Genomic DNA, 57,671 nt, shown 5'->3' with positions numbered 1-57,671 from the left:
CCGGCGGCACCACCCGCCTGGTGGGCCTCACGGCCTCCAACATTCCCAACCCCGACCTGACCTGGGAGTCCACGGCTTCTTCTGACTTCGGCATCGACATCGGCATCCTGAAAAACCGGGTGTTGCTGACGGCCGACTATTACTATAAAAAGACCAGCGACCTGCTGCTGCAGGTGTCCATCCCGCAAACTTCGGGCTTCTCCAACATCCTGTTGAACTCGGGCAGCGTGCAGAACAAGGGCTTCGAGCTGGGCCTGAACACGGTGAACGTGGAGGGCGCCCGCTTCGGCTGGAAAACCAACCTGAACTTCTCGCTCAACCGCAACAAAGTACTAGACCTGAACGGCGAGCGAGAGCGGTTTGTGGGGCAGTCGAGCGGCAGCGTATTTCCCGGCGCGGCGGGCAACACCGGCATCCTGCGCGTGGGTCAGCCCATTGGGGCTTTCTACGGCTACCAGTTCCTGGGTATCTGGCAGACCCCGCAGGAAATCGCGGAGAGCGGCATCACCGACCGCGTGCGCCCCGGCGACCCGCGCTACGCCGACCTGAACGGCAATAACCGCATCGACGGCGGCGACCGCATTATCGTGGGCCAGGCCCAGCCCGATTTCATTTATGGCGTCACCAACAACTTCACCTTCGGGCCTCTGGGGCTGAGCCTGTTCATTCAGGGCGTGGAAGGCAGCAGCGTGCTCAACCTCAACCGCTACGAGTTGGAGTCGGGCTTTGTGGCCCCCAACAAAGTGAAGGCCGTGCTAGACCGCTGGACCGGGCCCGGCACCAGCAATACCATCCCCAAGGCCAACAGCGTGCTACGCCGCAACACCGGCATTACCAGCGACGTGGTGGAAGACGGCAGCTTCGTGCGCCTCAAAACGGCCACCATCTCCTACACCATTCCCGTGCCCGCGGGCATGAACAAAACGGTGAAAGCGGCCAGCATTTACGTGACCGGCCAGAACCTCATTACCATCACCGACTACACCGGCTACGACCCCGAGGTGAACTCCTTCGGTAACTCCAACCTGAGCCTGAACACGGACTACAACGCCTTCCCCAGCTCCCGGACGTTCATCGCCGGCGTGCGCATCGGCTTTTAAATCCTTCCCGTCCAGGCATTCCTTATTCCGTTCCGACATGAAAAAGAACCTCGTTCTGCTCAGCCTGCTTACCCTGGGTCTGCTTTCTTCCTGCGAAAAATTTCTGGAAGAAAAGCCCTACGACTTCCTCACGGCATCCAATTTTTACCAGAATGAAGGCGATGCCGTAGCGGGCCTCAACGGCGCCTTCTCCGTTATGCAGCAGCAGCGCCACTACGGCCGCACGGCCTGGCTGGTGCAGGAGCTGGGCGGCGAGCACATCGAGGTGGTGGGCGCCACCACCGGCGACCGCGCCGAGCTGAACCGCTATACCTACACGGCCAACAACGGCGAAATTGCCTTCTGGTGGAACAACACTTACCTGATGATTGCGCGGGCCAACGACGTGATTGAGAAGGTGCCGCCCATCAGCATGGACGAAGTCCGCAAGAACAACATCGTAGGCAACGCCCGCTTTCTGCGGGCGCTGGGCTACTTCGAATTGGTGCGCAGTTTCGGGGCGGTGCCCCTGCTGCTGGCTCCGGTGAAAGGCCCGAACGACGACCTGCGCCCCAACCGCACGCCTCCGGCCACGGTGTACAACCAGATTATCGACGACCTGAAGTTTGCGGAAGCCAACTGCCTGCCTGAAAACCTTATTGTGGCGGCCAACAAAGGGCGCGTATCGCGCGGCGCGGCCGCCGCGCTGCTGGCCAAAGTGTATCTGACCCGCGCCGCTTCTCCCGACGCTCAGGCCACCGACAACCAGGATGCCCTGGCCGCTGCCAACCGCGTCATCAACTCCAATCTCTACAGCCTGCTGCCGATGTACGGCGACGTGTTCAATGCCGACAAGGAGAACGGACCCGAACACATCTTCTCGGTGCAGTTCGACCTGCCGCCGAACGTGGGCAACATCATCGTGCGGCAGTACCTGTCGCCAGCGGGCGGGGGCTTCGGCTCGTTTTCCGCTGCCAATCAGTTCGTGCAGTCCTACACCGCCAACGACGTGCGCAAAGACTGGAACCTCACCAACCGGGCCGGTACCACCGTGCTGTCGCAGTTCTACTTCAACAAGTTTCGGGATGACCGCCGCATCGGCAACGACTCGCGGGTCAACTGGCTGATTCTGCGCTACGCCGACGTGCTGCTGCTGCAATCCGAAGCCCTCAACAACCTGAACGCCGCCGATGCCGCCAAGTACACGGGCATCAACCGGGTGCGGGTGCGCGCCGGGCTGGTCCCGCTGCCAACTACCTCCACTACCAAAGCTGCCTTTGTTGACCTGCTGCTGCAGGAACGGTCCTGGGAGCTGGTGCAGGAGGGCCACCGCCGCTTCGACTTGCTGCGCCTGGGCCGCCTGCAGCAAGTGCAGCAAAGCGTGCTCAGCCGCACGGTAGCCAACAATTTCCTGCTACTCCCCATTCCGCAGAGCGAGGTGGTGCTGAACCCCAACCTGATGCAAAACCCTGGGTTCTGATGCGGGCCGAGCGTTTTCGGTGGCTGCTGGCGGCCTTGCTGCTGGGTTGGGGCATTGCCCCGGCCCAGTCGGCTGCGCCGGCCCCGTTCATCCTGCTTGATGCGGGCAAAATGGCGGCTTATAAAGCGGCTTACATAAAGGGCCAGCCCGTGGAGGTGGCGCAAGTGAAAGCCGTACTGCGCGCGGCCGATAAAGCCCTGCGCCAGCGCGCTTACTTCATTACGGGCAAAAGCCAGGTACCGCCCACCGGCGACAAGCATGACTACATGTCGCAGGCGCCCTACAGCTGGCCCGACCCCACCAGGCCCGATGGGCTGCCCTACATCAACAAAGACGGGCTGCGCAACCCGGAAGCCGCCGCCTTCACCGACGAAGACAACCTGAAGGACCTGTTTCGGGACGTGAAAACCCTGGGCGTGGCCTACTACTTCACGGGCAACGAACAGTATGCAGCCTGCGCCGCTAAACAGCTGCGGGGCTTCTTCCTGGAGCCGGCCACCCGCATGAACCCCCACCTGAACTTCGCGCAGGCCATTCCGGGCGTCAGCACCGGCCGCTGCTACGGCATGATAGAATCGCGCGACATGGTAGAAATTCCCGACGCGCTGGCCCTGTTCAGCGGCAGCAAAAGCATCGATGCCCGGCTGGTGGGCGGGCTGAAGGATTGGTTCCGGCAGTTCACCACCTGGGCCACCACCAGCAAGCTGGGCCTGGAAGAAGGCCGGACCAGGAACAACCACAGCACGTTCTACGACGCGCAGGTAATCGACTTTGCCCTCTTCACTGGAGATGAAACCCTGGCGCGTAAGGTGCTCGAGACCATGACCCTTGCCCGTCTGGCCGTGCAGCTCGCGCCCGATGGCTCTCAGCCCCTGGAATTGGCCCGCACCCGCCCCTGGAACTACGTGACCATGAACATGCTGGGCTGGGTACGGGTGGCCCGCCTGGCCGAGAAGCTCAAGGTTGACCTTTGGAACTACACGCTGCCCGACGGCCGCGGCCTGCACCCGGCCATTGCGTGGTTTAAGCCCTATCTGCTGCGGCAAAAGCAGATGGACCGCCCCGATGTCGTGCCGGTGAGCAACCACGCCGTGCTCACGCTCTACCACCTGGCCAGCCCGCATTATGCTGACCTGGAAGCGGAAAAGGTATTTGCTTTAAATCCTGATTTTGCCCGGGTGCCATGGGCGCTGTAATGACCTGTTTTTTTCGCTTGAAACACCTGCCATGAACGCAACGCGCCCGACGCTGCTGATGCTCCTGCTGCTCGCGCTGGCGGGCAGTGCCTCCGCCCAAAAGGCACCGGTTATTCCCGTGGCCCAGGTGGTGGCGCTGGCCGAAACCCAGTACGCCGCTCTGCTCCGGCAGTACCCCGACAGCGCCCGGCACCCGCGCAGCACCAAAGAGGACGGAACCATGCTGCTCACTTCCAGCCGCAACTGGACCAGCGGATTCTTCGCCGGCAACCTCTGGTACCTGGCCCGCTTCACCGGCAAGGACTACTGGCGCCGCCGCGCCGCCGCCCGCACCGAAACCCTGGAAGCGGAGAAAAACACTACCAACACCCACGACCTGGGATTCATCCTGAACAACTCCTTCGGCCAGGGCTACGAGCTGACCCAGAGCCCCAAGTACCGCGAAGTGGTGCTGCAGGCCTCGGCCACGCTGGTGCGCCGCTTCAACCCCACGGTGGGTGCCATTCGCTCCTGGGACTTCGCGCCGTTTACGTATCCGGTCATCGTCGACAACCTGATGAACCTGGAAATGCTGTTTTCGGCCAGCAAGCTCAGCGGCGACCCCAGCTTTGCCCACCTCGCCAAAACCCACGCCAATACCGACCTGAAACACCGGTTTCGCAAGGACCACAGCACTTACCACGTGCTCGATTTCGACCCCGCTACCGGCCAGCTGCGCAAAGCCATGACCCACCAGGGGTTCGCCGATAACTCGTGCTGGGCCCGCGGCCAGGCCTGGGCCATTTATGGCTACACCATGCTCTACCGCCACACCCGCGACCCGCGCTATCTCACCGCGGCGCAGCAGGCGGCCGACTACTTCATCAAGCAAACCAGCAAGGTAGCGGACCGCATTCCCTACTGGGATTTCAACGCCCCCGACATTCCCGATGCGCCGCGCGATGTTTCGGCAGCAACGGTGGCCGCCTCGGGCCTGCTGGAGCTGAGCAAGTACGTCAAAAGCCCCAAAAAGTACTACGGCGCGGCCACGGCCATGCTCAGCAGCCTGTGCACGCCGCAGTACCTGGCGGCGCCGGGCACCAATAATTTTTTCCTGCTGAAGCACGCCACCGGCAACAAGCCCATCAATTCGGAGGTAGACGCGCCGTTGGTTTATGCCGATTATTACCTGCTGGAAGCCCTGTGGCGCTACCAGAATTATGCTGCCCTGGCGCTTCAATAACGGATTATGAGTGAAAACTTCTCCCTGCGCGACAAAGTCGTGGTCGTGACCGGCGGCACCGGCATTCTGGGCAATTCCTTCATCAACGGCATCGTGGAAGCTGGTGGGGCCGTGGCCATCCTGGGGCGCAGCGAAGCGGTGGCCCGCGAACGTGCCCAGGCCATCAACGACCAGGGCGGCCGGGCGCTGGCCGTGGTGGCTGATGTGATGGAAGAAGAAGACCTGCGGCGGGCCTGCAACGAGGTAATGAGCACGTTCGGCCGCCTTAATGGCCTCGTGAATGCCGCCGGCGGCAACGCCCCCGATGGCGTGCTCGACGCCGAAGAAGACGTTTTCAAGATGAACCTCGCCGGCATGAAGAGAGTAATGGAGCTGAACCTGTGGGGCACCATCCTGCCCACCCAGATTTTTGGCCAAGCCATGGCTGAATCGGGCACGGGCCGGGGCAGCATCGTCAATATCTCGTCGATGAACTCCAAGCGGGCCATCACCAAAGTGCTGGGCTACAACATGGGCAAGGCGGCCGTGGACTACTACAACCAGTGGTTTGCCGTGGAAATGGCCAACCGCTACGGCGACAAGCTCCGCATGAACGCCATAGCGCCCGGCTTCTTCCTCACCGAACAAAACCGCAGCCTGCTCACCACGCCCGACGGCGGGTTCACGGCCCGCGGCGAATTGGTAATTCGCCAAACGCCCTTCAAGCGCTTTGGCCACCCCGACGAGCTTAAAGGCGCCCTGGTGTGGCTGCTGAGCGACGCCTCCCAGTTCGTAACCGGCTCCATGATTTGCGTGGACGGGGGCTTTTCGGTGTTTGGTGGGGTCTGATTGGTTCGGGATAGCACCCGTCATGCAGAGCGCGGTATCTCGCCCGAGGGAACCTCGCCCCGCATGACATTCCATTTAAACAGGTTGATAAAGCTGCTCCACTTGAAACCCATTAGGTTTATTCTCTTGCTGGCCGGCCTGCTGAACTTCTATCCAGCCCCTGCCCAAAAAAGCACCCGGCTCAACAGCGGCTGGGAATTTGTGCGCCAGGACCTGGGCGGCGTGTGGGAGGCCGTGCGACCCGTAGGCGCCGGCAACCCCGAAAGCGTGCCCCTTTGGACGCCCGTGACGCTGCCGCATTGCTTCAACGCCCGCGATGCCGTGGACCCGGACGTGAACTACTACCAGGGCCCCGGCTGGTACCGCACCCAGCTCGACCTGCAAAACCCCTACGCCAACGGCCGCACGCTGCTGCACTTCGAAGGCGCCGGCCAAAAGACCGACGTGTACCTTCACACCACCAAAGTGGGCAGCCATGTGGGCGGCTACGACGAATGGACCGTGGACCTCACCCAGGCCGTGGCCGATTTCAAGCAAACCGAGGCCTTCCAGAAGCAATTCAAGGGGAAAGTTCCGCTGTCCATTCGCAGCGACAATTCCCGCGACCTGCAGATGATGCCTTCCGATTTATCGGATTTCAACCTGTACGGCGGCCTCTACCGCTACGTGAATCTGGTGTACGAGCCAGCGGTGGCGCTGTCCCGCATCATGGCTAAGGCCGAAGTCGACCCAACGGGAAAACAGGGTCAGCTTACCATTAGGGCGGCTTTTCGGGAATTCGCGCCCAGCGGCTCAGCCCAGGTTTCGGTGCGGGTACTAGCCCCCCGGGGCAAACAGGTGGGCAGGCACCAGGCAAGCTTTCCGGTAAAGGCAGCGGAGCAGCAACTCCACGCTTTCACGCTGAAGAACCCGCAGCTGTGGTCGCCGAAAAAGCCACAGCTTTACACCGTGCAAGTAACCGTAAAGTCCGGCTCCGACACGTTGGTGCAAACCGAGAAAGTCGGCTTCCGGCACATCGAATTCGTGGAAAAAGGCCCCTTCCGCCTGAACGGGCAGCGCCTGCTGCTGCGCGGCACCCACCGCCACGAAGACCACGCCGGCGTGGCCGCCGCCATGACCGAGCCCATGATTCGGCAGGAGATGCGGCTGATGAAGGAGATGGGCGTCAACTTCATTCGGCTGGGGCACTACCAGCAGTCGCGCATCGTGCTGCAGCAGTGCGACTCGCTGGGCATTCTGGTGTGGGAAGAAATTCCGTGGTGCCGTGGGGGCCTCGGCGGCGAGGTGTACCAGGCCCAAGGCCGGCGCATGCTGACCAACATGATTCAGCAGCACTACAACCACCCGGCGGTAATCGTGTGGGGGCTGGGCAATGAAAACGACTGGCCCGGCGACTTTCCGGATTTTGATAAGGAGAAGATTCGCACCTACATGAAGGAGCTGAACGCGCTGTCGCACCAGCTCGACCCGGCCCGCTACACCGCCATTCGGCGCTGCGATTTCTGCAAAGACATTCCGGATGTGTACTCGCCCTCCATCTGGGCGGGCTGGTACCGGGGCGTTTATACCGATTACAAAGAGATTAGCGAGAAAGAATTTCAGGGCGTGAAGCGCTTTCTGCACGTGGAATGGGGCGGCGACAGCCACGCGGGCCGCCATTCCGAAAACCCCGACAACGCCCTCGTTAAAATCAGCGGCGGGCAGGGCGGCGACGAGCGCGCCGGCGACGCCTCCCTGTTCGGCGGCAGTGCCCGCGTCTCGAAAGACGGCGACTGGAGCGAAAGCTACCTCTGCAACCTCGTCGACTGGCACCTCAAGGAGCAGGAAACCATGCCCTGGCTCAGTGGCACGGCGTATTGGCCGTTCAAGGATTTCTCCACGCCCGTGCGCCCCGACAACCCCATTCCCTACATGAACCAGAAGGGCGTGGTGGAGCGCGATTTTACCAAAAAAGAGGCATACTTTGTGTTTCAGTCGCACTGGGCCACGGCGCCCATGGCCCACATCTACGGCCACGGCTGGCCCGTGCGCTGGGGCGACGAAGGCGAGCAAAAGCTTGTGAAAGTGTACTCCAACTGCGCGCAAGCCGAGCTGTTCGTCAACGGCAAAAGCTACGGCGTGAAGCAGCGCAACAGCCAGGACTTCCCCGCCGCCGGCCTGCACTGGAACGTGCAGTTCGTGTCCGGCCAAAACCAGGTGCGCGTCGTCGCCCACCAGGGCCGCCAAACCGTGCAGGACGAAATCAGCTTCCGCTACCAGACTCAGAAATGGGGCAAACCTGCGCGCCTGACCCTGGAAAAAGTAGGCGAAACCAACGGCCTGACCACCGTCGAAGCCAAACTCTTTGATGCCCAGGGCGTGCAGTGCCTCGACGCAGCAAATTGGATGGCGTTTTCCCTGGCCGGGGCCGGCCGGCTGCTCGATGACCTGGGCACCAGCCGCGGCTCGCGCAAGGTGCAGGCCTACAACGGCCGCGCCCTCATCAGCCTGGAAGCCCGGCCCGGCCAAACCGCCGTGGCCGTGCAGTCCGAAGGCCTCGAAACCGTGCTGCTGACGCTGTAACCAACTCAACATATTCCCTTCCATCATATTCTTTCCTATGACGCAACGCTTTGCCATCGGTCCCCGGGAAACGGCCATGCTCAACACGAGTGGCCTGCGGGAGCATTTCCTGATTGAGAACATCTTCACAGCTGGCGCAACAGAGCTGACTTACGCGCATTATGACCGCATGATAGTGGGCGGCGCGCAGCCCGCTGACACGGCGCTGGCCTTGCCCTGTCCGGAGTCGCTGAAAGCGAGTTATTTCCTCGAGCGCCGCGAGCTGGGCGCGTTGAACGTGGGCGGGGCCGGCACCATCACCGTCGACGGCCAGGTGTACGAACTGGGAAACCAGGACTGCCTCTACATCGGCCTGGGTTCCAAAGAAGTGACCTTTGCCAGCGCGACGCCGCTAATCCGGCCAAGTACTATCTGCTCTCGGCCCCGGCCCACGCCGCCCACCCCACCACGCGCCGCACCCAGGCCGAGGCCACGCCCGTGGAGATGGGCGCCGCCGAGACGGCCAACCGCCGCACCATCTACAAGTACATCTACGCCGAAGGCATCCAGAGCTGCCAACTGGTGATGGGCCTGACCCAGCTGCTGCCCGGCAACGTGTGGAACACCATGCCCGCCCACACCCACGACCGGCGCATGGAAGCCTACCTCTACTTCAGCCTGCCGGCCGGCCAGCGCGTGCTGCACCTGCTGGGCGAGCCCAGCGAGACGCGCCCCTTGTGGGTAAGCAACGAGCAAGCCATTCTCTCCCCGCCGTGGAGCATCCACACCGGCTGCGGCACGGCCGCTTACGCCTTCATCTGGGGCATGGCCGGCGAGAACCGCGAGTACACTGACATGGACACCGTACCCCCGCACGACCTGCGCTAATCCGCTGCTGATAAGGTCGGGCCATCAACAAGCTCGGTAGTTTGACGAGAAAAAACCGGTGTATTCGGAGTTGCACAATAGTAGAAACAGAGAATACCGGTAGGGAGAACTGGTCGACCGTGTTTGGGTCCACCTGGGTTTGTGGCGGGCGGGGCGTCTCGTAAAACGACCAATTTTTTCGTTCATGCTCATGGCACGGTCGTTCATGCACAATGCCAGCCGGCCGGGGGAAGGCCCACAATAACTTTGGGAACCTGGCGCCGCGGCCGTAACGGGCTGCGGCGCCAGGTTCCTTTTATGCCGCTCACCCCCTGTTATGGGATAGCATCAAAAAGTATGGGGCAGTCGGGCAGTAATCACGGCAGAAGGGAGGGAGACGGCTAATTGGCTCGTCGCTTTCACCGACCAGTACGGCTCTTTAGGTAAGCTGAGAGACGGTTGACCACCATTGCCCCATACTTTTTGATGCCCTCCCTTTACGGCGGCCCCGTTGGCCATGAGCGCGGCCTGGTTATTTGGCGGGGCCACCGAGCGTTTCAAAGGGCCGGGGCGGGCGGCGGGGTCAGGCTGAAGGCGGCAGCCGCGGCGCACAGGGCCGTGCCGGCCAGGGCCGTGCCGGCCAGGGCCGCAAGGCAGAGGAAAGCAAAAGGCACAGGGTTAAGTTAAGAAAAGGTATTACGTTCGGAAGCCGCCTTCGGTGGAAGCTGCTCTTACCGGGTCTTCGTCCAGCTTACCTCCAGGGGCGAGGCCAGCGTTTGGGCAAACCGGGCCAGGTATGCGTCCCAGTCCTGCACGGTGCGGAACTGGCCGCTTTTCGTCCAGCCAAAGCCGGCGTAGAAAACCAGGGGCGTGCCAGCGGAGCGGGTAAAAATGAGCAGGTTACTCTGGTCGGGCTGGGCAACGCGGTGGTCACGAAATTCCGTCACGTCCCCGGGGGCGAGTACGACGCCAGTGCCGATTTCGGCATCGTCGAGGGGTTCCCAATACCGAAACCAGCCGGCTTGCTGGTTGGCCCGCACGGAGCCTTGCTTATCGTGCAAGGTAATGCCCACCGCGAAATTGGGCAGGGCCTGCGCGCTGCTAAAACTGACTTCGTGCCGGCTCAGATTACTGCCCAGGTCCAGGGAAATGCGTTTTTTCTCGATAATGACCCGGCCGTTGGCGTCCCAAGGCGCATAGGTCAGTTCGAACACCGTCCGGATGGAGCCGGTGGCCAGCGTTTTGTAGCTGATAAAGTTTTTGGAGACATAAAGCCGGTCGTTGTCCCAGACGCCGGTTCCGCCGCAGCCGCGGCTGTCGCCCACGTGGTAGGGGTCGTAGCCTTCACCGCGGTCGTGGTGGTAATAGCTAGGCGTTTGCACGTTGCCGGCATACCACTTGTCGATGACGGGGTAGGGTACGCGCTTTAGCCAGCAATCCATGCCACTTGTCAGGGTGCCGTCTTTGCGGCCGGCCTCCTTCAGTTGCTGGGCCACGGGGCCGTAGGTGCGAAAGGCCACCCGCTCGTTTTCCCAGGCGTAGTCGTCGATGCGCTCCGGCACGAAGCGGGAGAACGTGGTAGTGGGGCTCGTGGGCCGCTGGGCGGCCCCATTAGATGCGCCCGACACGGTGAACCGCTTTGCCTCCTTAGCGGTCAGAGTGGTCTGAAACAGCAGCTCATCGGCTCGGCCATCGGCATCATTGTCGAGCATTTGGCTTACCAGCACCACGCCGGTCGCGGCGTCGCGCACCAGCAGGTTGTCCGCACCATAGGCCGCAATGAGGCCGGTCAGCCGGGCGGCGGGCAGGCTAACTGTTTCGGCGGGGCGCGCCACCGCCAGCCGGTTGCGAACGGTGAAAGCAAGCGGGGCCGGAGACCTGAGGGCCGGCTGGGCGGCGGAGTCCGTTGAGCGCAGTGCCGGCGGGGCCAGCAGCAGCAGGCCACCACTTAGCATGGTAGAGAAGTATGACAGGAGTGAGGCCATCAATGAGGCAGAGCTAATAATTGGGGTAAGTAGCGGAAGAGCTCAGATGCAGGAGCCACGGATTTTCATCGCCGGGGTTTGACAGGCCGGCCGCGCAGCCCCGCCTTTTTGGTGCCTTCGGGGGCTATTCGGCGGAAATATACACGCCTTTTTTGTCCGGCGGCGTTCGGGCACGGTACCGTTTTCCAGCTTCGTCGCAAACGTTGTAGCATCGGGCCGGCCGTGGGTGCGCTTGGCTAAACCTATTGTGACAGGCGCGTGCTAAAAGGAGAGCATCAAAAAGTGTGGGGCAATTGGGGGCAACCACCTCTTGCCCCACACTTTTTGATGCTTCCCGAAGGTAGGCTCTGATTAAAACAACGGTCTACCTGGCAAGGCGAGTAGGAGCCCAAGGCTATGTGCAGCGGTGTGGCTGAGTGGCGCGCCAGGTCCCGCGCACGCAAACGTTTCCGTAGATAAATGCCGTGATGTTCTGTGTTTTGCTGGGATCTATACGCACCTTTACCAGCCGGTTGTAGCCGGCCTCCCGGCCCTGCGGGTCGTTTGGGCGCCCTTGACGGGCAACCTCTTATCTGAACGTTTACGGCTGGCCTAGTGGCCATTTCCGAGACCGTTGGTCGCGGAAGCGACGCCCGTGTGTCCGGCCCATTCCGGCTTTCTCCTTCCCATACCAACTCAACCAATTCCTACCCATGAAGCAACTGCTACGCCTCTTCCTGCTCAGCTGGCTGGCCCTCGCGGCGGCCCACGCGCAGCCCATCTCCCCGTACCTGGCCGGCCAAAATGCCTGGTTGCCCACGGCCCTGGGCTCGCAGGTGTTCAACGGGCAGCTCGACCGGCTGTGGCCGATGGTGCAGCAGTCGAAGGTGCGCATGGTGCGCATCGGCGGCAACGGCGTGAACTCCAACTTGGTAACGAATGCCCAGTACATCGCCCTGATTGACTCCATCCGGCGCATCGGGGCCGAGCCGATGGTGCAGGTGTCGGAAGGGCGCGGGCGGTTCACGGCGGCGCAGGCGGCGCAGGTGGTGCAGCACGTGAACATCACGATGCAACGGAACATCAAATACTGGATTATCGGCAACGAGCCCGACCTGAACAACGCCTCGCACCCCAACCCGACGCCGGTGGCGGGGGTGGAAACCTACATCAAGGCCTTTGCGTCGGCGATGAAGGCGGTGGACCCCGCCATTCTGACGGTGGGGCCGGAAAACGCCGCCTACAACGGCTACTACCCCGCGCTGGTGGGCGGCGCCAACGACATCACCGGCCGCGACGCCAATGGCCGCTACTACATCGACGTCATCTCCTTTCACACCTACCCATTCAACGGCACGCAGACCCGCGCCGGCGTGGTGAACGGCACCACCAACCTGACCAACAACACCATCAACCTGCTGGGCCTGATGGCCAACGCCAACGCCCTGCACAACCGCACCGGGGCCAACGCCCTGCGCTGGGCCCTGACCGAGTTCAACGTCGATTTTGCCAACCCCACGGTCAATACCGTGGAAGGCGTGGGCGTGCATTCCTTCCTAAACGGGCAGTTCTGGGCCGAGGTGTTCGGGGTGGGCATGAAGTATGAGGGCCTCTCGATGCAGCCGTGGTCGATTCATGAGAGCGGTGGCGCGCGCGGGGTTGGCGATTTGGGCTACATCGACGGGGGCACGCCGTCGACTTTTAAGCCGCGCTCGGCTTTCTGGCACGAGATGCTGGTGTCGGAAAACCTGCACGGCACCAACCTCAACGCCACCGACAACCAGGCGCTGGTGAAAGTGCTGAGCAGCACCGACAACGGCACCACCGCCGTGATGCTGCTGAACGAGAGCGACGCGACGGACTACGACTTCACGTTGCAGCTGAACACGGCCGCGGCGCCCGGCGCGGCCCCGCTCAAAATCAACGTGCCGGCCGGCATCAATAACTTCTACGACGACAAAATCTACGCGCAATCGACGCTGGTGCTCTTGTTCAACGCCCAGGGCGCGCTGACCCGGAAAGTCGTGTACTCGCTGCAACACGCGCAGCAGACGCTGCCGCCCACCTACCTCAACCCCGGCCAGACTTTTACGCTGGCCAACTTTACAGCCGATAAAACCTTCACCTGCGTGGCCCCCGAAGCGGTGACCTACGCGGCCACCGTGCTGGGCGAATTCACGTCGATAAACTGGAATTTTGGGGCGGGCGCCACGCCGGCCACCGGCACCGGCAAAAACCCGGCGCCCGTGACCTACGCCACGGCCGGCAGCCCCACCGTGACGATGACGCTGGTGAACCCGGACACGACCATCGTGGTGACCCGGGCCAGCTACGTGCAGGTGAGCAACTGCATCCGCACGCCCTTCCCGGCCACCATCCCAGTGATTCCGGGCGTGGTGAAGGCCGTGGAGTTTGACAACGGCGGCCAGGGCGTGGCCTACAACGACTCGGACGTGGCCAACCGCGGCGCCCAGCTCGACCCCACGGTGCCGCGCGCCAACGAGTCGGTGGACACGGAAAATGGCGGCGAGGGCCTCGGCAACGTGGGCTACTCGGCCAACGGCGAGTGGCTGAAATATTCGGTGAACGTACTGCGCAGCGGCCTGTACCGCGTCACGGTGCGGGTGGCGTCGGGCACCACTGCGGGCGGCAGCCTGCGGCTGAGCGTGAACGACGTGGACCGAACCGGCGTGATACCCGTGCCGGGCACGGGCGGCTTCCAGACCTACCAGGACGTGGTTATCAACAACGTGTACCTGAATGCGGACGCGAATGCCACGCTCAAGTTCGACATCGTGACGAGCAGCTTCAACTTCTCGAAAATCACCTTTGCCGAGCAGCCCCTGACGGGCATCGTGGTGAACCGCCTGTACAACGGCAGCTCGACTTCGGACGGCGCGACGGATGCGGTGGAGCTGCTCGTGGTGCAGGACCGCCTCGACATTCGCGGCCTGATACTGAAGGACTTTGAAGCCAACCTGACGTCGGACACCGGCGGCAGGTACCAGTTCAGGAATAACGCCTTGTGGAAGGATTTGCGCGTTGGCACCACCATCGTGCTGCGCCGCCTCGCCTCCGGCATCACCGGCTACGCGGAAGATTTCGACCCGGCCGATTTCAAAATCGACCTGCTGATGGAAAACGCCACCTACCTGGATGCGCTGGCGCCGGTGGGCCAGAATTTCAACCTGACCCAAACCGACATGGTGCTGCTGAAAACCGGCAGCGCCAGCGGCACCGACAACCCGGTACACGCCCTGGCCACCAACGCCACGGGCCTGGCTTTCTATACCGCCGTAACCAGCGCCCGGCTGCTGCTGACCAGCGGCCTGGGCACGGGAGCCTTCGTGTACCCCACGAACCCGGCCCAGAGCACGGCCGACTACAACGGCACCAACGTGGCCACCTCCACCAGCACCAGCCGCAACTGGGGCGACGGCTTCGGCAGCGCCAATATCACCTACATCCAGTCGTTGCGCGGGCTGGCCAACCCCGTGCCGCCCATCGTGGTGAACCGCATCTACAACGGCTCGAACGCCTCGACCGGCAGCCTCGACGCCGTGGAGCTACTGGTGGTGCAGGACCACCTCGACGTGCGCGGCATGATGGTCAAGGACTTTGAATCGAACGGCACGGCCGACAACGGCGGCAAGTACCAGTTTGCCAACACGGCTTTCTGGGCAGATTTGCGCAGCGGCACCACCATCGTGCTGCGCCAGCTGGCCGGCCCCGCCGGCTACGTGCCCGACTACGACGCGTCGGATTTCACGCTGGACCTGCTGCTCGGCAATACGACCTACCTCGCCAACGTGGGCGGCGCCAACATCTTCAACATCACGCAGTACGACCTGGTGATGGTGAAGGCGGCCGGTTCGGGCGCCGCGGGCGTCACGGGCGCCCTCCACACCTTTGCCACCCGCACCGGCATTGCCGGGGCCGGCGGGGCCGTAACCACCAATTACGCCTCGGCTGCCGGCTACAAAATGACCTCGCCGGACCTGGACGGGGGCGGCAGCCCCAGCAAGTTTCATTACCCGCTGAACCCGACGCAGACTATTGCCGACTACAACGGCGCCGGTAAGGCCGATATTTCGGGCAGCACGGCCCTAAACTGGGGCTTCGGCTTCGGCACGCCCAACGTGACCTACATTCAGTCGTTGCGCAACGCCGTGACGGGTCCCGACCTAGTGGTGGCCAACGGCCAAAGCATGGCGGCCGGCGGTGCCTACAACAGCATCACGGTGCAGAGCGGCGGCACCCTCACCCTGCAGCTCAACGCCACGGTGGCCACCCCCGTGCGGGTACTGGCCGGCGGCCGGCTCGTCACCAATTGCCAAACGCTGAGCGGCGCGGGCAGCTTCGAGCTGCAGGCCGGTGCCGAGCTGCAAATCTGCGACCCGGCCGGCATTGCGGCCACCGGCGCCACGGGCGCCATTCAGCTGGCGGGCCCGCGCAGCTTCTCGCCCGAGGGCCTGTACACCTATAACGGCACCGCGCCCCAGCTAACTGGCACCGGCCTGCCCAGCCAGGTGCGCAGCCTGACGGTTAACAACACGGCTATCCTGGCCGCGGACCGCACCCTGACCCTGAGCCAGGCCACCAGCGTGCAGCAGCTGGCCCGTTTGCAAAGCGGCAACCTGAACACCGCCGGCAACGCATTCACGCTGCTCTCGTCGGCCGCGGGCACGGCGTTGGTCGATAACACCGGCGGCGTGGTGAGCGGCAGCGGCACCATGCAGCGCGCCATTACCAACGCCGTGACCGGCGCGGCCTACCGCCACTTCAGCGCGCCGGTAGCCGGGGCCACGTTTGCCAGCCTGGCCACGCCGGGCTTTGCGCCCACGTTCAATGTAGGCTACAACAGCAGCGCCACGCCTTTCGCAGTGTCGCCCTTCCCCACGGTGTTTGGCTATGACGAAAGCCGGCTGGCCACGTCGCCGGCCAGCATCGCCGCTTTCGACAAAGGCTGGTTCTCGCCCACCGGCGCCACCGACGCCATGCAGCCCACCCGCGGCTACTCGGTGAACGCCCCGGCCACGGCCGCCCCGGTAGCCTTCACCGGCACCTTCAACAACGCCGCCCAGCCCTCAGGCTCACTTGCTCGGGGCACCGACGCCGACGCCGGCTGGCAGCTGCTAGGCAACCCATACCCAAGTCCGCTGGACTGGAACACCGTGGCCGCCGGCCAGCGCCCCGGCATGGACGCCGCCATGTACGTGTACCAGAGCACCGGGCAGTACGCGGGCACCTACCGCAGCTACACCAACGGCGTGGGCGACTCGCCACTAATTGTCGCCGGCTCGGGCTACTTCGCCCGCGTGACGGTCCCCGGCACCCCCGGCGCCGTGAACCTGACCAACGCCAACCGCGTCACCACCTTCGGCACCCAGCCTGCCTTCGGGCGCGGCTCTTCCGACGCCCGGCCCCACCTGCGCCTGCGCCTGGCCGGCGCCGGTCTCGCTGATGACACGTACCTCTACTTCGAAACCGGCGCCACCGGGGCCATCGACGCGCAGTACGACGCCGTGAAGCTGCCCAACCCTGCCGGCCTTGACCTGGCTTCGCTGAGCAGCACCGCCCCGCTGGCCATCAATGGCCTGGCCCCGCTCGCAACTACCGAACTAGTGGTGCCGCTGCTGGTGCGCGCGTCGAAAGCCGGCACCTATGCTTTGGAGGTAGCGGACCTGGCCAGCTTGGGTACCGCCACGGTGTGGCTACGGGACGCCCTGACCGGCAGCCAGCAGCTGCTGACGGCGGGCAGCCGCTACTCCTTCACGTCGGCTACGCCCACGGCCGGGGCCGGGCGCTTCAGCCTGGTGTTCCGCCCGGCTACCGTCACCGCGGCGCGCCCAGAGCTGACGGCCGCTACGGTCAGCCTGTATCCAAACCCGGCCCGCGGCCGCTTCACGGTACTGTTGCCGCCCCTAGCGGGCCAGCGCGAGGTGCGGGCCACGCTGGTAAATGCGTTGGGTCAGGTGGTCTTCAGCCGCGCCATCTCGCTCACGGCCGCCGGCGCCACGGCGGAGTTCAGCACCCAAGGCCTGGCGGCGGGCGTGTACACGCTACGCCTGCAGGCCGAACAGCAGACCCTGGCCAAGCGCGTGGTGGTGGAGTAGAAACGCGGCCAAATACAAAGCAGCCGCGAGGACCTGCGGAGGTGGAACCACCTCTTGCTTTGGGTCCCGCGGCTGCTTCCGTGTTGAAGCTCCCTCAGCCCCGGGGAAGACGTCCGCTTGCGGCTGGTCGTGGGCTTCGCTGCCAACTAGGCCAAACAACCCACCGGCGCACGAGGCGGACGCACACGACATCCCAGGCAAGCGCACGTCTCGTTGTTTGCCTAACCAACTGATTGCTGCACGGGGTACGCGAAACCGCAACGAGGGAACCAAGCCGCGCAGCCTGGTTCCCTCGTTGCGGTTTGAACCGTCGCTTATTGGCGATTTGCGCAGTTCCTACGACTTGAACACAGTGGCCTACCCCGCTGCCGGGGCGTTGCGGGTCGCTTGGGGCACGTGGCCCCGCAGGCCGTACCAGAAAATGTAGGCGTAGCACAGCACCGGCAGCACAAAAGCCAGCCGCAGCGCATGCACCCCGCCGCCGCCCAGCTGGCTGTCGGCCAGCAGGCCGAACAGCGGCGGCACAATGGCCCCGCCCACTATAGCCGCCGAAAGCAGCCCGGAGGCTTCTTCGGTGTGGCGGCCCAGGCCGGCTACGGCCAGCGTGAAGATGGTGGGAAACATGATGGAGTTCATCAGGCCCGCGGCCAGCAGGCTCCACATGGCCACTTCGCCGCCGGTATTCACCGAAACCAGCACCAGCACGATGGCCCCGATGGCGGCGCAGGCCAGCACCCGGCCCGGCCGGAAGATGCGCAGCAGGGCCACGCCCAGGAAGCGGCCCACCATGGCCCCGCCCCAGTAGTAGCTCACCTGCTCGCCGGCAGCCTGCGCCGACAGGTTCATCACCTCGGGCTGGTTGAGGTAGCTCACCAGGTGCGAGCCGATGGCCACTTCGGCGCCCACGTAGGTGAAGATGCCCACCAGGCCCAGCAGCAGGTGGCGGAAGTGCCAGGGCCGCTGCGGGTCGCCGGTCGGGGCCGGGGCGTGGGCCACTTGGGGCAGCTTCAGAAAGCTTAGCAGCAGGCTGATTCCTACCAGCACCCCGCCGATGCCCAGGTAAAGCAGTTGCACCGGCGCCACGTCGAGCGCGGCGGCTTGCGCGGCGGTCATCTTTTTCAGGTCGGGCAGCCGCGACAGGATGAGGGCCGCGCCCAGGGCCGGGGCAATGGCGGTGGCCAGCGAATTAAACGCCTGCGTGAGGGTGAGGCGCGACGACGCCGTTTCGGGCGGGCCCAGGATGGCCACGTAGGGGTTGCCGGCCACCTGCAGCAGCACGATGCCCGTGGCCAGCACGAACAGCGCCCCCAGAAACAGCTCGAACGTGCGGCTGGCGGCGGCCGGGTAAAACAGGAAGCAGCCCAGCGCCGCCACCAGAAAGCCCAGCAACATGCCGCGCTTATAACCAAAGCGCTTCACCACCCGGCCGCCGGCACGCCCATCACGAGGTAGGCCCCGAAAAAGCAGAAGTTCACCAGGTTCACCTTGGCGTAGCTCAGCGTGAACAACCCCTTGAGGTAGGGAATGAGGATGTCGTTGAGGCAGGTGATGAACCCCATCATGAAAAACAGCACCGTGAGCGAGGCCAGCGCCGAGGTGTAGCGGGGGGCGGCCTGGCCGGGCACTACGGCTGAGGTGGACGGAGCAGGCAGAAACGAAGCAGTGGCCATATGGGAGGAAGGAAAAATGTAAAAGCAGTGGTCGGATGTGGCCCAAAAGTGGAAAATGCTACCGACTTCCAATGGCTAAACGCCGGGTGTTCAGCGCCAACCGCAGTGGCACCGGACGATTGTTAGGGTGTCTAAGCTTCCATTATGCTGCGCTCGACACCCATTTCCAGGCCGCGCAGTTCGGCTAGTCCGCGCAGGCGGCCGATGGCCGAATAGCCGGGATTGGTCTTTTTGCGCAGGTCGTCGAGCATCTGGTGGCCGTGGTCGGGGCGCATGGGCAGCCGGGTGCCCCGCTGGCGCATCACGGCAATGAGCTCACGCATCACGGCGTACATGTCCACGTCGCCTTCAAGGTGGTTGGCTTCGTAGAAATTGCCGTGCTCGTCGCGTTGGGTGCTGCGCAAGTGAATGAAGTGAATGCGGTCGGCGAACTGGCGCACCATGGCGGGCAGGTCATTATCCGCCCGCACGCCGAACGAGCCGGTGCAGAAACACAGGCCGTTGCGCGGCGAAGGGACGGCCGTCGCCAGCGCGGCCACGTCGGCGGCAGTGCTCACTACCCGCGGCAACCCCAGGATGGGGTAGGGCGGGTCGTCGGGGTGAAGGGCGAGGTTGAGGCCCACTTCCTCCGCCACCGGCACAATCTCCCGCAGAAACAGAATCAGGTGGTGCCGCAGCTGCGCGGCGTCGATGCCCGCGTACGCGTCCAACGCCTGCTGAAACTGCGCCAGGGTGAAGCTCTCCTCGCTGCCCGGCAGCCCGGCAATGATGTTGCGCTGGAGCTGGAGCTGCTCCGCGTCGCTCATCTCGGCTAGGCGGCTTTCGGCGCGGGCCATTTCTTCGGGCGTGTAGTCCAGCGCGGCTCCGCGCCGCCGGAGCAACAGCGCATCAAACGCCACAAAAGCCGCTTTCTCGAACCGCAGCGCCTTGGAGCCGTCCTCGACTTCGTAGGCCAGGTCGGTGCGCGTCCAGTCCAGCACGGGCATGAAATTGTACGTCACGGTGCCGATGCCGCAGGCCGCTATGTTGCGCAGCGACTCCTGGTAGTTGGCGATGTGCCGCACGTAGTCGCCGCTGCGGGTTTTGATGGATTCGGGCACTGGCACGCTTTCCACCACGCTCCAGGTGAGGCCGGCGGCGGCCACCTCGGCTTGCCGCTGCTGAATTTCGGCCATCGGCCAGACTTCCCCGTTGGGAATGTGGTGCAGGGCCGTCACCACGCCGGTGGCGCCGGCCTGGCGGATATCGGCGAGGCTAACCGGGTCGGTGGGGCCGTACCAGCGCCAGCTTTGGAGTATGGGCATTTTATCTGGCTTATCAACAACCGTCATGCATCAGCTGCGCTCAGCAAGACGGTTATTATTCGTTCGACACTAGAAAATCATACCCCGCTGTAAGCGTTGAAGCCGCCGTCCACCATCACCGTTTCGCCGGTGACGAAGCGCGAGGCGTCGCTGAGCAGGTAGATGAGCGTGCCGGTGAGCTCCTCGGGCTGGCCGAAGCGCTGGAAGGGCGTGGCGGCGATGATTTTGCCGGCCCGCTCGGTGGGCGTGCCGTCGGGGTGCAGCAGCAGGTGGCGGTTTTGCTCGGTGAGGAACACGCCGGGCGCGATGGCGTTCATGCGCAGGGCCCCGCCGTAGCGCAGGCCCAGCTCGGTGGCCATCCATTGGGTGTAGGCCTCGATGGCTTTTTTGGCCATGGTGTAGCCCAGCACCCGCGTCAGGGGCCGCTGCGCGGTGAGCGACGACACGTTGACGATGGAGCCCCGGCCGTGCGCCGCCATTACGCGGCCGAACACGGTGGTCGGAATCACGGTGCCGAACAGGTTCAGGTCCACCGCCGCGCGGGTTTGGGCGATGTTCAGGTCGAACAAGTCCTGGTCGGGGCCCACGGTGGCGCCGGGCAGGTTGCCGCCGGCCGCGTTCACCAGCCCGTCCACGGTGCCCCAGGTATCCACTATTTCCGAGCAGGCGGCGTGCATCTGGCCCTCGTCGAGCACGTCGGCCAGCACCGACATGGCCGTGCCGCCCCCGGCCCGGATAGCGGCCACGCGGGCGGCGGCGCGCCCGGCGTCACGGCCCAGCACGGCCACTTTGGCCCCGGCTTCGGCCACGGCCAGCGACATGCTTTCGCCCAGCACTCCGGTGGCCCCGGTAATGACGATAACCCGGTCGCGCAGCGAAAACTGGTCGAGTGCCGAGCGGCGCGGCGCGGCGCCATCATGGGCGGCCGGCAAAGATTCTAGCGCGAGGGGAAGCATAAGCGGGATAGGATTAGGGTACGAGCGTGAGTTTGCCTTCCAGGCGGGTGTCGTCGGAGGCGCTGCCGATGAACAGCCGGAAGTCGCCGGGCTCGGCGGCCCAGGCGAGCTGCTGGTTGTAGAAGGAGAGCGTGGCGCGGTCGATGGTGAAGGTGACGGTCTGGCTTTCACCAGGCTTGAGGGCCAGCTTCTGGAAGCCCTTCAGCTCCTTCAGCGGCCGGGCTACGGAGGCCACCACGTCGTGCAGGTAGAGCTGCGCCACCTCCTCGCCGGCGCGGGTGCCGGTGTTGGTGATGCGGAACTGCACGCGCACGCTCTGGTCGGCCGTCAGGGTGGGCTGGCTGAGTTGCAGGTTGTCGTACCTGAACGTGGTGTAGCTCAGGCCGTGGCCGAAGGCGTAGCGCGGCGTGTTGGGCGCGTCGAGGTAGGCCGACTTGTAGCGGATTTCGCCGGGCTTGGTGATGGGTCGGCCGGTGTTGTACTGCTGGTAGCTGATGGGAATCTGGCCGGCGTTGCGCGGAAACGTCATGGGCAGCTTGCCGGCCGGGTTGTAGTCGCCGTAGAGCACGTTGGCCAGGGCGGGGCCGCCCTCCGCGCCCGGCCACCAGGCGTAAAGAATGGCGTCGGCCTGCTCGGCAATGGCGTCGAAAATCAGCGGCCGGCCGCCGAAAATTACCACGACCACGGGCTTGCCGGTGGCTTTCAGGGCCTGGAACAGCTCTTCCTGCACGCCGGGCAGGTGAAGGTCGGTGCGCGACTTGGCCTCGCCGCTCATTTCCCAGGTTTCGCCCACGGCCAGCACCACTACATCAGCGGTTTGGGCGGCGGCCACGGCGGCGGCAAAGCCGGCGCGGGAGTCGCCCTGCACGTTGCAGCCCTTGGCGTACGCCAGCCGCGTACCGGCTCCCACGCGCTTCGCCAAGCCGTCATAAAACGAGGTAATGAGCGTGGTGTCGGCGTTCAGGGCCCAGCTGCCGTCGAGGTCGCGGCGCGACTTAGCCAGCGGGCCGATGAGGGCCACGGTGCGGTGCTGCTTGCCCAGGGGCAACGTGTTGTTCTGATTCTTAAGCAGCACCAGCGACTTTTCGGCCATCTGGCGGGCGGCCACGCGGTGTTGCGGGTCGCTGAGGACTTGCTTTTCGCGCTTCAGGTCCGAAAACTTGTAGGGGTCGTCGAACAGGCCCAGCTCGAATTTCTTGCGCAAAATGCGGCGCACGGCGTCGTCTACGAGGGCGGTTTCCACTTTGCCGTCCTTCACCAGCTGGGCCAGGTGGTTGCGGTAGGCGTCGCTTTCCATGTCCATGTCGGAGCCGGCGGTTATGGCTTTTTGGGCGGCATCGGCCGGGTCGCGGGCGTAGCCCCAGGGCACCATCTCGCCGATGGAGCCCCAGTCGCTCACCACGAAGCCCTGGTACTTCCACTGGCCTTTCAGAATGTCGCGCTGCAGGTACTTGTTGCCGGTGGCGGGCACCCCGTTCAGGGTGTTGAAGGAGTTCATGAACGTGGCCACACCGGCATCCACGGCGGCTTTGAAGGGCGGCAGGTAGGTTTCCCAAAGCTGTTGGTCGCTCAGGTCCACGGCGTTGTAGTCGCGGCCGGCGGTGGCGGCGCCGTAGGCCGCAAAGTGCTTGGCGCAGGCCATGATAGCGTCGGTGCCGCCCAGCCGCTCGCCCTGGAAGCCCAGCACGCGGGCCCGCGCAATCTGCGCGCCCAGGTAGGCGTCTTCGCCGGCGCCTTCCATCACGCGGCCCCAGCGCGGGTCGCGGGCCACGTCCACCATCGGGGCAAACGTCCAGTGCTGGCCGGCGGCGGCGGCTTCGCGGGCCGCCACGTGCGCGCCCTGCCGGATGGCGGCCATATCCCACGACGCCGCTTCGGCCAGCGGAATGGGAAACACCGTCTGGTAGCCGTGAATCACGTCGAGCCCGAACAGCAGGGGAATTTTCAGGCGCGATTTCAGGGCCTCGGCCTGTACCTCGCGGGTGGCCTGCACGCCGGTCACGTTCAGCATCGAGCCCACCAAGCCGCTACGGATGCTGTTGAGCAAATCGGTTTTGCGGTCGCTGGCCGGCCCCGTCAGCTGCCGCCCCGAGTACTGCGTGAGCTGCCCTACCTTCTCAGCCAGCGTCATCTGCGCCAGCAACGTGCTGATGCGCTGCTCGGTGCCGGCCGCGTCGCTTGGCTGCGCGCCCGCGGAACCGCTGGCCAGCAGCAGACCTGTGAGGAGTAAAAGGCAAGAAAATTGAAAGCGCATCAAAGAAAAAACGGGGCCGCGAGGCCAATGGATAATCATACGGAGCCTACTGGCGGCTGCCTGCCGCAACGAGCCCGGGCCGGTGCCTGGTTTGCACGCACTCACCTTCGTGCAAGGCGGGTTTCCGGCCGGACTGGCTGCCTATCCCATTTTCCCGATGGAAGAGGCAGCCGCCAGATAAGCTCCGTTTTTTTTGAACTTTTACTGTTTGAATTTTAGAACGGGTATCAAAGCCAAAACAGACCGTCATGCTGAGCTTGTCGAAGCATCTCTACCGCTTCGTTGGGAAGGCAAATTGATTACTCCCGAGGTAGAGATGCTTCGGCAAGCTCAGCATGACGTTCTTTTCTCTATTGCAAGGCTTCCACGATGCCGTCGTAGGCGGGTTTGCGCTGGTAGTTGTCGTCGAAGGGCAGCGGCCACTCGGGGCAGCTGCAGTTGCCGCGTCGCCAGGTGTCGGCGTCGGCCACGTTCCAGGTGGTAATGCCGAAGCGCTGGGCGGCGGGCAGGGCCCGGAAGGCCGTGGTCACGGCTTTGTACTTCACCTTTTGGGCGGCGGCCAGGGCTGGCGTGAAGGTGGCCGTGGTCGCCTTGCTGGGGTTCATTGAAATATCAAGCTCGGAAATGTGCACCAGCAGGCCGGTCTGGCCAGCCTGGGCAATGGTGCTGGCCAGCTGCGCGTCGCTGATGTTACTGCTGGTGTGGAACTGCATGCCTATCCCGTGAATGGGAATGCCGCGGCTGCGCAGGCTGGCGACCAGGGCGAAGATGGCGGTGCGCTTGGCGGTGCTGTACTCGTGGCCGTAGTCATTGTAGAAGAGCCGCGCGGCGGGGTCGGCGGCGGCAGCGTACTGAAACGCCCGGGCGATGTAGTCGGGGCCCAGGTGCCGCACCCAGATGCTGTTGCGCAGCACGCCGGTGTCTTCGAAGGCCTCGTTCACCACATCCCAGGAGGCCACTTTGCCGCGAAAGTGCGTAACGACGGTGGTGATGTGGGTGCGCAGCAGGTTTTCCCAGGCCGTGGAATCACCCGAGAAGTTGGTGACCCAACTCGGCAGGGAAGTGTACCAGTTGAGGGTGTGGCCGTGCACGCGGGCGTTGTTCTGGCGGGCGAAGTCGACGATGTATTCGGCATCGGTGAAGTTGAAGCTGGTGGCGGTTGGCCGCAGCGCGTTCATCTTCATGGCGTTTTCGGCCGTGATGCTGCTGTACTCTTTGGCCGCCAGCTGGCTGTAGGAAGGGCGGTTGCGGAGCAGGCTGGCGTTGACGGCCCCGCCGAATGGAAACGGGGAAATGCTCCTTAGCGTGCCCGTGAAGGGGGCCGGAGCAGCGGGCGGCGCGGGGGTGGGAGTTGATTTTTTTTTCCCGCACTGCGTCAGCAGAAAGAAGCTCAGCACACAAAGAAGAATCGGGTATTTCATGCGGGGGGTGGTGTTCTTGGGTTAAGGCTGCGGCGTGCGCTGGTCGAAAAAGTCGGCCAGTGGGTACATCTGCAGGTTCAGCTCGCGCATCTTGTCCAGGAGCGGGGTGTAAGGCTCCAGGTAGTTGTTCACGATGCCTTTGTTGGCATTGGTGTTCGAGGGCTCGGCGCCCACGATGGTGGGGTCGTTGTCCTGGTACTTAAACCAGTGCCAGCCCACGCAATTCTTCGATTCTAGCAAACCCAGCGTGAAATTCTGGTAGAACAGGCCGCGGTCGGCCTGGGTCTTCACCACCCAGCCAGCGCCAGCGGTGTTGGCCAGGCCGGGGGCATCTTCGCCCTTCACGTACCATTCTGTGATGAGAAAGGGCTTACCGGCCGACTGCTCCCACTCGGCCACCCAGCGTTTTTCGGGCGTCCAGTTGTTGTAATAGTTGATGCTCACGGCATCCAGGTATTTGCCGGCCACCTTCATCAGCTCCGGGTAGTAGCGCTGGGCACCGTGGAAGCGGCAGCCCAGGTACAGGTGGTTGGGGTCGTACTTCTTTATAGCCTTGGCCACGATGGAAAAGTACTTTTCGGCCGCGAAAGCCAGAAAATCCTGCCGGTTTTGGTCGGTGATGGTGGCCAGGGTGATGCCGCGCTCGTCGGCCCATTTTTTGGCCGCCACGTAGCCGGGTTCGGTCACGGGCAGGGTCAGGTAGCCGTCTAGGTTTTTGCGCAGCAGCGGCATTTCGTTGTCGGAGAAATAGCCGAACAGGTTCTTGTCTTTCCTGTTCTTGGCCAGCTGTTTGGCGTGCTGCTCGGCAAAAGCTTCAAAACCCGGGTCGAAGGCGAAAATAACGTCGTTGGGGTAGCCTTTGTGGCCGGGCTGCACGTAGGTGCCGCCGCGCTTGTCCCCGTATTTGCTCATAAAATCCAGATTGATGGTGTACGCCAGCGGCCGGTCGGCCCTGGCGTTTTCCGCCTGAATTTCCTTGGTGGCCGACCACGCCCCGGCCCCGTTGAAGCCATTGGCAAACAGAAACTTGCGGGTGGCCGTCATCCAGCCGGCCGCATTGCCGTACTTTTCCTGTAACGCCTTCTTCGTGCGCTCCGATGTGCCGTGGCTAACGGCGTTCGGGGCATTGTGCAGGAAGTAGTAGCCTTCGGGGTCCACGGCCCACCAGCGCCCGTCCATCTTCTTTACGTGGAAGAAGCCGGTGGCTTTGGTACGCTTGTCGAGGCGCCCGCCGTACTTGCTCAGTTTCACGGTGGCCGGCACGAAACCCTGCAATTGGGCAATGGTGCGCGTGGGGTAGTTTTTGTACTCCGCAAAGCCGGCTTTGCCGTCGATGGTGGAGTTGTTGATGGTCTTTTTGGCGGCTACGCGCAGGGTGTACTCGGCGCTGTCGCGGGCCTGGGCCTGGGCGGCGGGGGTGAGGGTGAACAGGAGTAGCGCGGCTGTCAGCAGGCGCCGCGCCTCACCCCCCGGCCCCCTCTCCGGTGGAGAGGGGAAGCCATATGCAAGAATCGTTGAACGCACCCCCTCTCCACCGGAGAGGGGGCCGGGGGGTGAGGCGAACGCCTGGCAGATTTGGTTTATCATCCTCATCATTATTTCCCGTCGTATTTAGCCGCCATCTGCCGGTAGTATTCCTGCAGCACGTAGTAAGCCTTCTTCTTGGTGCCCGTGCTGGAAATCAGTCCCTTGCGGTTGAAGCCGTTCTGATAAACCGGGTGCTGGCGGCGGGTGGCGCGGAAGTCGGCCAGAATCCAGGGCGTCATGCCACGCAGGCCCTTGATGGTGCTCAGCATCTTGATTTGATTCTGATAAAGTGCTTCCTGATACTCCTCGCTCCAGCGGGTTTCGGCGTCGCCGTGGTAGCCGGCCAGGGCATCGCCGCCGAACTCGCTCACCACCACCGGCTTGTTGTATTTAATATCGAAGGTGTACCTGGTGATTTCGCTGGGCTTGCCGCCCCAGTACCAGCCAGCATACTCGTTGAAGCTGGTCAGGTCCAGGGACTCGCCCAGCGGGTCGTCCACGTGCACCACGTTGTCGGGGGTGCGGTGCAGCTCCAGGGCGGCCGCAATCAGGCGGGTATCGTCCAAGCTGCGGGCTTTTTTCACAAGGTTGGTCATGAAGGCCAGGCGCGGGTCGCCGAGCGGGGTTTCGTTGCCCACGGACCACACCACCACGCTGGCCCGGTTTTTTCCCATCGAAATAAGGTCCGAGAGCTGGGCTTCGGCGTTCTGGTAGGTGGCGGGGTTGGTCCAGGCAATGGTCCAGTAGACCGGCACTTCGGCCCAGACCAGCAGGCCCATTTCATCGGCTAGCTTGAGCATGGTTTCGTTGTGCGGGTAGTGGGCCAGGCGCACGTAGTTGCAGCCCAGTTCCTTGGCCCAGGTCAGCAGCATGCGCAGGTCGCCTTCGCCGCGGGCGCGGCCGGGGATGAGCGGGTTCTCGTCGTGCATGGAAATGCCGCGCATGTAGATGGACTTGCCGTTCAGCAGAATGTCCTGCCCCTTGGTTTGGATGGTGCGGAAGCCAATCTTGTCCTGCACGGCATCTCCCCCACTGCTCAAACTCACGGCGTAGAGTTTGGGGCTCTGCGGCGACCACATTTTGAGGTTTTTGGCGGGAATACTGATGGTGGCGCGGCCTTCGGCGTCGGTCTTCAGGTTGTGTTTGATGCCGGCTTCGGCAATGATCAGGGTCACGGTCTGGTTGGCTTTGCCCTCGCCGCTGAGCTGCACGAAGCCCGCCAGGGTGCCGGGCGCATCCTTGGCCAGTTGCACTTTGTAGTCGTTGATGAAGGTGGCCGGCGTTTCGGCCACGAAGACGTCACGGGTGATGCCGCCGTAGTTCCACCAATCGGTGTTGATAGTGGGCACCTCCTCGGGGCGGCGGGTATTGTCGGCCTTCACCACAACGAAGTTGTCGCCGGTGGCGCTCAGCTGGCTGGTGATGTCGTACTGAATCGGCGTGAAGCCGCCCTTGTGCATGCCCAGCTTCCTGCCGTTCAGGTAAATGTGCGACTCGTAGTTAATCGCGCCGAAGTAGATGAAGTAGCGCTTGCCCGCTTTAGGCATCAGCCTGAAGCTTTTCTTGTACCAGACGGTGCCTTCGTAGTAGAGCAGCCTGGGGTCCTGCGAGTTCCAGTCGCCCGGAATCTGCATGCCGGCCGACTGGTCGAAGTCGTACTCAATCAGCTCTTCTTCCTGCTTGGAGCTGGGCTTCTGGTTGTCGTAGTAGCCGCCCTTGCCCGACTTGGATTGGTCGAAAGCTTCGCGGCGGTAGTCGTAAAAACCGTTTTCGTAGGGGTCGATGATGTAGTTCCAGCGGCCGTTCAGGCTGAGCACGCTCCGGCCCGGCGCGTTTTGCAGCAGGGTGGTTTGGGAATGTGCTGGCGAGCCTAACAAGAGGCCCGCTAGCACCAAAAGGACAGCTGGCAACATCTTCAGCAGGTTGGGTGGGGTCATGGGTAGGCAGGAAAGGAAAACGAGAAACTGTTTCAAGCGAAGTGGTGAGAGCTTGCGCGGCACCTGGCCGTTGCAGCAGCCGGGCACCGTTGTGCAAACCTTCACCATCTCACTCACCAAATGGCTACAGGTAACCCTCGTTCTGTGTAAGAATTGGGTTGGTCTGGATTTCCTGAATCGGAACCGGGAACACCAGCTTGCGGGCGTCGATGCGGCTGGCCGAGTTGGTACGCATGAAGAAAGCATTCATCACGGGGATGGCGCGGTCGGTGCGCACCAGGTCAAACCAGCGGTGGCCTTCAAAATTCAATTCCAGGCGGCGCTCCAGCTCCAGGCGGGTACGCAGAGCAGGCTGGCTGATGCTGGCGGGTAGGTCAACCGTGGGGGCGGCGGTGGCCACGGGCAGGTTGCGCGAGCGGCGGATAACGCGGTTCACGGCGTCGAGCGCCAGGGCGTTGGGGCCGCTTTGCTCGTTCACGGCTTCGGCGTACATCAGCAGCACGTCGGCGTAGCGCAGGATAATCCAGTCGTTTTCGGCGTCAAAGGCGCTGGTGGGTACGTCGGCGTACTTCCTGGTGAAGAACTGGGTGACGGTCCCGACCGTGGAAGCGCCGAACGAAGCGGCGGCCCGCACGTCGGTGGCGCCGCTAGCCGTGAAGGCGGCCACCAGGTCGGGGTCTACCGAATTATACTGCTGGCCCACGCCCACGTTGCCGTTTACGGTGAGGGCCACGGCCGCCGGCAGCACCGGCATAAACCACGTGCTGAAGGAACTGCCCACGCCCAGGCCGCCTTTGGTGTAGCGCGCAGCGGCCAGAATTTCGCTGTTCATCTCATTGGTGGTCAAAAAGATGTTGGCGTAGCTGGCCTGCAGCGCGTAGGTATTGGCATCAATGACCTTTTTCAGGGCCACGGCGGCATCGGCGTGTTTCTTCTGGGTGAGCAGCACTTTGCCCAGCAAGCCCTGGGCGGCGCCTTTGGTAATGCGGCCCAGGTTGGCGCCGGTGAAGGTGGTGGGCAGGTTGGCTTCGGCAAACGCCAGGTCTTGCTCCATCTGAGCGTACACTTCGGCCTTGGGGGCCCGGCCAAACTTGTAGGCGTCGGCAATGGACGTGATTTCGCTGGTTACCAGCGGAACATCGCCCCAAATTCGCACCGCGTTGAAGTAGGCCAGCGCCCGGATAAAGCGCACTTCGCCGTAGAAGCGGTTGCGCGTGGCGTCGGTGAGTTTCACGGCGCGGCCCGGTTCAGGATGACGTTGCAGCGGGCAATGGCGCGGTAGGTAACCTGCCACTGGCTCTGCAAGCGCGGGTTGATGCTGGATAAGGTGAAGTCGTTGAACTCGTTGAGCAGCTCGCCGGAAGTCAGCGCGAAGCTGTTATCAGACGGGATTTCAGCGTAGACGAACAGGCCCCGGTTGCTGCCGTTGCCGTGCATGTCCTGCAGCGACGCATAAGCCGCCGTCACGCCGGTCACGATGCTCAGCGAATCGGTGTAGCCCTCCGCGCTGGGCAGGCGGGTGGGGTCGTTCAGGTCAATGAAGTCCTTGCTACACGAAGTGGTGCCCAGAGTGGCCAGGCCCAACAGCGTGACAACACCAGCACCCGCGAAAAATTTATGGAAAGTCATGGTGGGAATTATAAAGATTTTGATTGAGAAAGCCCGTCATGCTTCGACAGGCGGACGCCAGATAAAGCATGACACGGCCTACTCACTTATACTAGAAGCCCAACTGCACGCCCAGCGTGACGGTGCGGGCCATCGGAAACGCCCCTTGGTCGACGCCGTAGGTGGGCGACGTGGTGTTGCCGTAGTTGTTGGCTTCGGGGTTGTAGCCGAAGTATTTCGTGAACGTGTACAGGTTCTGGATGCTGGTGTAGATGCCCAGGCTCTGCAGGCTGGCGCGCTTCACCAATGCGCTGGGCACCTGGTAGCGTAGCGTCACGTTGCGCACGCGCACAAACGAGGCGTCGTGCACGTAGTAGGAGTTGAACACCGTTTTGAGCGAGCCGTTGACGGTGGCCAGCGGCGTTTGGCCGTCGCCAGGGTTTTCGGGCGAGCGCCAGCGGTTCAGCAGGTTGGTGCGGCCGTTGGTGCCGCCCTGGCCGTTCACCACGTAGCGGTCGGAGCCGTACAGCACGTCGTTGCCCTGCGAGCCCTGCAGCGTGAAAGCCAGCGAGAAGGCCTTGTAGCCGAGGGTGTTTTGCACGCCGAAGGTGAATTTCGGGAACGGGTTGCCGATGACCCCGATGTCGGCCGAGTTAATCTGGCCGTCGCCGTTCACGTCCTTGAATTTCAGGTCGCCGGGCCGAATCACGGTCCCGCTGCCGGTCCACTTCGGGCTGCTGTCGATGTCGGCCTGGTTCATGTACACGCCTTCCTGCTGGTAGCCGTAGAACACGCCCAGCGGCTGGCCCGGCACCACGCGAATGGAGCCGGCGTAGCCAAACACGGCATCGAACGTAATCTGCTCATTGGTACCGGCCAGGGCAATTACCTGGTTGCGGTTGAACGACAGGTTGGCGGCCGTACTCCAGGTGAAATCTCTGCCCTGGATGTTGGCCGTGTTCAGCTGGAACTCCAGGCCGCGGTTGCGCACCTCGCCCACGTTGGCCAGGGCCCGCGACGAGAAGCCGAGCAGGGCCGGAATGTTGCGGTTCAGCAGCAGGTCGGTGGTGTTGCGCTGGTAGGCGGCCACGGTCAGGTAGATGCGGTCGCGGAACAGGCCCAGGTCGAAGCCGGCGTCGAATTGCTTGTTGGTTTCCCAGCTCAGGTTGCGGATGGCCACGCCGTTGGGCGAGAAGCCGAACGCGCGGGCCCCGGTGCCGGCCCCGAACACGTAGTTGGCGCTGGCCTGGTACGCCTGGTAGTTGTAATCGCCGATGTTGTTGTTGCCGGTCACGCCGTAGCTGGCGCGCAGCTTCAGCTCGCTAATGGACGAAAACTGCTTGACAAAAGGCTCCTCGGCCACGCGCCACGCCAGGGCCACCGACGGGAACGTGGCGTAGCGGTTGTCGGGGCCGAAGCGCGACGAGCCGTCCGTCCGCAGCGCGGCGGTCAGAATGTAGCGCTCCTTGAAAGCGTAGTCGAAGCGGCCAAATACCGACGTCAACGCGTTCTCGTTATTAAAAAGACCCTGGCCGAATACCTGGCCGGCGGCCGTAGGGTATTCGATGTTGGTGTTGGTGTAGGTACCGCCCTGGCCCAGCACCGTATTGCCCTCCGCCGTGTTGTACTGGGCCGCGTAGCCGGCCAGCAGGGTCACGCTGTGGTCGAGGGCGAAAGTGCGGTTGTAGGTGGCCGTGTTCTCCAGCACCCAGTTCAGGTTGGTACTGTTCAGGCGGCGGGCATCCACGTTGTTGAGGATGGGGTTTGAGAGGTTGGCGCTCTGGTTGCTGGCGGTGCCCAGCGTGGCCGGCACGTAGATGCCCCGGCGAGAGTTGATGATTTCGGACCCGAAGTTGGTGCGCAGATGCAGGCCCTCGAGCACCTCAAAATCGAGGAACATCGAGCCCAGGGCACGCACGGCGTTGTTGCGGTCCTGGTAAAGGTCCAGCGGGGCCACCGGACTCAGCAGGTCGCCGGGGTTGGTGATGGCCTGGTTGCTGCCGGTGCGAAGGCCGGCGTAGTCGCCGTTGGGCAGGCGCACCGGCACAATGGGCGCCATGATGAGGGCGGCCGTGACGGCGCCGGTTTCGCCGGCGGGCCCGCCGCCGGTGATGCTGCTGCCGTTGTAGCTGCCCGTGGTGGGCACCACGTCGGTGCGGCTGAAATTGGGTGCCAGGCTCAGGCCCAGCTTCAGCTTGGGGCTCAGCTGGGCGTCGTAGTTGGCACGCAGCGAGAAACGCTCGAAGCCTGAGCCCCGCACAATGCCGGTCTGCTTGAAATAGCCGCCCGAGATGTAGAAGCGGGCCTTGTCGGTGCCGCCGCTGGCTCCCAGCTGGTACTGCTGCTGCACGCCGGTCTGGAAAATCTCATCCTGCCAGTCGGTATCGGGCAAGCTGTTTTGGTCTTGCGCAAACAGCGCCGTCATGGGGGCCGTGAAAGCGCGGCCAGCGTTGGTGTACGACTCCTTGAAGTACTCCAAGAACTGGTCGCGGTTGAGCAGGTCCACGCGCTTGGCCACCTGCTGAATGCCCGTATTAGCCGTGAAGTTGAAGCGGGTTTTGCCGTCGGTGGCGCCGCGCTTGGTGGTCACAATCACGATGCCATTGGCGCCCCGCGAGCCGTAGATGGCGCAAGCCGCCGCGTCCTTCAGCACCTGTACGCTCTGGATGTCGGCGGGCGGAATCTGGAAGTAGCTGTCGGGGTTGTTGAGCGGGTAGCCGTCCACCACGTACAGCGGGTTGTTGCCGGCCGAAATCGAGCCCAGGCCGCGAATGCGGATGACCGCGCCCGCGCCGGGCTCGCCCGAAGGCTCCGTAATCTGGGCGCCGGCCACCAGGCCCACCAATGCTTCGGAGGGCGAGGCCACCGGCAGCAGCTCCACCTGCTTGGCCGAAATGGTGGCGATGGATGTGGCCAGCATTTTTTTCTCCTGCACCCCGTAGCCCACCACCACCACTTCTTCCAGCGCCTTGGAATCGGGCTTGAGGCTGGAGTTGATGGTGGTGCGGCCGTTCACAGCCACTTCCTCGGCCAGGTAGCCCACAAAGGTGAAGACCAGCGTGGCGTTTTCGGGGGCCACGATGGTGTAGCGGCCGCTGGCATCGGTTTGTGCGCCGTTGCTGGTGCCGCGTACAATGACGTTGACGCCGGGCAGGCCCGTGCCTTTCTCATCCAGCACCTGCCCGCTGATGGTCACGTCGGCCCGCGTGGCGGCTGCAATCGTTACCGGGCGAGGAAATGCGGCGAGAGCGACGTTGACACTTAGGCTCAGCGCGGGCAACAGCACCAACGGCCGCAGGCAACGCCGAAAATCGTGTTGTAGAGTAGCCTTCATAAAGTGGGTGGGTTTGTGACGGATGAGTGACGATTGCGAAAACAGATGCACTACTCTTCGGGTAGTCGCTCGGCTGTGGCTAGCGCGGCAGCAAGAGCGTATTAAATGCCCCTTTCGCGCATCGATTGCCCTGCGAATTACCACAGTGTTTCCCGCTATTTAATAAAATAACAAGGCTTTATTTACGCAAACGTTTCCAGTAAATAAGCCATACTCAGAGGCTTTGTGGTACGTACCGTATGAGATTTGTATCTTGCCCAGCCATTCGCAGCTGAACTAAAGCTGATTTCTTGTACTTAGCCGACCTGCTGTTGCCATGCCGCCTGCTGTAAACCTCAAATCCCTGGCTCAGGCGTTGAACCTGTCCATTGCCACGGTTTCCAGGGCGTTGCAGGACAGCCACGAGGTGTCGCCTCAAACCAAAGAGCGGGTGCGCGCCCTGGCTGCCGAACTCAACTACCAGCCCAATGCCTACGCCAGCAGCCTGCGCCGCAACCTGAGCAAGACCATCGGGGTGGTCATTCCTGAAGTCAACAACCACTTCTTTTCGCTGGCCATCAATGGCATCGAGGAAGTGGCGCGCCAGCACGATTTCCACGTAATCATCTACCTCACCCACGACGACTATGCCCGCGAAGTAGCCATTGCACAATACCTCACCGGTGGCCGCATCGACGGGCTGCTTATGTCGGTGGCCAGCGGCAGCCAGGACTTCGCGCACCTGCACAAGCTGCAGGAAAACAAGCTGCCCATTGTGTTTTTCGACCGCGTGTGCGAAGAAGTGAGCACGGCAAAGGTCACCACCAACGACTACGAGAGTGGCTTCCGCGCCACCCAGCACCTGCTCGAAGCCGGCTGCCGGCACGTGGCTCACTTGCTGGTATCGGGCAACTTGTCCATCGGCCGCAGCCGCATGCAGGGCTACGCGGCGGCGCTGCAGGCCCACGGCCTGCCCTACGACGAAGACCTGGTGCTAAGCGGCGGCAACGACCAGGAGCGCAACGCGACCCTGATTAAGGAGTTGCTGGAGCGCCGGCCCGAAATCGACGGCATCTTCGCCTCAGTCGAGCACCTGGCCATTGGCAGCTACCACGCCTGCCAGCGCCTGGGCCGGAGCATTCCCGAGCAGGTCAAAATCATTGGCTTCTCCAACCTGGAAATTGCGGCCCTGCTCAACCCGGCCCTCACTACCATCACGCAGCCGGCCTACGACATCGGCCGCGAAGCCGCCGTCATTCTGCTCCGCGCCGTGACCCGGAAAAAGTCCGTTCTGCCCGCTCAGAGCCTCATGCTGGAATCGGAGCTGTTTGCGCGGGCCTCCACCGCGAGGTAGAAGCTGAGGCGGTGCTGCCCCACGGGTTTTCAGCCCGCGCCCACCAACACCGGCTTTTCCAGCTGCACTGGCTCCATCCGCGGGGCGAAGAAGTGCATGGCCAGCCACGCCAGCAGGTAGGCCGAGCCGCAAATGAGGAAGATAATGTTGTAGCCGGTGTTGATGTTGCCGGCGGCCTTGGCGGTGTCGAGGAGGTAGCCCACCAGCAGCGGAAACAGCATGCCCCCCACCGAACCGGCCATGCTGCCCAGCCCAATCACCGAGCCCACCACGCGCTTGGGAAACATGTCGGAGGCCGTGGTGAAGATGTTGGCGCTCCATGCCTGATGCGCAGCGGCGGCCAAGCTAATCAGGGCCACGGCGGGCCAGATGCTGGTGGCGTAGCGGGCCGCCATGATGGGCACCACCAGCAGGGCAAACAGCAGCATGGCCATTTTGCGGGCCCGAAAAACCGTCCAGCCCCGCTTGATGAGCCACGACGACAGGTAGCCGCCCCCGATGCTACCCACCGTGGTCAGCGAGTACACCACCACCAGCGGCAAACTGGGTTTTTTTAGGTCGAGGCTGAAGGTATTGGCGAAGTAGGAAGGAAGCCAGAACAGGAAAAACCACCAGATGGGGTCGGTCAGCAGCTTGCCGAAGATGAAGGCCCAGGTCTGCCGAATGCGCAGCAGCTGCCCCCAGCTAACGGCCGGCCCTTGGTCGCCCTCGGCTGATTCCGGCGGGTTGTCGGAGTGGATGTAGGCGTACTCGGCGGCTTGCAGCTTGGGCTGCCGCGCGGGCACTTCGTAGCAAAACCACCAGAATCCCAGCCACACAAACCCGATGGCGCCGGTAATCAGAAAAGCTTCTTCCCAGCCGTAGGCCCCCAGAATCCAGGGCACGAGCACGGGCGCCACCACGGCCCCGATGTTGGCGCCCGAATTGAAGATGCCCGTGGCCAGGGCGCGCTCCTTCTTGGGAAACCACTCCGCCACCGTTTTGATGGCGGCGGGAAAATTGCCCGACTCGCCCAGCCCCAGCGCCGCCCGCGCCAGGCCAAACCCGAACGTGGTGGTGGCAAAGGCGTGCGCAATGGCCGCGCCGCTCCAGGCAATGATGGAGTAGATATAGCCCCGCTTGGTGCCAATGCGGTCGATGATGGTGCCGAACAGGAGCAGCCCCACGGCATATGCTGCCTGAAAGGCGATTTGCAGGTAGCCATAGTCTGTTTCACTCCAGTGAAACTGGGCTTCCAGCGTGGGCTTGAGCAGCCCGATGACCTGGCGGTCGAGGTAGTTGATGCTGGTGGCGAAGAACAGCAGGGCCACCACTGTCCAGCGGTATTTTCCAACGGGCGCTTGCATGGCGTTACGGTTTATGAGTTTGGGCAAATGCCAGCAGCTCGGCCACCCGCGTCGCCAGGGCTTGAGAGTCGGTTACTTGCTTGAAAAGCTGCGAGCCCAGCCCCAGGCAGTTGGCCCCTGCCCCGAGCCATTCCCCCAGGCTGGCAGCGGTGGGTTCGACGCCCCCGGTCACCATGATTTTCACTTTCGGCAGGGGCCCCCGCAGCGCACGGAGGTAGTCGGGCCCCACGGCGCTGCCAGGAAACAGCTTCACCAGCGGCGCGCCCAGCTCGGTGGCGTGGTAAACTTCGTTGGGCGTGAGCGCGCCCGGCACCCACAGCACGTCGTGGCGCTGGCAGACGGCGGCCACGGCAGCCGTCGTCACGGGCTGCACCACGAAGGCCGCCCCGGCGGCCAGGAAATCCTCCGCTTCGGCAGCCGTGTAAATGGTGCCGATGCCCAGCTGCAACCCCGGACAGTGCTGCTGCGCAAAGCAGTGTAGCTCGCGGAATACCGCCAGGGCATTATCCCCGCGGTTGGTGAACTCGAACGCCCGGATGCCCCCGGCGTAGCAGGCGCCCAAAATTTGCCGGGCGTGGGCGGCATCGGCGTGGTTGAACACCGGGACGAGCGGCACGGCCAGCACCTGGGCCAGGGTGGCCGCCGCTTGGGAAACGGCAGTGTTTTTCGGAGCGACTAGCATAGCGTGGGTGGGATAAAAAAAGCGTAAATCAGCGCAGCAAACGGCCCGAAGTGTGCCCGGCCAGCACGTGTTCGACTTCGGCCACGGTCACTAAGTTGATGTCGCCGTGAATGGTGTGCTTGAGCGCCGAAGCGGCCGTAGCGAAAGCCAGGGCTTCCGGGGCCGTGGCGTAGTGCCGCCGGCCGTAGATGAAGCCGGCCAGGAAGGCATCGCCGCCGCCGATGCGGTCCACCACGGGCGTCAGGTCGTAGGCAGACGTTTGGTGGTAGCCCAGCTCGGCGTCCAGCAGCTGGCCGTGGATGCGCTCGTGCGAGGCGCTCTGGGTGGCCCGGCTGGTAGCCAGCACCTGCCGGATTTGCGGGAACCGCCGCATGAGCTGCCCGGCCACGGAGGCGAAGCGGTTGGGGGCGTTTTCTTCGGGCTGAATGCCGAACAGGTCGGCCGCGTCGTGTTCGGAGCACACCACCACGTCGCAGCCGGCCACCAGTTCGGTCATCACGGCTTGCGCCGTTTGGCCGTACTGCCACAGGTTACGGCGGTAGTTCACGTCGGCCGACACGGTGAGGCCCAGGCGGCGCGCGGCGGCAATGGCCTGGCGCGTGGCCTCGGCCGCGCCGGCCGAAATGGCGGCCGTGATGCCCGTCCAGTGCAGCCAAACGGCATCTTGCAAAATCTCATCCCAGGCAAACCACTCCGGCTGCAGCTCGGCAAACGCCGAATGGGCGCGGTCGTACACCACCTTGCTGGCCCGCAGCGAGGCCCCGGTTTCCAGGAAGTACAAGCCCAGGCGCTGGCCCCGAAAAACGGTCGGCGTCATATCCACGCCGTAGCGCCGGAAGTGGGCCGCCGCGGCCTGGCCCAGCTCGTTGTCCGGAAAGCAGGTGACGTGCGTGGCCGGCACGCCCAGTCCGGCCAGGGCCGCCGCCACGTTGGCCTCGCCCCCGCCGTAGGTGAGGTCGAAGCTACTGGCCTGCGCCAGCCGGTAGTGCAGCGGCGGCGCCAGCCGCAGCATGATTTCGCCGAACGTGACCACGCGCCGGGGCTGGCCAGCCGGGGCTGGTGTGCTATGCATGAAGCAGGCGGGGAACGGCCGTGGCCGACGGCACGGCGGCAAAGCCAAAATAGGCCTTGGCGTTGTGGTAGCAAATATTCTCGATGATGGCCCCGAGGCCGGGCAAATCGTCGGGCAGCTCGCCGTTTTCCACGTCGGTGCCGAACAGGTTGCAGAGAATGCGCCGGAAGTATTCGTGGCGCGGAAACGAGAGGAAGCTGCGCGAGTCGGTGAGCATGCCCACGAAGCGGCTCAGCAAGCCCAGGTTCGACAGAGTATTTAGCTGCTTTTCGATGCCGTCCTTCTGGTCCAGAAACCACCAGCTGGCGCCCCACTGCACCTTGCCCGCCACCGAGCCGTCCTGGAAGTTGCCAATCATGGCGGCCATCAGTTCGTTATCGGCCGGGTTGAGGTTGTAGAGAATGGTTTTGGCGAGCTGGTTCTGCCCGTCGAGGCGGTCGAGGAAGGTGGCCAGGCGGCGGCCCTGCTGAAAGTCGCCGATGGAGTCGGCGCCCGCGTCGGGGCCCCACTGACGAAGCAGGCGCGTGCTGGTGTTGCGCAGGGCCCCCAGGTGAAACTGCTGGGTCCAGCCGCGGGCGTGGTTGAGCCGGGCTAAATCCAGCAACAGGCACGACTTAAAAGCTTCGGCTTCGGTCTGGTTTAGCACCCGGCCGCCGCGCACTTTCCGGAATGCTGTCTCCACCTGCGCGGCCGTGAACTCGGCCGCGTACAGCCGTTCCAGCCCGTGGTCCGACAGCCGACAGCCCTGGGCGTGAAAAGCCGCGTGGCGCCGCTCTAGGGCGCGCAGCAAATCGGCGTACGTGCGGATGGCAACGTCCGCGGCGGCACCCAGCCGGTCCAGATACGCCGAGTAGGCGGCAACGTCCTCCACGGCAAGCGCCTTGTCGGGCCGAAAGGTGGGCAGCACCTGCACCCCGCCCGGCGTGGCCGCGCAGGCCGCGTGGTGCGTCAGGGCATCGGCGGGGTCGTCGGTCGTGCACACGGTTTCCACGTTCATGCGCCGCAGCAGGCCACGCGCCGAGAATGCCGGGGTGCGCAGCTGCTCGTTGCAGTGTTCCCAGATGCGGCGGGCGCTGCCGGGGTGCAGCAGCTCCGTCACCCCGAAATAGCGCTGCAGCTCCAGGTGCGTCCAGTGGTAGAGCGGGTTGCGCACGGTCTGGGGCACGGTTTCGGCCCATTTGGCAAATTTCTCCCAGTCCGAGGCGTTGCCGGTAATGAACCGCTCGTTTACGCCGTTGGTGCGCAGGGCCCGCCACTTGTAATGGTCGCCCGCGAGCCACACCTGCGTCAAATTTTCAAATTGGCGGTTTTCAGCAATCTGGTCGGGCGGTAGGTGGTTATGGTAGTCGATGATGGGCAGGCCCTGCGCATAGTCGCGGTACAACGCCTGCGCGGTGGCCGTGCGCAGCAGGAAGTTATCGTCGAGGAAGGATTTTTTCATGGATGTCCTCACGCTTTAAATGTGTTGTCGAGGGCTGGCGGGCCACAGCTATGTGGCCGTTTCGGGACCGCATCGGTCCGGAGACAGGCAGAAACAGGCTGGTAAAGATGAGCGAATTGCCCCGTAGAACCCGAAAAACCAGCGGATATATCTACGAAAACGTTTGCGACACTATCTGAGCACCCCACAAAACAAGACGTCGCGCTGGGCATAGCCCGACACGACGTCTTAATAAGATTCAGTCAGCCCGTTACTCCTTCACTACTTTCTGGCGGAACGTGCCTTCGGGCGTGGTCACGGTCAGGAAATAGAGGCCCCGAGGCAAGGCCTGCAGGTCAAGCTGACCAAGCCCATTCAAGGCCTGCGTCAGACACACGCGGCCGGTGGCGTCGCGCAGCGTGGCCTGGCTGCCGCCGGTCGCGCCCACAATGGTGAGGCGGTCCGTCGTGGGGTTGGGGTAAGCAAGTAGGCCCGTGGCCGAGCCGGCCGCGGTGGCCAGCGCCGCGCCGCTGCCGCGGGCCTGCAGCACCTTGTTGGCGGCATCAGCGGCGTCGAAACGCCACTGCTGCGAGGTGTAGGCGGTGTTGAGCGTGCTCTGCACCAGGGGGGCATTGTTGAGCAGGGAGCCGTTCTGGGTGCGCAGGTACTTCTGGCTGCGCCGGTTTTGCAGGCGGTATACCCCGCCGCTGCCGGTGTACTGCACGTCCCACATCAGGTAGTCGTATTTGATGTTCGCCTCATCCAGCATTTCCTGGCCCATGAGCTGGTTGTCCTGCAGGCGTTCGGCGTCGGTGGCGCCCTTGGGGCGCAGGGCCTGGTTGGTATTCTGGTTCAGGATGAAGTAGTAGCCGGGCGCGGCGGGCTTGAACAGCCAGCGCGCCGAGCTCAGGGCCGACACGTCGCCGGCGTAATGCACCACGTCGGCGCCGGCCAGGCCGTCCAGGGGCCGGGCGTAGGCCAGCGAGTTCACGTTCACGAAGTTGAACGACAGCTGCTGGCGCGGGGCCGCGTCGCCCACCACATAGTGCAGCACGGACAGCACGTTGCCATCGGGGTCGAGCTTGTAGAGGTGGGTGGTGCGCGGCCCCAGCGAGCCCACCAGCTGGCGGGTGAGCGGCGTGTAGCCCTGCAGCTTGATTTTTACGGCTTCGTTGCCGGTGGCGTAGGTGTCGTTCAGCGAGGTGCGGTAGGAGTAGGTGCTGCCGGCCGTCATGTTCATCAGCATAACGGTGTAGCCCCCGGGACCGCGCATGGCCACGAACACCACGTTGTCGGCCTGGGCGCTCTGGGCGCCGTTCATCAGGTTGGCCTGGCGGTTGTTGCTGAGCATGGCCAGGTGCCACATGGTGGAGCGTCGGCTCGGGGTCGTCGTGTTGGTGTTGTAGAGCGAGTAGTCGAACTTGGTTTCGTCGGCGCTGCTTTCGTAGATGCTCCACGGCGTGAAGCACAGGCCGCCCTGCTGCATCACCTGCTTGGCCATCAGGGCGATAAACTGCCCGGCCTTGAACTGCCAAGCCTTCATCCCGGTGGCGTCGCTCATCTGGTTGAAGGCGTTGACCTCCGTCACGGCGATGGTGATGTCGGTGGCCGCGCCATTGGCCCGGCGGGTGGCATTCACGCGGCCGAGCAGGTCGCGCAGGGTCTGAAAGCGCGCTGCCATCGTCGACTCCGGCTTATCGGCGTAGAAGTGCAGGGCAAAGTGGTCGAGCAGCGGCCGTTTCTGGCCGGCGGCGTTGGTGTGGTATTGCACGCCCACGTCTTCCAGGAACTTGGTGTAGTAGTCCGGGATGCCGCCCGCGTTGCCGGGGTTCACCACGTCGTAGAACAGGCGGAAGTCCGGGCCCACGAGCTTGCAGTTGGGCAGGTCGTTTTTCAGGCGAATGGCCAGCGCCTTGTACTGCGTCACCCACTCGGCGTAGTTGTAGTCGAACTGCGGCTCGCGGTAGCTGCCCGACGACCAAAGCGCGGGCTCGTTGGGCTCGGGGTCGCCCTCGTTGGCCGGGTCGGGCTCGTTGCCGATGGCCCAGTAAATGATGTTGTAGGCGCGCAGGTCGGCCACGAAGACCGAAAGCTGGTCTTTGGTCAACTTAATCGGAATCTGCACGATGGGCTCGGCTCCCAGCCCACGGGCGAAGTTGATGGCCGTCACGTAGCTCGACGCGCTTTTGTAGTAGGCTTCCGTGTTGAAGCCGTTGCCGCCGATGCGCATAAAGCGCAGGTCGGCCTTGGCTAGGTCGTTAGTGAGCCCGGACGACGGGTTGGGCAGCCAGTAGTTGATGCCGAAAAACTGCGGCGAAATGGCCTGCGCTTCGGCCCCGAAACGGGTCAGGACCACAAGCAGCAGCGTAAACAGGGCCCAGCGGTATGACCCCAGCCGCCGGTGGACAGGCAGAACAAGCGTGGCGGGTACGCAGTAGAAAGTACGGTCTTTGCGCATGAGAAAATGGGTTTGGGTGGGATGAAAGCCAGAGGAAGCAAGAGCCGGGGGCCACCCCCCGGCCAGGGCGCGCCGCCCGACAGCCCAGGGCCACACGGGCAAGCCATAAAGTGGGGGCTACAGCAGCCAGGGATGCGGCTTAAACAGCACTCAACCACGCCACCAATGGGAGCCCGTGGGAGTATGGACCGGCAACGCCGGCAGCAGGATATTGCCGGGGCATGGCCGCCGGCGCTGGCAATGCTTGGTTACAGTAGTAACAAGCGGCTGTTGACCAATTGATTGATGCCTTAAATTACGGCATACATTTACTGCAAAAGCACACTTTGTGCAATGTTTAGTTACGTAAACGTTTGCGGGTCTCGCTGCCTCTTAGCTACCCAAGTTGCGGACTATTGGGAGGGGGCAAAAAAAATCTGTTCCGGCAGGGAAAGACTAGGTTTGAAGTATTCGACCCCTTCAAGCCCCGCTCGCCATGACAGAACAGACCGTCGCAATGTACTGCTTTATCGATGATTTGCTGACCAAAACCCGCCCCGTGTGGGCCCGGCCGGACGACAAGCGCCGGCACTTGTCCGACGCCCAAGTGCTGACCACGGCCTTGGTCGCGGCGCGCTATTTCGGGGGCAACCTGGTGCTGGGCCGGCGCTACATGGAGCAGCACTGGGGCCAGAAACGCCTGGATAAGAGCGGTTTCAGCCGGCAGCTACACGCCTTGGCCGATACGCTGGCGGGTTTGTTTGCCACCTTCGGCTCCCTGCTCAAGGCCCTGCACACCGATTCGCGCTACGTCATCGACTCGTTTCCGGTCGCCGTATGCCACAATACCCGCATCCCGCGCTGTCAACTACTGACCGGCAAGGCGTACCACGGAAAATGCGCCAGCAAGCGGTGCTGGTTTTATGGCTTCAAGGTGCAGGTCGTGGCCACCACGGACGGGGTACCGGTCGAGTTGTATGTCCACGCCGGCAGCGAGGCCGACCAGACCGGCCTGCGGGCCCTGGCCCCGGACCTGCCTGCGGGCAGCGTGCTCTACACCGACGCCGGCTATACGGACTACGCCGGCGAAGACCTGTGCGAGGAGGCCACCGGCAACCGCCAGCAGACGGCGCGTAAAAAGAACAGCACCCGGCCCCACGCCCCGCACGAAAACTTTCTGCTTCAACACTTTCGCAAATCCATCGAAACCTGTTTCAGCCAGTTGACCGCCCGCTTTCCCAAAAAAATTCACGCCGTCACGGCGGAAGGATTTGTCCTAAAAATTGTTCTGTTCATCTTCGTTCACGCCATCGACAAAGCCGGCATATAGTCCGCAACTTGGGTTAGCTACCAGGCCTCCCCTTACAATACCACGCTGCCGGTCAGGCGGATGTCGCGCGAGGAACTACCCACCAGCACCTCAAACCTGCCCGGCTCCAGCACCCACTGCTTCCTGGCCTCGCTGTAATACTGGAAAGCCTCCGCGTCGAGCACCAGGGTCAGGGCTTTGCTGGCTCCGGGTTGCAGGAATACCTTCTGGAAGCCCTTCAACTCCTTTTCGGGGCGCTTCACCGAAGCCTTTTCGTCATGCACGTACACCTGCACCACTTCGGCCCCGGCCACCGGGCCCGTGTTGGTCACCGTCAGCTGCACGGTGGCGCTGCGCTTGCCGGGCGTCACGGTCAGGCCGTTGTATTTGAAAGTGGTATAGCTCAGGCCGTGGCCGAACGCAAACTGCGGTGCCACTTTGTAGGTGTCGAAGTAGCGGTAGCCCACGTAGATGTCGTCCTTGTAGGTCTGCTTCAGGGGGTTGCCGGGCGTGCTGGGGTACTCGCCCAGCTTGGTTACGGGCGAGTCTTCCAGCTTCACGGGGAAGGTGAGGGGCAGCTTGCCGGAGGGATTCACGTCGCCGAACAGGATATGCGCCAGGGCATTGCCGCCTTCCATGCCGGGGTACCAGGCTTCCACGATGGCGCGGGTTTGCGCGGCCCAGGCCGACACGTCGATGGGCCCGCCGCCCAACAGCACCACCACGGTGTTGGGGTTGGCGGCCAGCACGGCCCGCACCAATTCGTCCTGACCGAAGGGCAGGTGCAGGTCGGGCTTGTCCACGGCTTCGGCGTCGTAAGCGTTATCGCCCCACTTTGTGTAGTCGTAGCCGTGGAACGAGCCCCCCACGAACACGACCACCTCGGCCGCCTTGGCGGCGGCCACGGCCTCGGAAATGAGGGCAGGGTCGGCCTGCTGGCCTTTGGCAATTTTGTAACCCGCGGCGTAGGTGATGGTGGCCGTACTGCCCAATTCGTATTTGAGGCCCTGTAACGGCGTGACTTCGTACTTGGCCCGCAGCTGCGCGCTGCCGCCGCCGCCGGCGTTTTCGCGGGTCGCGTTGGCCCCGATGACGGCCACGGTCTTCACCGTTTTCTTCAAGGGCAGCAGGCCGTCGTTTTTGAGCAGCACGATGCCTTCCTCGGCTACTTTGAGGGCGGTGGCCTGGTGCGCCGCGGTGTTGTGGGCACCCGGCTGACGCTTGACCGGGCCGAGCATGTTGGTGGCGTACATCAGCCGCAGAATGCGCCGCACTTTGTCGTCGAGCAGCGGCAGCAGCTGGGGGTCTTTTTTGATGGCTGCCAAAGCCGGCGCGGCGAGGAAAAACTGGTCGTAGAGGGCGGGAGTGAATTCGGGCTTGAAGCCTTCCACGGTTTGCGCCGTGCTTTTGTAGACCATGTTCAAATCGGTACCCATTTCCAGGTCGGTGCCATTGCGCAGGGCATCCTGGGTGTTGTGTACCGAACCCCAGTCGCTCATCACCACGCCCTTGAAGCCCCACTCGCCTTTCAGGATGTCGTTTACCAAGTAGGCATTTTCGGTGGCGTACTGGCCCCGGAACTTGTTGTACGAGCCCATCAGCGCGTACGCGCCGCCCTGCTGCACGGCCGCCCGAAAGCCCGGCAGGTAGATTTCCCGCAGGGCCCGCTCGCTCATGTTCACGTCGATGTCGTTGCGGTGGATTTCCTGGTTGTTGGCCGCGTAGTGCTTCACGCAGGCCGACACGCCCTGGTCCTGCACCCCGCGGATGTAGCCCACCGCCATCTGGGCCACCAGGTAGGGGTCTTCGCTGAGGTACTCGAAGTTGCGCCCGTTGAGCGGGGCCCGGATGATGTTGATGCCCGGGCCCAGGATAACATCCTTGCCGCGAAAATTGGCCTCGCGGCCCAGCACCGCCCCGTAGGCGTAGCCCAGCTCCCGGTTCCAGGTGGCGGCCAGGGCGTTGTTGGTGGGCAGGTAGGTACTGGCGTTGTGCGGGTTGTCCACGGGCTTCCAGTTTCGGCCCTGCTCGGGGCGCACGCCGTGGGGCCCGTCGGAGGTCATCAGCTCCGGGATGCTCAGGCGCTCGATGCCGCCCGAGGCAAACGCCGAATTGGCATGCACCATCTTGATTTTTTCTTCCAGCGTCAGCTTCTTCAGCAGGGCTTCCACCGCGGCGTCGTTGGCGGTGAGGGGGGGTGATTGGCTGGCCAGCAACGCGGGACGTTTCGGCGGAAACGGGGCGTGGGGTTGGGCCAGGCTGAAGGCGGTGCCGGCACCACACAGGGCCGCGCCGGCCAGGGCTACGAGTCGGAAGGAAGCGAAAGGCATGCGGATGGGTACAAGAGAAGCGTTGGCCGTGGAGGAAGCCAGCCGGCAACTTCACCCACGCAATTCAGCGGGCAGTCAAGCCGGTGAAGCGGCGTTGTGCCCGGGGCTGGCTCCCGACTGCCGGACGGTGCCGCGGAGGAAAGGTAGAGTACCCGGCCAATGGTCGATTCTCTGAAGGGGCTTATCGGCCAGAATTTTTTGCGTAAACGTTTGCGTGAAAAATGGGGACGGGTGCCCGGCTGGGCCTTTCCAGCGCCGGCCGCTTTCGTGTACTTGCGGGCCAACTTCTCCTCGTCAACTAGTCGTTCATTCCCGCCATGCACATTCGTACTCTTGGGCTACTTTTTGGGGCCCTGGCCGCCGCCTTCACGGCGCAGGCCCAAAAGAGCATCTACCACAAAGGCTGGACGGACTTCAACAAAAACGGCCGGCGCGACGTGTTCGAGGACGTAACACAGCCGCTGGAAAAGCGCCTCGATGACCTGCTCGGGCAGATGACACTGGCCGAAAAATCCTGCCAGCTGGCCACGCTCTACGGCTACGGGCGGGTGCTGAAGGACGAAATGCCCACGCCCAACTGGAAAAACGAAATCTGGAAAGACGGCATCGCCAACATCGATGAGGAGCTGAACAGCCTGCGGGAGACGGGGAAAGCCCAGACCAAGTACTCCTACCCGTTCAGCCGGCACGCTTCGGCCATCAACACCATTCAGCACTGGTTTGTGGAGGAAACGCGGCTGGGCATCCCGGTTGATTTCACCAACGAAGGCATCCATGGGCTGTGCCACGACCGCGCCACGCCCCTGCCCGCGCCCATCGCCACAGGCAGCACCTGGAACCGGGCGCTGGTGCGCCGGGCCGGCGAAACTGTGGGCCGCGAAGCCAAGGCCCTGGGCTACACCAACGTGTACGCGCCCATCCTCGACCCCGCCCGCGACCCGCGCTGGGGCCGGGTGGTGGAGTGCTACGGCGAGGACCCCTTCCTCATCGCCGAGCTGGGCAAGCAGATGGTGCTGGGCGTGCAGAGCCAGGGCGTGGCCGCCACGCTCAAGCACTATGCCGTGTACAGCGTGCCCAAGGGCGGGCGCGACGGCAACGCCCGCACCGACCCGCACGTGGCCCCGCGCGAGCTGCACGACATCTTCCTCTACCCGTTCCGGCGCGTGATTCAGGAGGCCCACCCGCTGGGCGTGATGAGCAGCTACAACGACTGGGACGGCCTGCCCGTGAGCGGCAGCCACTACTTCCTCACCGAGCTGCTGCGCCAGCAGTACGGCTTCGACGGCTACGTGGTGTCGGACAGCCGGGCGGTGGAGTTTCTGCACGAAAAGCACCGCGTGGCCACCGACTTCCAGGACGGCACCCGGCAGGCCATGGAAGCCGGCCTGAACGTGTGGACCAACTTCTACAGCCCCGCCGAATACATCACCAACGTGCGCACGCTGGTCACCAGCGGCCGACTCTCCACCGCCACCTTGGACCAGCGGGTGCGCGAGGTGCTGAGCGTGAAGTTCCGCCTCGGCCTCTTCGACCAGCCCTACGTGGCCGACCCCCAGCGGGCCGACAAAATCGTGCACACCCCCGCCGACGACGCCTTCGCGCTCCAGCTCAACCGGGAATCACTGGTGTTGCTGAAGAACAACAAGGGCCTGCTGCCGCTGAAAAAAAACCAGCTGAAAAATATCCTGGTCACCGGGCCGCTGGCGGCCGAAACCAGCCACGCCATCAGCCGCTACGGACCATCGAACAACCCCGTAACCACCGTGCTCCAGGGCCTGCAGTCGGCGGCCGGGCCGGGCATCGCCGTGCAGTACGAGCAAGGCTGCGCGGCCCTGTCGCCCGGCTGGCCCGACACGGAGCTGGTGCCCACGCCCCTCACCGCGGCCGAGCAGGCGGCATCGCGCTGGCCGTGGCCAGGGCCCGCGACGCCGACGTGATTGTGGCCGTGCTGGGCGAAACCGACAAGGCCGTGGGCGAAAGCCTCTCGCGTACCTCGCTGGAGCTGCCCGGCCGCCAGCAGCAGCTGCTCGAAGCCCTGCACACCACGGGCAAGCCGGTGGTGCTGGTGCTCATCAACGGCCAGCCCCTCACCATCAACTGGGCCGAGCGCAACGTGCCCGCCATCCTGGAGGCCTGGTTTCCGGGGCCCTCGGGCGGCCGGGCCGTGGCCGAGGCCCTGTTCGGCGAATACAACCCCGGCGGCAAGCTCACGATGACCTTCCCCAAAAGTACCGGCCAGATTGAGTTCAACTTCCCCTTCAAGCCCGGCTCGCAAGCCGGCCAGCCCAGCGCCGGCGACCCCAACGGCGGCGGCCGCACCAGCGCCAACGGCCCGCTCTACCCCTTCGGCTTCGGCCTGAGCTACACCACCTTCGGCTACTCCAACCTGCGGGTTTCGCCCCACCAGGCCGCCCCCCAGGCCCTGATTGAAGTAACGGTGGACGTGGCCAACACCGGCCCCGTGGCGGGCGATGAAGTGGTGCAGCTCTACCTGCGCGATGTGCTCAGCAGCGTGGTCACCTACGACAGCCAGCTGCGCGGCTTCGAGCGCGTGGCCCTAAAACCCGGCGAAAAGAAAACCGTCCGCTTCACCCTGCGCCCCGACGACCTCGCCCTGCTCGACCGCAGCATGAACCGCGTGGTGGAGCCCGGCCGGTTCGAGGTGCTCATCGGCAGTTCCTCCACCGACATTCGGGCGAAGGAGACATTTGAAAGCATGACCAGATAAACCAGCGGCCCGGATGACGAAGAGACGAAATTGTCTCGTTCACTATGTATCTGAAGCAATCAGTACATGTTATACCGGGCTGAATATCCGGCAATAAGTAGGTCGTTAGAATTACTTTGCATTAAGCAGGTCGAATATCATCTTTCAGACGACACTTTTAGTTGCTTATAAGCATTTTATCTTGATTTCCAAGGTTAAACTAATTTCCCCGACCTAAGTGCTGAATCAAATTTATTTAGTGGATGTCAGATTGTAAACCGGATGGAGTATTGTTGTCCGACCCGGTCGAGGATGTGCCAGACGGCGGTTTTGAGGGTTTTGAAATCGAGGTAGGCTTCGGGGCGCAGCCACTCGTCTTTGACCTTGCGCCAGAGGGTTTCGATTGTGTTGAGGTGGGGGCTGTAGGTGGGCAGGTAAAAAATGTGCACATCCTGGTCTTCCCAGCGCTGCAGGCGTGCCTGAAAGGCGGCGCTGTGGTGGATGCGGGCGTTGTCGAGCACGAGCACCGCGGGGCGGGTGCGCGTGGCGGCCCAGGCGTCGAGCGTGTCGATGACAAAGGCCGTGTCCAGGGGGCCTTCGCGGGCGGCGGCGTGCACCGCATTGGTGGTGGCGTTGCAGGAGCCCAGCACGTTGAAGCGCTGGCTGTGGCGGGGTCGGGTGGCGACGTGTTCGCCGGGGAATTGCCAGCCGTAGGGGATGGCCGAGGTCAGGCAAAAGCCGGATTCATCGCCATAAAACAGGTCCATCGCACCGTCTTTTTCCAGTTGTTGCAAGTGCTGCAACTGGTCCGTTTTCAGGGCGTACGCGTCCGGGTCCTGCGCCTGTTTCAGGCGGTGGCGGAAGCGCCGCCATGTGCCCCCACACTTTTTAAAAAGCGCTTGCGTGTCCGGGGCGAGAAGTCTTTGTCCAGTTCCTGGCGCTTTGTACCCCAAAAAATAAAAATGCCCTTTGTGAAGTCACAAAGGGCATTAATTGTACCAGAGACGGTACTACTCGTCCTCTCCCCATGCCCGACGAGACACCTCTACTTGGCGGGCGATAGTAGTTTGGTTATAACGCAAGGTGGTCTTCGCGTTAACGTGGCCGGTGGCTTGCATGATAAGCTCCAGGGGTATGTCTTTAGCAAAAGACAGGGTTGTGTACGTGCGGCGGGCAGAGTGGCAACTAATGCGTAAGTACTTTTTCTTGGTCACTTTGTGGGGGCGACTGGTTTGGGCGTAGTACGTTATTTGCTCGGTCAACTCGTCAATGCCAGCCAGTTCACAGACAACTTTGATATACTGGTTCAGCTTCGCGTTGCTGATGGGGCGTAATTCCCCTGCCCACCACTTGTTCAGCAACGCCCGGGCTGGTTTGCGCACATACACCGTGGCTTTAATATCGGTCGTCTTCTTGGGAACAAGTTGCAACGTTTCGCCTTTGTCGTGTTCGGGTCGAAGAGTCATAGCATCGCTGTATCGTAGTCCAGTGTAGGCCATCAACAGCCATAACCCCCGCGCATTTTCCAAGTAGGGGGGCAACCCGGTCAAGGCTTCCAATTGAGCTAACTCACCAGTAGTAAGTGCCAGCACGGCTGGTTCCGCAAATTTCCAGCTCCACCCCTTGACATCAATACGCGGAGTACGCTGGTGGTCTGCAGCGTCGGCCAGAAATTCTTTTAATATTTTAAGTTGCTTGTTCACGCTGCTGTCAGCAAGCTTTTGTTCCTCGGACAGATACCCGGCAAACCGGTCCTTCCACTCACGTGTCATGTCGCTGTACTCCAGGGAGCGGGAGGATTTCGCCACAAAAACCGCCAAGTGATTATAGGTTGTCCGGTGCGAGCGAACGGTGTTGGGGCTGTTCTTTTTCTCCATCCTCGATAGATAAGCAAGGAAATCGGGCAGTGGCCGGAACCGTTCCGGCTCAGGGGTACCCGGCACTTCAGGTTCCACAACGGCTCGCAGTTCTTCGGCGGTAGGCAATTTGCCAGCGGCCCGACACTGCGCCCAGTGGTCCAGTAGCCGCTTCGCCATGCGTTCGTTATTAGTATTAATTGCTTTGTTACGTTCTGTTTCGGGCCCGCGCTTGGGGGTTTTTGCCCGCTGCGCATCACCTCCTTCCCACTGGTCAGGATGAATTTTATCACCGGTATAAATGCGGATGCGGGGTTGCCCGTTTTGAGGATTGAACCAGATAAAAAGGGCTGTGGGTTTGTCACCACCGGGCTCTTTCAAGTGATATGAAACAGTTGCCATGACTCAAGAGCATTTTAAATGCTCAAGGTATGGAATTCGTACCATAGGGTACAGCATAGGGTACAAACATTCCGTATCAAAACGAAAAACATTACATAACACTCAAAGCTTATTATCTGAAATACGCGCCCATTGCATGAAAAAGGGGGTTTAGCAGAAAAATCCCGTTAAGATATTTATCAGAATGGGTATAGGTTTTATTCCCCTACGGACTACTAAAAAAGGCCTTCCAGATACCTGGAAGGCCTTTTTGTTTTGCATTTGTGACTGCGCCACTACCTGGGGCTGGCCACTGAGGCCCTGCAAGCAGGCGACAAGCCGTTCGGCTCCCTCTTGGTCGGGGGCGGGGGCGAGGTGCTGGTCCAAGCCCGCAACCGCGTCAAGAAATTGAACACCCTGGCTCATCCTGAGCTGGGGCTGGTGCAGCGGGCGGCCGCTTACCTGGCCCCTGACAAGCGCGCCGCCGCCACGCTCTACACCAGCGGCATCTCGGGCCGCAGCAGCCAGCGTTTCGGACTCATGAAAAAGCCCATTTACTTACTGGAAATGGGCTTTTTTAGTGCTAAATCTCGGCAATTGCCTGTTAGGCGGTGCAGCAGGAACGGAATTCTCGGTATTAAGCTGCCAATTGCTTGTCCAAACAAGCGCTGCGATGCCGTAGCCTATTTGGGTAAGCTACTGGCATCCCGCGTCAACGGAAGTTGACGGCGTTAAGCAGGATGAGGACGTGGTCAACCGTCAGTTCGCCGCGCACAAATTGGTCCAAGAGCATCTGCTCGTAGGGCTTGGGCTCGATGCGGGTGCCTTTCGTAATTCTTAGGATAACCTCAACCATGCGGCGGCGTCCGCATTCGGTAGTCAGGAGCGAGTCATTGTCAACCATAGCATATCGGTTTTGAAGGTTAGTAATTCAAATTTGACACCTGATAATCAACAAAGCAAGCTCGACTGCAAGTATTAATAAATAGAATAGTGCTTATTTTTATAAACAAAGTACTCACATTTGCTTTACAAGGAAGCAATCCTCCTTTTATAGCCTGCTAAATAATTACAAGCGGTGTAAGTTACTCATTTCGGATGAGTTGTCTAACTGGAGACGCCCTGCCGACCAGCCAAAACGGCCCGCCCGCTCGCTCACCAACCGCCGCAACCAAGCTAGAGCGCTATTGTCTGTACTAACAACAGAAGCAGCATGTAGCAGAACATTATTCTGTTTGAAACCGCTGGTTGACAAGTACTACTGCTACCAAGAGACTGACGAGGCACCTCACAGAGGTTCAAAAAACAAACTATTTTTAATATATTTTGATGGTATATCTATTATCCTTTTGGCGATGGTCTAAGGCAGTGTAAGTTGTAATTTTCAATGACAATTTTAATTCGGGTAGTGTGCATTTCCAGCTTTTTACTGAAGGAGCAGGATTTGCGCACGAGCACACCGCAGCGCTGGCGCAGGGAACAGCCCAGGGTTTCGATGACGCTCGTGCCGCCGTCACCCTTCGGGCAGCGGCGGTGCCGCCAAAGCGGCAGCACGCCAACGTGAGCCGGAAACAAGTCGGAAAAGTAGCGGCGTTAGCGCCGGGGCAGCGCCAGCCACAAGCGCCGGGCCGTGGTCGCGTCGCGCCGGCCCAGTACCTAGGGCCACAACCCGCCGGCTAGCCCGCTCAACGGCCAGCCACAGCCAGACTTTGCGCTTTTTGCGGCCCATGAAAGCCCACATTTCATCCAGTTCAAGCGCCTTCCATACCAGCCGCTGGGCTTTTTCGGCTGCAGTCGAGGCAAGGGCGGGCTTGGCTTTCGCGCTTTTTTTGCCAGTTTGGCTACGGTCATGCGCGAGACACCCGTGGCCCGCCCCCTGCTACTTCCGTTCTTGTGCACTTGGTCGCTGGCGCACCGTCCACATAACTGAGTCGTGGGTATCATACTACCCGTACGTTAATCACACCCCACCAAGTGTACAGTCCCAAAGTGAGCCGGGTGGGGTCACGGATAAAGATAGTGGGATTCAGGTGCTATTGTTGGCAAATGAATTCGTGGGGTGTTTTGCCCCGCAGGCGCTTGAGGCGCTTGCCGTGGTTGTAGGCCAGCAAAAAGGCTTGCCGGTGCTCGTTGAGCTGTTCAGTGGTTTAGTAGTGGTACCGCTTCACGGTCGCTTCTTTGAGCGTGCGGTTGAAGCGCTCGACCTGGCCGTTGGTCCACGGGTGCGCGGGCTTGGTGAAGCGGTGCTCGATGCCGTGCTCGTCGCAGGCGCGGTTGAAAACGTGCCGCCAGGCGTACACTTGGTGGGGCATGTTGCCGACCTGCGTCCCGTTGTTGGTCAGCACTTGGTTCGCTGTTTACGGAATAGCCGCCGAGACCTAGCGCAGAAGGTCATCCACCAGCAGCTTCATGGCCCGCGGCTGCAACTCGGCGAAGGCCACGAAGCTGGTGCGGTCGATGGCAACGAATAAGTACACCTGTCCTTCTTAGGTCCACGCTTCGGTCCGCGCTTCGGCAAAATCCACGTGCAGGTAGCAAATGGGGTAGTTCTTGAATTTCTTTTCCGCCGGCTCCGGGTTACTGCCGCAGTTGTCCAATAACTGCCGTAAAGTAATTCTACCATAGGTGCGTGCAAAATTCCAGCCCGGAAAATACAGCACCCCTTCTGGGGTTTTACACCTACATACTTTAGTTTCTGCAGCCGCTTGTGCGCGGCCGGAATGATGCTACTTTCGCTTTGAGCAATTTGCTCTCATCAATTCCTGGCCTCGTTCCCGCATGCTGACATGAAAAAAATCATCTACTCCGTTTGCCTGCTGAGTGCTGGCCTGCTGGCCGCGCAGCCCACGGCGCCGCCCGCCGATGTGGAGGCAATGAAGGCGCAGGCCCAGCAGGACCTGCAAAGCCGCTACAACGAGTACCGGCAAGTGGCCCAGCGCATTTGGGGCTTCGCCGAAGTGGGCTACAAGGAAACCCAAAGCTCGGCCCTGCTGCAGAAGACGCTGCGCGACAACGGCTTTGCGGTGCAGGCCGGCGTGGCAGATATTCCCACCGCGTTTGTGGCTACGTACGGCAGCGGCAAGCCGGTGATTGGGATTTTGGCGGAATACGATGCGCTACCGGGGCTTTCGCAGCAGGCCGGGGCCGAGAAAAAGCCCGTGGCCGGCATCGACGCCGGACACGGCTGCGGCCACAATTTATTTGGCACGGCCAGCGTGGCGGCGGGCATCGAGCTGAAGAAGCTGATGAAAGACGGCAAGTTTAAGGGCACGGTGCGGGTGTACGGCGCCCCGGCCGAGGAGGGCGGCAGCGGCAAGGTGTACCTGGTGCGGGCCGGCCTGTTTAAGGACGTGGACGCGGTGCTGCACTGGCACCCCAGCAACCAGAACCGCTCGATGATGGCCAGCTACATTGCCAACAGCTCGGCCAAATTCCGCTTCCACGGCATTGCGTCGCACGCGGCGGCCTCGCCCCAGCGCGGGCGCAGCGCCCTCGACGGCGTGGAGGCCATGAACCACATGGTGAACATGATGCGCGAGCACCTGCCCCAGGAAACCCGCATTCACTACATCATCACCAACGGCGGCAAGGCCCCGAACGTGGTGCCCGAATTTGCGGAGGTGTACTACTACGTGCGCCACCCCAACCGCTCGGAGGTGAAGGACGCATTTGCCCGCGTGGTGAAGGCGGCCGAGGGTGCTGCCATGGGCACCGGCACCACCGTGGACTACGAAATCATTGGCGGCACGCACGAACTGCTGCTCAACGAGACCCTGGCCCGGGCCCTGCAGCTCAACCTGGAGCAGGTGGGCGGCGTGACCTACAGCCCGCAGGAGCTGGCCGTGGGCAAGCAGCTGCAGGCCTCGCTGGGCTTTGCGGCGCCGCCCGTGGAAGAGGCGGCCACCGTGCAGCCCTTCGCCGTCACGGATGGGGGCGGCAGCTCCGACGTGGGCGACGTGAGCTTTGCGGTACCCACCGTGGGCCTGCTGGCCGCCACCTGGATTCCGGGCACGCCGGCCCACAGCTGGCAGGCCGTGGCCTGCAGCGGGCAGGAAATTGGCTCCAAGGGCATGATGGTGGCCGCCAAAACCATGACCCTGACGGCCATCGACTTATTCACCAACCCAGACCTGCTCGAAAAAGCAACCGCCGAGTTCAAGCAGGACGTGGGCACCTACGTGTACAAGCCGCTGCTGGGCGACCGCAAGCCGGCCCTCAACTACCGCGACTAGCGCGGCGGCACGGCTTGCCTCCCGCCGGCCAACCGGCTGATGGTAAGCGCCTCCTGCCTCGCAACTTTCACATAGCCAACCTTTGCCGCGGGGCGGGGGTACAAACGGACGGGCCGCCTGACGTAAAAAACAAGGCCTGCGCGGTATGCTAGAAAAGGTGCAGCAGTGGATGGAGCAGTTCCCCGACACCATGGTGGGAGTGCTTGTGGTGGTGGGCAGCGTGGTGGGCGGCCTGCTGCTGAAATACCTGATTGCGGTGGTGCTGCGGGCCTACGAGCGGCGGCAGGCTTCCCTGCTGGTGGCTTCGGTGCGGCGGCATCTGGCCCACCCGGTGAGCTACTTTTTTCCCATCCTGCTGCTGTCGCTGCTGCTGCCCCTTGTGCCCCTGGAAGCCCGGCCGTTTGAGCTGCTGCGGCGGGTGGTGGAAATTGCATTCATCGCCAGCTTTGCCTGGGGGCTGATGCGCGCCCTGGAGGTGGTCGAGGACCTGGTGCTGGCGCACTACTCATTGTCTGGGGGCGACAACCTGCAGATACGCAAGCTGTTCACGCAGTTGCAGTTTGTGAAAAAGCTGGTGGTGTCGCTCATCTTTTTCGTGGCCGTGGCCCTGGTGCTCATGAGCTTTGCCACGGTGCGGCGCGTGGGCACGGGCCTGCTCACTTCGGCGGGCATTGCCAGCGTTATCATTGGCTTTGCCGCGCAGCGCTCCATCAGCAACCTGCTGGCGGGCTTTCAGCTGGCGTTCACCCAGCCCCTGCGCATCGATGACGTGCTGGTGGTGGAGGGCGAGTGGGGCCGGGTGGAGGAAATTACCTTCACCAATGTGGTGATGGCCCTCTGGGATGAGCGCCGGCTGGTGCTGCCGCTCAACTACTTCATCGAAAAGCCGTTCCAGAACTGGACCCGCAACAGCGCCAAAATAATGGGGACGGTGTACCTGCAGGTAGACTACACGGTGCCGGTGGAGGCCATTCGGGCCGAGCTGCAGCGCATAGTGAAAGCGCACCCGCTCTGGGACAAGCGCGCGTGCGTGCTGCACGTCACCGATGCCAAGCAAAGCACTCTGGAGCTGCGCGCCCTGGTGAGTGCCGCCGACGCCAGCGCAATGTGGGAGCTGCGCTGCGCCGTGCGGGAGCAGCTGGTGGCGTTTGTGCAGCAGCAGTACCCGGAATGCCTGCCCAAAATCCGGGCGCGGCTGGACGGCGCGCCGGGCCCGGCCGGGCCGGGCGAATGGGGTTAGGCAGCCCCGCGCCGGCAACCCCACCCCCGTTCGCCCGTATTTTTAAGAGCCCGACAGGTGACTGCCGGGCTTTTTAGTATCCGCTGCTGTACTCGTTTTCCTGCTATGACTGCAATTCCTCCTTCCCTCACCAAGCACACTTACGACATGGGTCTGGTGGGCAACTGCGCCTTCCTGGGCCTCATTCGCAAAGACACGTCGGTGGCCTGGCTGTGCTGGCCGCGCTTCGACAGCAGCTTCGTGTTTGGCAGCCTGTTGGACTCGCGCAAGGGCGGCGAGTATAGCGTATGCCCGGCGCGCGGCCAGGCGTTCGAATCGCACCAGTACTACCGGGAAAACACCAACGTGCTGTGCACGGAAATCACCACGGCGGAGGGCCGCTACCGCGTCACGGACTTTGCGCCGCGCTTTTCGCAGTACGAGCGGTACTACAAGCCACTGATGTTTATCCGGAAGCTGGAGCCGCTGGACGGGACCCCGCGCATTCGGGTGGTGTGCCAGCCCGTGGGCGACTACGGCACCCGGGAGTTGCACCGCCGCCGCAGCTCCAACCACATTGCGTTTCTGGGCCTGGAAGAGGAAATTCGCCTCACTACCAACATCCCGCTCACCTACGTGCTGGATAGCGACGAGTTTGCCCTCAACGAAACCAAGTACCTGGTGCTCACCTACGGCGCGCCGCTGGAGGCCCCGCTGGAAAGCACGGCTGAGCAGTTTTTGCGCAGCACCGTGGACTACTGGCGCAAATGGATAAAGAGCACTAGCATCGGTGACTTCTTTCAGCAACAGGTCATCCGGTCGGCTTTGGCCCTGAAAATTCACCAGTACGAAGACACCGGCGCCATCATTGCGGCCACCACCACCAGCCTGCCCGAGGCCCCCGGCAGCACCCGGAACTGGGACTACCGCTACTGCTGGATGCGCGACACCTACTACATCCTCACGGCCTTCAGCAACATCGGCCACTTCGAGGAGATGGAGCGGTACTTCCACTACATCGCCAACATTTCTACCAACATTTCTACCAACATTAAGGACAAATACCAGCCGCTGTACGGCATTAGCGGCACGTCGGCGCTGGTGGAGCAGGAGCTGGATTTGGAAGGCTACCTGGGCAACAAGCCGGTGCGCATCGGCAACGATGCCTACACCCACATTCAGAACGACGTGTACGGGCAGGTGCTGGTGGCCCTGCTGCCGCTCTACGTGGACCAGCGCTTTGTGGACCCCGAGCGCACCGCGCCCGAAAAGCTGGTGTACGAGGCCCTGCACCTCATTGAGCAAACCATGGACCTGCCCGATGCCGGGCTCTGGGAGTTCCGGCACATTGCGCAGTACCACTGCTACACGTACCTTTTTCACTGGGCCGGCTGCCACGCCGCCCGCCAGGTAGCCTTCAAGCTGGGCAACGCTGAGATGGAGGCGCTGGCCACCAAGCTGCAGCTCGAAGCCGAGCGCCGCATTGAGGCCTGCCTCGACGCCGAGCGCGGCGTGTACACCAATGCCATCGGCTCCACGCACCTCGACGCCAGCACCCTGCAGCTCATCCTGATGGGCTACCTCGACCCATCATCGGAGCTGGCCCATACCCACCTGGCTGCGCTGGAAAAAGAGTTGATGACCCCCGAGGGCCTGTTTTACCGTTACCGCCACCCCGACGATTTCGGCACCCCCGAAACCACCTTCCTCATCTGCTCCTTCTGGTACGTGGAGGCCCTGGCCTGCGTGGGCCGTGTGGACGACGCCATTCGGGAGTTTGAGAAGCTGGTGGGCTATACCAACCACCTGGGCCTGCTCAGCGAGGACGTGGACGCCCGCACCGGCTCGCAGTGGGGCAATTTCCCGCAGGCCTACAGCCACGTAGGCCTGATGAACGCCGCCTTCCGCATCGCCAAGAAGCTGGACAAGCCTAACTTTATTTAGGGTCCGTGTTCTTGAATCAAAACGTCATGCTGAGCTTGCCGAAGCATCTCGCGTGCCACCACTAATTCAAAAGACTGAGCCGTCGTCGCGGAGCACGGT

At 62.9% G+C, this 57,671-nt stretch carries 39 protein-coding genes (1 of these 39 running past the window's edge); 16 read left to right on the top strand and 23 right to left on the bottom strand.

Translation table 11 applies throughout. The annotated features are described in order from the left end of the window. The 7 genes from BEN47_RS07090 to kduI form a co-directional block, all read left to right on the top strand. On the top strand, positions 1-1,100 hold the final stretch of the coding sequence (locus BEN47_RS07090; RefSeq protein WP_083322211.1) for a SusC/RagA family TonB-linked outer membrane protein. 1,972 nt of this gene lie to the left of the window's left edge; only the last 1,100 of its 3,072 coding nucleotides appear in the window; the start codon falls outside the window, past its left edge; it ends in the stop codon at positions 1,098-1,100. A gap of 37 nt (positions 1,101-1,137) precedes the next feature. Then, on the top strand, positions 1,138-2,559 hold the full coding sequence (locus BEN47_RS07085; RefSeq protein ID WP_070726666.1) for a RagB/SusD family nutrient uptake outer membrane protein: 1,422 nt from the start codon (positions 1,138-1,140) through the stop codon (positions 2,557-2,559). Further along, positions 2,559-3,755, top strand: a complete 1,197-nt coding sequence (locus BEN47_RS07080; RefSeq protein ID WP_070726665.1) for an alginate lyase family protein — start codon at positions 2,559-2,561, stop codon at positions 3,753-3,755. Before BEN47_RS07085 ends, BEN47_RS07080 begins: the two co-directional genes overlap by 1 nt. A 31-nt stretch (positions 3,756-3,786) precedes the next feature. After that, positions 3,787-4,977, top strand: coding sequence for a glycoside hydrolase family 88 protein (locus BEN47_RS07075; protein WP_070726663.1), 1,191 nt, complete (start codon positions 3,787-3,789; stop codon positions 4,975-4,977). A 6-nt stretch (positions 4,978-4,983) separates the two neighbouring features. Next, positions 4,984-5,805, top strand: a complete 822-nt coding sequence (locus BEN47_RS07070; RefSeq protein WP_070726661.1) for an SDR family oxidoreductase — start codon at positions 4,984-4,986, stop codon at positions 5,803-5,805. A gap of 102 nt (positions 5,806-5,907) precedes the next feature. Beyond that, a complete protein-coding gene (locus BEN47_RS07065) occupies positions 5,908-8,367 on the top strand; it encodes a glycoside hydrolase family 2 TIM barrel-domain containing protein (protein WP_239691528.1) in 2,460 nt (819 codons plus the stop codon). 216 nt (positions 8,368-8,583) lie between these two features. Then, on the top strand, positions 8,584-9,234 hold the full coding sequence (gene kduI, locus BEN47_RS07060; protein WP_317039481.1) for a 5-dehydro-4-deoxy-D-glucuronate isomerase: 651 nt from the start codon (positions 8,584-8,586) through the stop codon (positions 9,232-9,234). Between the two features lie 710 nt (positions 9,235-9,944). Here kduI and BEN47_RS07055 read toward each other — a convergent pair. Further along, entirely contained in the window at positions 9,945-11,198 is a 1,254-nt protein-coding gene (locus BEN47_RS07055) for a BT3233 family polysaccharide utilization protein (protein WP_083322210.1), read from the bottom strand. 692 nt (positions 11,199-11,890) lie between these two features. Between BEN47_RS07055 and BEN47_RS07050 the strand changes: the two genes are divergently transcribed. Beyond that, complete coding sequence (locus tag BEN47_RS07050) at positions 11,891-17,293, top strand: DUF8693 domain-containing protein (protein WP_070726656.1); 5,403 nt, start codon at positions 11,891-11,893, stop codon at positions 17,291-17,293. Positions 17,294-17,650: 357 nt separating this feature from the next. On the opposite strand, the gene BEN47_RS07045 is transcribed toward BEN47_RS07050, so the two are convergent. From BEN47_RS07045 to BEN47_RS07005, 11 genes are all read right to left on the bottom strand, one after another. After that, entirely contained in the window at positions 17,651-18,685 is a 1,035-nt protein-coding gene (locus BEN47_RS07045; RefSeq protein WP_239691527.1) for a sugar MFS transporter, read from the bottom strand. A 23-nt stretch (positions 18,686-18,708) separates the two neighbouring features. Next, positions 18,709-18,963, bottom strand: coding sequence for a hypothetical protein (locus BEN47_RS22010; RefSeq protein ID WP_239691526.1), 255 nt, complete (start codon positions 18,961-18,963; stop codon positions 18,709-18,711). A 131-nt stretch (positions 18,964-19,094) separates the two neighbouring features. After that, entirely contained in the window at positions 19,095-20,267 is a 1,173-nt protein-coding gene (uxuA, locus tag BEN47_RS07040; protein ID WP_070726655.1) for a mannonate dehydratase, read from the bottom strand. A 77-nt stretch (positions 20,268-20,344) separates the two neighbouring features. Beyond that, positions 20,345-21,223, bottom strand: a complete 879-nt coding sequence (locus BEN47_RS07035; RefSeq protein WP_083322209.1) for an SDR family oxidoreductase — start codon at positions 21,221-21,223, stop codon at positions 20,345-20,347. A 13-nt stretch (positions 21,224-21,236) separates the two neighbouring features. Then, entirely contained in the window at positions 21,237-23,477 is a 2,241-nt protein-coding gene (bglX, locus tag BEN47_RS07030; protein ID WP_070726650.1) for a beta-glucosidase BglX, read from the bottom strand. Positions 23,478-23,827: 350 nt separating this feature from the next. Next, a complete protein-coding gene (locus BEN47_RS07025) occupies positions 23,828-24,898 on the bottom strand; it encodes an endo-1,4-beta-xylanase (protein ID WP_083322208.1) in 1,071 nt (356 codons plus the stop codon). Positions 24,899-24,919: 21 nt separating this feature from the next. Further along, positions 24,920-26,422 carry an agarase gene (locus BEN47_RS07020; RefSeq protein WP_125921554.1) on the bottom strand — a complete coding sequence of 501 codons (1,503 nt, stop codon included), beginning with the start codon at positions 26,420-26,422 and terminating at the stop codon, positions 24,920-24,922. A gap of 71 nt (positions 26,423-26,493) precedes the next feature. After that, the gene (locus tag BEN47_RS07015) at positions 26,494-28,362 is read right to left on the bottom strand and encodes a glycoside hydrolase family 2 protein (RefSeq protein ID WP_204378289.1); all 1,869 of its coding nucleotides are present in this window, start codon (positions 28,360-28,362) and stop codon (positions 26,494-26,496) included. 124 nt (positions 28,363-28,486) lie between these two features. After that, a complete protein-coding gene (locus BEN47_RS07010; protein ID WP_125921553.1) occupies positions 28,487-29,596 on the bottom strand; it encodes a RagB/SusD family nutrient uptake outer membrane protein in 1,110 nt (369 codons plus the stop codon). Further along, positions 29,593-29,991, bottom strand: coding sequence for a hypothetical protein (locus BEN47_RS20195; protein ID WP_125921552.1), 399 nt, complete (start codon positions 29,989-29,991; stop codon positions 29,593-29,595). Before BEN47_RS20195 ends, BEN47_RS07010 begins: the two co-directional genes overlap by 4 nt. Positions 29,992-30,082: 91 nt before the next feature. After that, entirely contained in the window at positions 30,083-33,304 is a 3,222-nt protein-coding gene (locus BEN47_RS07005; protein WP_083322205.1) for a SusC/RagA family TonB-linked outer membrane protein, read from the bottom strand. A gap of 316 nt (positions 33,305-33,620) precedes the next feature. Between BEN47_RS07005 and BEN47_RS07000 the strand changes: the two genes are divergently transcribed. Next, positions 33,621-34,637 (top strand): LacI family DNA-binding transcriptional regulator, encoded by a 1,017-nt coding sequence (locus tag BEN47_RS07000; RefSeq protein WP_070726645.1) that lies wholly within the window; start codon positions 33,621-33,623, stop codon positions 34,635-34,637. Positions 34,638-34,666: 29 nt separating this feature from the next. On the opposite strand, the gene BEN47_RS06995 is transcribed toward BEN47_RS07000, so the two are convergent. From BEN47_RS06995 to BEN47_RS06975, 5 genes are all read right to left on the bottom strand, one after another. Continuing rightward, the gene (locus BEN47_RS06995) at positions 34,667-35,983 is read right to left on the bottom strand and encodes an MFS transporter (RefSeq protein ID WP_070726643.1); all 1,317 of its coding nucleotides are present in this window, start codon (positions 35,981-35,983) and stop codon (positions 34,667-34,669) included. Between the two features lie 4 nt (positions 35,984-35,987). After that, positions 35,988-36,665, bottom strand: coding sequence for a beta/alpha barrel domain-containing protein (locus BEN47_RS06990; protein WP_070726642.1), 678 nt, complete (start codon positions 36,663-36,665; stop codon positions 35,988-35,990). Positions 36,666-36,693: 28 nt separating this feature from the next. Beyond that, a complete protein-coding gene (locus BEN47_RS06985) occupies positions 36,694-37,737 on the bottom strand; it encodes a sugar kinase (protein WP_070726641.1) in 1,044 nt (347 codons plus the stop codon). After that, positions 37,730-39,178 (bottom strand): glucuronate isomerase, encoded by a 1,449-nt coding sequence (gene uxaC / locus BEN47_RS06980; RefSeq protein WP_070726638.1) that lies wholly within the window; start codon positions 39,176-39,178, stop codon positions 37,730-37,732. Before uxaC ends, BEN47_RS06985 begins: the two co-directional genes overlap by 8 nt. 250 nt (positions 39,179-39,428) lie before the next feature. Continuing rightward, on the bottom strand, positions 39,429-41,615 hold the full coding sequence (locus BEN47_RS06975; protein WP_070726637.1) for an RICIN domain-containing protein: 2,187 nt from the start codon (positions 41,613-41,615) through the stop codon (positions 39,429-39,431). Positions 41,616-42,090: 475 nt separating this feature from the next. On the opposite strand from BEN47_RS06975, the gene BEN47_RS06970 reads away from it, so the two are divergent. After that, positions 42,091-42,924, top strand: a complete 834-nt coding sequence (locus BEN47_RS06970; RefSeq protein ID WP_070726635.1) for an IS982 family transposase — start codon at positions 42,091-42,093, stop codon at positions 42,922-42,924. Between the two features lie 32 nt (positions 42,925-42,956). On the opposite strand, the gene BEN47_RS06965 is transcribed toward BEN47_RS06970, so the two are convergent. Beyond that, positions 42,957-45,233 (bottom strand): glycoside hydrolase family 3 C-terminal domain-containing protein, encoded by a 2,277-nt coding sequence (locus tag BEN47_RS06965; RefSeq protein WP_083322204.1) that lies wholly within the window; start codon positions 45,231-45,233, stop codon positions 42,957-42,959. Positions 45,234-45,550: 317 nt separating this feature from the next. Between BEN47_RS06965 and BEN47_RS22005 the strand changes: the two genes are divergently transcribed. Beyond that, entirely contained in the window at positions 45,551-47,170 is a 1,620-nt protein-coding gene (locus BEN47_RS22005) for a glycoside hydrolase family 3 protein (RefSeq protein WP_317039480.1), read from the top strand. Then, the gene (locus BEN47_RS22845; protein WP_369073813.1) at positions 47,056-47,961 is read left to right on the top strand and encodes a glycoside hydrolase family 3 C-terminal domain-containing protein; all 906 of its coding nucleotides are present in this window, start codon (positions 47,056-47,058) and stop codon (positions 47,959-47,961) included. Before BEN47_RS22005 ends, BEN47_RS22845 begins: the two co-directional genes overlap by 115 nt. A 245-nt stretch (positions 47,962-48,206) precedes the next feature. Here BEN47_RS22845 and BEN47_RS06955 read toward each other — a convergent pair whose 3' ends face one another. Both BEN47_RS06955 and BEN47_RS06950 read right to left on the bottom strand, forming a co-directional pair. Next, positions 48,207-48,893 (bottom strand): IS630 family transposase, encoded by a 687-nt coding sequence (locus BEN47_RS06955; RefSeq protein ID WP_125921551.1) that lies wholly within the window; start codon positions 48,891-48,893, stop codon positions 48,207-48,209. Positions 48,894-48,950: 57 nt separating this feature from the next. Beyond that, positions 48,951-50,198, bottom strand: coding sequence for a tyrosine-type recombinase/integrase (locus BEN47_RS06950; protein ID WP_083322202.1), 1,248 nt, complete (start codon positions 50,196-50,198; stop codon positions 48,951-48,953). A 387-nt stretch (positions 50,199-50,585) separates the two neighbouring features. Here BEN47_RS06950 and BEN47_RS20880 point away from each other — a divergent pair, with 387 nt between their 5' ends. Beyond that, positions 50,586-50,903 carry a hypothetical protein gene (locus BEN47_RS20880; RefSeq protein ID WP_125921550.1) on the top strand — a complete coding sequence of 106 codons (318 nt, stop codon included), beginning with the start codon at positions 50,586-50,588 and terminating at the stop codon, positions 50,901-50,903. Here the strand turns inward: BEN47_RS20880 and BEN47_RS06940 are convergent. The 3 genes from BEN47_RS06940 to BEN47_RS20185 form a co-directional block, all read right to left on the bottom strand. Beyond that, entirely contained in the window at positions 50,890-51,081 is a 192-nt protein-coding gene (locus tag BEN47_RS06940) for a hypothetical protein (protein ID WP_070726629.1), read from the bottom strand. The genes BEN47_RS20880 and BEN47_RS06940 overlap by 14 nt on opposite strands. Positions 51,082-51,690: 609 nt before the next feature. Further along, positions 51,691-51,906: a hypothetical protein gene (locus BEN47_RS22840; protein WP_204378287.1), complete on the bottom strand. Its 216-nt coding sequence runs from the start codon at positions 51,904-51,906 to the stop codon at positions 51,691-51,693. 418 nt (positions 51,907-52,324) lie between these two features. Further along, positions 52,325-52,522, bottom strand: coding sequence for an integrase core domain-containing protein (locus tag BEN47_RS20185; RefSeq protein WP_083322200.1), 198 nt, complete (start codon positions 52,520-52,522; stop codon positions 52,325-52,327). Between the two features lie 441 nt (positions 52,523-52,963). Here BEN47_RS20185 and BEN47_RS06930 point away from each other — a divergent pair, with 441 nt between their 5' ends. From BEN47_RS06930 to BEN47_RS06920, 3 genes are all read left to right on the top strand, one after another. Further along, entirely contained in the window at positions 52,964-54,409 is a 1,446-nt protein-coding gene (locus tag BEN47_RS06930) for an amidohydrolase (RefSeq protein ID WP_070726628.1), read from the top strand. Between the two features lie 145 nt (positions 54,410-54,554). Then, complete coding sequence (locus BEN47_RS06925) at positions 54,555-55,649, top strand: mechanosensitive ion channel family protein (protein ID WP_070726625.1); 1,095 nt, start codon at positions 54,555-54,557, stop codon at positions 55,647-55,649. A gap of 105 nt (positions 55,650-55,754) precedes the next feature. Continuing rightward, entirely contained in the window at positions 55,755-57,572 is a 1,818-nt protein-coding gene (locus BEN47_RS06920) for a glycoside hydrolase family 15 protein (protein ID WP_070726623.1), read from the top strand. Positions 57,573-57,671: the final 99 nt, after the last annotated feature.

This window comes from Hymenobacter lapidarius (assembly GCF_001816145.1).
Classification (GTDB): domain Bacteria; phylum Bacteroidota; class Bacteroidia; order Cytophagales; family Hymenobacteraceae; genus Hymenobacter; species Hymenobacter lapidarius.
The sequence above is the reverse complement of the archived record's forward strand: the minus strand, read 5'-3'. Positions and strand labels throughout refer to the sequence as shown.

What these genes read in the sequence shown, in the direction of transcription:
- BEN47_RS07085 (WP_070726666.1), top strand. Translation starts at nt 1,138, where the DNA reads ATGAAAAAGAACCTCGTTCTGCTCAGCCTGCTTACCCTGGGTCTGCTT.
- BEN47_RS07080 (WP_070726665.1), top strand. Translation starts at nt 2,559, where the DNA reads ATGCGGGCCGAGCGTTTTCGGTGGCTGCTGGCGGCCTTGCTGCTGGGT.
- BEN47_RS07075 (WP_070726663.1), top strand. Translation starts at nt 3,787, where the DNA reads ATGAACGCAACGCGCCCGACGCTGCTGATGCTCCTGCTGCTCGCGCTG.
- BEN47_RS07070 (WP_070726661.1), top strand. Translation starts at nt 4,984, where the DNA reads ATGAGTGAAAACTTCTCCCTGCGCGACAAAGTCGTGGTCGTGACCGGC.
- BEN47_RS07055 (WP_083322210.1), bottom strand. Translation starts at nt 11,198, where the DNA reads ATGGCCTCACTCCTGTCATACTTCTCTACCATGCTAAGTGGTGGCCTG.
- BEN47_RS07050 (WP_070726656.1), top strand. Translation starts at nt 11,891, where the DNA reads ATGAAGCAACTGCTACGCCTCTTCCTGCTCAGCTGGCTGGCCCTCGCG.
- BEN47_RS07045 (WP_239691527.1), bottom strand. Translation starts at nt 18,685, where the DNA reads ATGTTGCTGGGCTTTCTGGTGGCGGCGCTGGGCTGCTTCCTGTTTTAC.
- BEN47_RS22010 (WP_239691526.1), bottom strand. Translation starts at nt 18,963, where the DNA reads ATGGCCACTGCTTCGTTTCTGCCTGCTCCGTCCACCTCAGCCGTAGTG.
- uxuA (WP_070726655.1), bottom strand. Translation starts at nt 20,267, where the DNA reads ATGCCCATACTCCAAAGCTGGCGCTGGTACGGCCCCACCGACCCGGTT.
- BEN47_RS07035 (WP_083322209.1), bottom strand. Translation starts at nt 21,223, where the DNA reads ATGCTTCCCCTCGCGCTAGAATCTTTGCCGGCCGCCCATGATGGCGCC.
- bglX (WP_070726650.1), bottom strand. Translation starts at nt 23,477, where the DNA reads ATGCGCTTTCAATTTTCTTGCCTTTTACTCCTCACAGGTCTGCTGCTG.
- BEN47_RS07025 (WP_083322208.1), bottom strand. Translation starts at nt 24,898, where the DNA reads ATGAAATACCCGATTCTTCTTTGTGTGCTGAGCTTCTTTCTGCTGACG.
- BEN47_RS07015 (WP_204378289.1), bottom strand. Translation starts at nt 28,362, where the DNA reads ATGACCCCACCCAACCTGCTGAAGATGTTGCCAGCTGTCCTTTTGGTG.
- BEN47_RS20195 (WP_125921552.1), bottom strand. Translation starts at nt 29,991, where the DNA reads ATGACTTTCCATAAATTTTTCGCGGGTGCTGGTGTTGTCACGCTGTTG.
- BEN47_RS07005 (WP_083322205.1), bottom strand. Translation starts at nt 33,304, where the DNA reads ATGAAGGCTACTCTACAACACGATTTTCGGCGTTGCCTGCGGCCGTTG.
- BEN47_RS07000 (WP_070726645.1), top strand. Translation starts at nt 33,621, where the DNA reads ATGCCGCCTGCTGTAAACCTCAAATCCCTGGCTCAGGCGTTGAACCTG.
- BEN47_RS06995 (WP_070726643.1), bottom strand. Translation starts at nt 35,983, where the DNA reads ATGCAAGCGCCCGTTGGAAAATACCGCTGGACAGTGGTGGCCCTGCTG.
- BEN47_RS06990 (WP_070726642.1), bottom strand. Translation starts at nt 36,665, where the DNA reads ATGCTAGTCGCTCCGAAAAACACTGCCGTTTCCCAAGCGGCGGCCACC.
- BEN47_RS06985 (WP_070726641.1), bottom strand. Translation starts at nt 37,737, where the DNA reads ATGCATAGCACACCAGCCCCGGCTGGCCAGCCCCGGCGCGTGGTCACG.
- uxaC (WP_070726638.1), bottom strand. Translation starts at nt 39,178, where the DNA reads ATGAAAAAATCCTTCCTCGACGATAACTTCCTGCTGCGCACGGCCACC.
- BEN47_RS06975 (WP_070726637.1), bottom strand. Translation starts at nt 41,615, where the DNA reads ATGCGCAAAGACCGTACTTTCTACTGCGTACCCGCCACGCTTGTTCTG.
- BEN47_RS06970 (WP_070726635.1), top strand. Translation starts at nt 42,091, where the DNA reads ATGACAGAACAGACCGTCGCAATGTACTGCTTTATCGATGATTTGCTG.
- BEN47_RS06965 (WP_083322204.1), bottom strand. Translation starts at nt 45,233, where the DNA reads ATGCCTTTCGCTTCCTTCCGACTCGTAGCCCTGGCCGGCGCGGCCCTG.
- BEN47_RS22005 (WP_317039480.1), top strand. Translation starts at nt 45,551, where the DNA reads ATGCACATTCGTACTCTTGGGCTACTTTTTGGGGCCCTGGCCGCCGCC.
- BEN47_RS06950 (WP_083322202.1), bottom strand. Translation starts at nt 50,198, where the DNA reads ATGGCAACTGTTTCATATCACTTGAAAGAGCCCGGTGGTGACAAACCC.
- BEN47_RS06940 (WP_070726629.1), bottom strand. Translation starts at nt 51,081, where the DNA reads ATGGTTGACAATGACTCGCTCCTGACTACCGAATGCGGACGCCGCCGC.
- BEN47_RS22840 (WP_204378287.1), bottom strand. Translation starts at nt 51,906, where the DNA reads ATGGGCCGCAAAAAGCGCAAAGTCTGGCTGTGGCTGGCCGTTGAGCGG.
- BEN47_RS06930 (WP_070726628.1), top strand. Translation starts at nt 52,964, where the DNA reads ATGAAAAAAATCATCTACTCCGTTTGCCTGCTGAGTGCTGGCCTGCTG.
- BEN47_RS06925 (WP_070726625.1), top strand. Translation starts at nt 54,555, where the DNA reads ATGCTAGAAAAGGTGCAGCAGTGGATGGAGCAGTTCCCCGACACCATG.
- BEN47_RS06920 (WP_070726623.1), top strand. Translation starts at nt 55,755, where the DNA reads ATGACTGCAATTCCTCCTTCCCTCACCAAGCACACTTACGACATGGGT.